General features: G+C 60.6%; 47 protein-coding genes and 1 riboswitch. Of the genes, 28 read left to right on the top strand and 19 right to left on the bottom strand.

The window, feature by feature from the left end:
- Window positions 1-81 precede the first annotated feature (81 nt).
- Window positions 82-1,752, top strand: a complete 1,671-nt coding sequence (locus AWB66_RS04880) for a Na+/H+ antiporter (RefSeq protein WP_087629152.1) — start codon at window positions 82-84, stop codon at window positions 1,750-1,752.
- A gap of 75 nt (window positions 1,753-1,827) precedes the next feature.
- Here AWB66_RS04880 and AWB66_RS04875 read toward each other — a convergent pair whose 3' ends face one another.
- The 5 genes from AWB66_RS04875 to AWB66_RS04855 all read right to left on the bottom strand — a co-directional run bounded on the left by AWB66_RS04875 (window position 1,828) and on the right by AWB66_RS04855 (window position 12,053).
- Complete coding sequence (locus AWB66_RS04875) at window positions 1,828-3,132, bottom strand: solute carrier family 23 protein (RefSeq protein ID WP_087629151.1); 1,305 nt, start codon at window positions 3,130-3,132, stop codon at window positions 1,828-1,830.
- A gap of 131 nt (window positions 3,133-3,263) precedes the next feature.
- Entirely contained in the window at window positions 3,264-4,823 is a 1,560-nt protein-coding gene (locus AWB66_RS04870) for a methyl-accepting chemotaxis protein (RefSeq protein WP_087629150.1), read from the bottom strand.
- A gap of 779 nt (window positions 4,824-5,602) precedes the next feature.
- Complete coding sequence (locus tag AWB66_RS04865) at window positions 5,603-5,989, bottom strand: hypothetical protein (protein WP_125469662.1); 387 nt, start codon at window positions 5,987-5,989, stop codon at window positions 5,603-5,605.
- 116 nt (window positions 5,990-6,105) lie between these two features.
- Window positions 6,106-9,270, bottom strand: a complete 3,165-nt coding sequence (locus AWB66_RS04860; protein ID WP_087629148.1) for a BPTD_3080 family restriction endonuclease — start codon at window positions 9,268-9,270, stop codon at window positions 6,106-6,108.
- Window positions 9,267-12,053, bottom strand: a complete 2,787-nt coding sequence (locus AWB66_RS04855; RefSeq protein ID WP_087629147.1) for a site-specific DNA-methyltransferase — start codon at window positions 12,051-12,053, stop codon at window positions 9,267-9,269. Before AWB66_RS04855 ends, AWB66_RS04860 begins: the two co-directional genes overlap by 4 nt.
- A 479-nt stretch (window positions 12,054-12,532) precedes the next feature.
- Window positions 12,533-12,638, top strand: a riboswitch (SAM-I-IV-variant riboswitch).
- A gap of 26 nt (window positions 12,639-12,664) precedes the next feature.
- Between AWB66_RS04855 and AWB66_RS04850 the strand changes: the two genes are divergently transcribed.
- The 12 genes from AWB66_RS04850 to AWB66_RS04795 all read left to right on the top strand — a co-directional run bounded on the left by AWB66_RS04850 (window position 12,665) and on the right by AWB66_RS04795 (window position 24,046).
- Window positions 12,665-13,093: a DUF3293 domain-containing protein gene (locus AWB66_RS04850; protein ID WP_087629146.1), complete on the top strand. Its 429-nt coding sequence runs from the start codon at window positions 12,665-12,667 to the stop codon at window positions 13,091-13,093.
- Window positions 13,094-13,210: 117 nt separating this feature from the next.
- Window positions 13,211-14,359, top strand: coding sequence for a methionine adenosyltransferase (metK, locus tag AWB66_RS04845; RefSeq protein WP_087629400.1), 1,149 nt, complete (start codon window positions 13,211-13,213; stop codon window positions 14,357-14,359).
- Window positions 14,360-14,487: 128 nt separating this feature from the next.
- The gene (locus tag AWB66_RS04840) at window positions 14,488-15,465 is read left to right on the top strand and encodes an ADP-ribosylglycohydrolase family protein (RefSeq protein WP_087629145.1); all 978 of its coding nucleotides are present in this window, start codon (window positions 14,488-14,490) and stop codon (window positions 15,463-15,465) included.
- 93 nt (window positions 15,466-15,558) lie between these two features.
- On the top strand, window positions 15,559-16,140 hold the full coding sequence (locus AWB66_RS04835; RefSeq protein ID WP_087629144.1) for a hypothetical protein: 582 nt from the start codon (window positions 15,559-15,561) through the stop codon (window positions 16,138-16,140).
- A 304-nt stretch (window positions 16,141-16,444) separates the two neighbouring features.
- Window positions 16,445-16,909 carry a complement resistance protein TraT gene (locus AWB66_RS04830; protein ID WP_235020995.1) on the top strand — a complete coding sequence of 155 codons (465 nt, stop codon included), beginning with the start codon at window positions 16,445-16,447 and terminating at the stop codon, window positions 16,907-16,909.
- 97 nt (window positions 16,910-17,006) lie between these two features.
- Window positions 17,007-17,990 carry a DUF932 domain-containing protein gene (locus AWB66_RS04825; RefSeq protein ID WP_087629143.1) on the top strand — a complete coding sequence of 328 codons (984 nt, stop codon included), beginning with the start codon at window positions 17,007-17,009 and terminating at the stop codon, window positions 17,988-17,990.
- 134 nt (window positions 17,991-18,124) lie between these two features.
- On the top strand, window positions 18,125-18,961 hold the full coding sequence (locus AWB66_RS34270) for a YqaJ viral recombinase family nuclease (RefSeq protein WP_407642266.1): 837 nt from the start codon (window positions 18,125-18,127) through the stop codon (window positions 18,959-18,961).
- A gap of 101 nt (window positions 18,962-19,062) precedes the next feature.
- The gene (locus AWB66_RS04815) at window positions 19,063-19,323 is read left to right on the top strand and encodes a hypothetical protein (RefSeq protein ID WP_087629142.1); all 261 of its coding nucleotides are present in this window, start codon (window positions 19,063-19,065) and stop codon (window positions 19,321-19,323) included.
- 117 nt (window positions 19,324-19,440) lie between these two features.
- A complete protein-coding gene (locus AWB66_RS04810; protein ID WP_087629141.1) occupies window positions 19,441-19,818 on the top strand; it encodes a hypothetical protein in 378 nt (125 codons plus the stop codon).
- Window positions 19,819-19,820: 2 nt separating this feature from the next.
- A complete protein-coding gene (locus tag AWB66_RS04805; RefSeq protein ID WP_087629140.1) occupies window positions 19,821-20,114 on the top strand; it encodes a hypothetical protein in 294 nt (97 codons plus the stop codon).
- A gap of 795 nt (window positions 20,115-20,909) precedes the next feature.
- The gene (locus tag AWB66_RS04800) at window positions 20,910-22,175 is read left to right on the top strand and encodes a DUF6361 family protein (RefSeq protein ID WP_087629139.1); all 1,266 of its coding nucleotides are present in this window, start codon (window positions 20,910-20,912) and stop codon (window positions 22,173-22,175) included.
- Window positions 22,169-24,046 (top strand): phospholipase D family protein, encoded by a 1,878-nt coding sequence (locus AWB66_RS04795; protein WP_087629138.1) that lies wholly within the window; start codon window positions 22,169-22,171, stop codon window positions 24,044-24,046. The genes AWB66_RS04800 and AWB66_RS04795 overlap by 7 nt, the downstream gene beginning before the upstream one ends.
- 710 nt (window positions 24,047-24,756) lie before the next feature.
- On the opposite strand, the gene AWB66_RS34265 is transcribed toward AWB66_RS04795, so the two are convergent.
- Window positions 24,757-25,389 (bottom strand): hypothetical protein, encoded by a 633-nt coding sequence (locus AWB66_RS34265; RefSeq protein ID WP_235020992.1) that lies wholly within the window; start codon window positions 25,387-25,389, stop codon window positions 24,757-24,759.
- Window positions 25,390-25,392: 3 nt separating this feature from the next.
- Here AWB66_RS34265 and AWB66_RS34260 point away from each other — a divergent pair, with 3 nt between their 5' ends.
- On the top strand, window positions 25,393-27,462 hold the full coding sequence (locus AWB66_RS34260; protein ID WP_235020991.1) for a helicase-related protein: 2,070 nt from the start codon (window positions 25,393-25,395) through the stop codon (window positions 27,460-27,462).
- A gap of 366 nt (window positions 27,463-27,828) precedes the next feature.
- Here the strand turns inward: AWB66_RS34260 and AWB66_RS04785 are convergent, their stop codons facing one another.
- A complete protein-coding gene (locus AWB66_RS04785) occupies window positions 27,829-28,620 on the bottom strand; it encodes a hypothetical protein (RefSeq protein ID WP_087629136.1) in 792 nt (263 codons plus the stop codon).
- A 501-nt stretch (window positions 28,621-29,121) separates the two neighbouring features.
- On the opposite strand from AWB66_RS04785, the gene AWB66_RS34255 reads away from it, so the two are divergent.
- Window positions 29,122-29,277, top strand: coding sequence for a WCX domain-containing protein (locus AWB66_RS34255; protein ID WP_235020990.1), 156 nt, complete (start codon window positions 29,122-29,124; stop codon window positions 29,275-29,277).
- Between the two features lie 233 nt (window positions 29,278-29,510).
- Here AWB66_RS34255 and AWB66_RS04775 read toward each other — a convergent pair whose 3' ends face one another.
- The 5 genes from AWB66_RS04775 to AWB66_RS04755 all read right to left on the bottom strand — a co-directional run bounded on the left by AWB66_RS04775 (window position 29,511) and on the right by AWB66_RS04755 (window position 35,723).
- The gene (locus AWB66_RS04775; RefSeq protein WP_087629135.1) at window positions 29,511-31,220 is read right to left on the bottom strand and encodes a LeoA/HP0731 family dynamin-like GTPase; all 1,710 of its coding nucleotides are present in this window, start codon (window positions 31,218-31,220) and stop codon (window positions 29,511-29,513) included.
- Complete coding sequence (locus AWB66_RS04770) at window positions 31,220-33,373, bottom strand: AAA family ATPase (RefSeq protein ID WP_087629134.1); 2,154 nt, start codon at window positions 33,371-33,373, stop codon at window positions 31,220-31,222. The genes AWB66_RS04775 and AWB66_RS04770 overlap by 1 nt, the downstream gene beginning before the upstream one ends.
- Before the next feature lie 784 nt (window positions 33,374-34,157).
- On the bottom strand, window positions 34,158-34,532 hold the full coding sequence (locus AWB66_RS34250) for a WYL domain-containing protein (RefSeq protein WP_456151188.1): 375 nt from the start codon (window positions 34,530-34,532) through the stop codon (window positions 34,158-34,160).
- 55 nt (window positions 34,533-34,587) lie between these two features.
- The gene (locus AWB66_RS34245) at window positions 34,588-35,175 is read right to left on the bottom strand and encodes a hypothetical protein (RefSeq protein ID WP_235020988.1); all 588 of its coding nucleotides are present in this window, start codon (window positions 35,173-35,175) and stop codon (window positions 34,588-34,590) included.
- Window positions 35,176-35,366: 191 nt separating this feature from the next.
- The gene (locus tag AWB66_RS04755) at window positions 35,367-35,723 is read right to left on the bottom strand and encodes a hypothetical protein (protein WP_087629132.1); all 357 of its coding nucleotides are present in this window, start codon (window positions 35,721-35,723) and stop codon (window positions 35,367-35,369) included.
- Between the two features lie 223 nt (window positions 35,724-35,946).
- Here AWB66_RS04755 and AWB66_RS32810 point away from each other — a divergent pair, with 223 nt between their 5' ends.
- The 7 genes from AWB66_RS32810 to AWB66_RS04720 all read left to right on the top strand — a co-directional run bounded on the left by AWB66_RS32810 (window position 35,947) and on the right by AWB66_RS04720 (window position 47,143).
- Window positions 35,947-36,456, top strand: a complete 510-nt coding sequence (locus AWB66_RS32810) for a hypothetical protein (protein ID WP_125469660.1) — start codon at window positions 35,947-35,949, stop codon at window positions 36,454-36,456.
- Between the two features lie 98 nt (window positions 36,457-36,554).
- Window positions 36,555-36,773, top strand: a complete 219-nt coding sequence (locus AWB66_RS33970) for a hypothetical protein (protein ID WP_200818928.1) — start codon at window positions 36,555-36,557, stop codon at window positions 36,771-36,773.
- Window positions 36,754-37,206, top strand: coding sequence for a hypothetical protein (locus AWB66_RS04740; protein ID WP_087629130.1), 453 nt, complete (start codon window positions 36,754-36,756; stop codon window positions 37,204-37,206). The genes AWB66_RS33970 and AWB66_RS04740 overlap by 20 nt, the downstream gene beginning before the upstream one ends.
- 221 nt (window positions 37,207-37,427) lie before the next feature.
- Window positions 37,428-39,470 (top strand): AAA family ATPase, encoded by a 2,043-nt coding sequence (locus AWB66_RS04735; protein WP_159462878.1) that lies wholly within the window; start codon window positions 37,428-37,430, stop codon window positions 39,468-39,470.
- A 122-nt stretch (window positions 39,471-39,592) separates the two neighbouring features.
- Window positions 39,593-41,023 carry a PD-(D/E)XK nuclease family protein gene (locus AWB66_RS04730; protein ID WP_087629128.1) on the top strand — a complete coding sequence of 477 codons (1,431 nt, stop codon included), beginning with the start codon at window positions 39,593-39,595 and terminating at the stop codon, window positions 41,021-41,023.
- A 73-nt stretch (window positions 41,024-41,096) separates the two neighbouring features.
- Complete coding sequence (locus tag AWB66_RS04725; RefSeq protein ID WP_087629127.1) at window positions 41,097-43,745, top strand: PD-(D/E)XK nuclease family protein; 2,649 nt, start codon at window positions 41,097-41,099, stop codon at window positions 43,743-43,745.
- Entirely contained in the window at window positions 43,742-47,143 is a 3,402-nt protein-coding gene (locus AWB66_RS04720; RefSeq protein WP_200818927.1) for a UvrD-helicase domain-containing protein, read from the top strand. The genes AWB66_RS04725 and AWB66_RS04720 overlap by 4 nt, the downstream gene beginning before the upstream one ends.
- A gap of 73 nt (window positions 47,144-47,216) precedes the next feature.
- Here the strand turns inward: AWB66_RS04720 and AWB66_RS04715 are convergent, their stop codons facing one another.
- Entirely contained in the window at window positions 47,217-47,792 is a 576-nt protein-coding gene (locus tag AWB66_RS04715) for a hypothetical protein (protein ID WP_087629126.1), read from the bottom strand.
- 107 nt (window positions 47,793-47,899) lie between these two features.
- On the bottom strand, window positions 47,900-48,577 hold the full coding sequence (locus tag AWB66_RS04710) for a WYL domain-containing protein (RefSeq protein ID WP_235020987.1): 678 nt from the start codon (window positions 48,575-48,577) through the stop codon (window positions 47,900-47,902).
- On the opposite strand from AWB66_RS04710, the gene AWB66_RS34240 reads away from it, so the two are divergent.
- Complete coding sequence (locus AWB66_RS34240) at window positions 48,548-48,916, top strand: hypothetical protein (protein WP_235020986.1); 369 nt, start codon at window positions 48,548-48,550, stop codon at window positions 48,914-48,916. The genes AWB66_RS04710 and AWB66_RS34240 overlap by 30 nt on opposite strands.
- Window positions 48,917-49,125: 209 nt before the next feature.
- Here the strand turns inward: AWB66_RS34240 and AWB66_RS04705 are convergent, their stop codons facing one another.
- Window positions 49,126-49,962 carry an SIR2 family NAD-dependent protein deacylase gene (locus tag AWB66_RS04705; protein WP_235020985.1) on the bottom strand — a complete coding sequence of 279 codons (837 nt, stop codon included), beginning with the start codon at window positions 49,960-49,962 and terminating at the stop codon, window positions 49,126-49,128.
- A 484-nt stretch (window positions 49,963-50,446) separates the two neighbouring features.
- On the opposite strand from AWB66_RS04705, the gene AWB66_RS33475 reads away from it, so the two are divergent.
- The 4 genes from AWB66_RS33475 (at window position 50,447) to AWB66_RS32805 (ending at window position 52,262) form a co-directional block, all read left to right on the top strand.
- Complete coding sequence (locus AWB66_RS33475; protein ID WP_143328348.1) at window positions 50,447-50,782, top strand: hypothetical protein; 336 nt, start codon at window positions 50,447-50,449, stop codon at window positions 50,780-50,782.
- A 479-nt stretch (window positions 50,783-51,261) separates the two neighbouring features.
- The gene (locus AWB66_RS35070) at window positions 51,262-51,576 is read left to right on the top strand and encodes an EcsC family protein (protein ID WP_087629123.1); all 315 of its coding nucleotides are present in this window, start codon (window positions 51,262-51,264) and stop codon (window positions 51,574-51,576) included.
- The gene (locus AWB66_RS04690) at window positions 51,497-51,964 is read left to right on the top strand and encodes an EcsC family protein (protein WP_159462877.1); all 468 of its coding nucleotides are present in this window, start codon (window positions 51,497-51,499) and stop codon (window positions 51,962-51,964) included. Before AWB66_RS35070 ends, AWB66_RS04690 begins: the two co-directional genes overlap by 80 nt.
- Before the next feature lie 85 nt (window positions 51,965-52,049).
- A complete protein-coding gene (locus AWB66_RS32805; RefSeq protein WP_125469659.1) occupies window positions 52,050-52,262 on the top strand; it encodes a hypothetical protein in 213 nt (70 codons plus the stop codon).
- Window positions 52,263-52,692: 430 nt separating this feature from the next.
- Here AWB66_RS32805 and AWB66_RS33585 read toward each other — a convergent pair whose 3' ends face one another.
- Window positions 52,693-52,833 (bottom strand): hypothetical protein, encoded by a 141-nt coding sequence (locus tag AWB66_RS33585; protein ID WP_159462876.1) that lies wholly within the window; start codon window positions 52,831-52,833, stop codon window positions 52,693-52,695.
- Between the two features lie 672 nt (window positions 52,834-53,505).
- On the opposite strand from AWB66_RS33585, the gene AWB66_RS04685 reads away from it, so the two are divergent.
- Window positions 53,506-54,219: a MobA/MobL family protein gene (locus AWB66_RS04685; RefSeq protein WP_087629121.1), complete on the top strand. Its 714-nt coding sequence runs from the start codon at window positions 53,506-53,508 to the stop codon at window positions 54,217-54,219.
- Between the two features lie 223 nt (window positions 54,220-54,442).
- On the opposite strand, the gene AWB66_RS04680 is transcribed toward AWB66_RS04685, so the two are convergent.
- The 3 genes from AWB66_RS04680 to AWB66_RS04675 all read right to left on the bottom strand — a co-directional run bounded on the left by AWB66_RS04680 (window position 54,443) and on the right by AWB66_RS04675 (window position 57,265).
- The gene (locus tag AWB66_RS04680) at window positions 54,443-55,831 is read right to left on the bottom strand and encodes a DUF3987 domain-containing protein (protein WP_159462875.1); all 1,389 of its coding nucleotides are present in this window, start codon (window positions 55,829-55,831) and stop codon (window positions 54,443-54,445) included.
- An 82-nt stretch (window positions 55,832-55,913) separates the two neighbouring features.
- Complete coding sequence (locus AWB66_RS32800) at window positions 55,914-57,005, bottom strand: hypothetical protein (protein WP_125469658.1); 1,092 nt, start codon at window positions 57,003-57,005, stop codon at window positions 55,914-55,916.
- A 50-nt stretch (window positions 57,006-57,055) separates the two neighbouring features.
- Window positions 57,056-57,265, bottom strand: a complete 210-nt coding sequence (locus AWB66_RS04675) for a hypothetical protein (RefSeq protein ID WP_087629119.1) — start codon at window positions 57,263-57,265, stop codon at window positions 57,056-57,058.
- Between the last annotated feature and the right edge of the window lie 406 nt (window positions 57,266-57,671).

The following is a 57,671-nucleotide window of genomic DNA, read 5'->3' as shown; positions in this document are numbered from 1 at the left end:
AACTTCGCGCTTGTCTCAAAATAATCCTAGACGCCGGATCGTCCGACTTCCATGTGTGCGTCGCGCGGATTCTAAAAAAACATGGAAATCGTCTTTACCGTTCTGATCCTGTTGCTCGTGGTCGCGCTGTCGGGCGTCGGCCTGAGTCTGTTGCCGTTCAAGCTGCCCTTGCCGCTCATCCAGATCGCGCTCGGCGCGCTGCTCGCGTGGCCGGGTTTCGGCCTGCACGTCACGTTCGATCCCGACATCTTTCTGCTGCTTTTCATTCCACCGCTGCTTTTCGCGGACGGCTGGCGCATTCCGAAGCGCGAACTCTTCATGCAGCGCCGCGCGATCCTGATGCTCGCGCTGGGGCTCGTTTTCATCACGGTCGGCGCGCTCGGCTACTTCCTGCACGCGATGATCCCGGCGATGCCGCTGCCGGTCGCGTTCGCGCTCGCCGCCGTACTCTCGCCGACCGACGCCGTCGCGCTCACCGGCATCGCCGGGCGCGGCAAGATTCCGGCGAACCTGATGCACATCCTCGAAGGCGAGGCGCTGATGAACGACGCGTCCGGCCTCGTCGCGCTGAAGTTCGCGATCGCGGCCGCGCTCACCGGCGTGTTTTCGTTGCGCGACGCCGCCGTGAGCTTCGTGATCATCGCGGCGGGCGGCCTCGCGATCGGCGCGGCGATCAGCTGGATCGTCACCGAGATTCCGTCGCGGCTCCTGAAGTTTTCCGAAGACGACGACCCCGCCGCCGGCGTCGTCCTCACGCTGCTGATTCCGTTCGCCGCCTACCTGATCGCGGAGCACGCCGGCTGCTCGGGCATTCTCGCGGCGGTCTCGGCGGGCATGGTGATGAACATCCAGAGCCTGCGCGAAGGCATTCCGACGGTCGTGCGCATGCGCATGACGAGCACCTGGACGATGATCGAATTCGTCTTCAACGGCATGGTGTTCATCCTGCTCGGGCTGCAATTTCCGCACATCCTCGGACGGGCGCTGATCGAGGCGCATCGCGACGGCAACGAGCAGGTGGGCCTGTTGCTCGGCTACGTGGCGGCCGTGATGGTCGTGCTCTACGCGCTGCGCTTCGTGTGGGTGTACCTGCTGCGCTGGTTCGCGAGCCGCGGCGCCGCGAAGCAGGGCATCGAAAGCGCCGCGGCGGGCGGCGCGCGCACGCTCGCCGTGACGACGGTCAGCGGCGTGCGCGGCGCGGTGACGCTCGCGGGTGTCCTCGCGCTACCCGTCACGCTCGGCGACGGGACGCCGCTGCCCGGCCGCGATCTTGCGATTTTCATCGCGTCGGGGGCGATTCTCGTGTCCTTGCTGGTGGCGGTCGTCGGCTTGCCGGTGCTCTTGCGCGGGCTCACGCGCAGGCGCAATCCGAATGCGGCCGAGGAGCGCGTCGCACGGGTTCGCGCGGCGCAGGCCGCGATCCGCGCCATCGACGATACGCACGAAAGGCTCACGAACGAAATGGACGAAGCGGGCTCGGCGCGTTGCGCGGATACCACCGCGCGCGTGATGAACCTTTATCGGCGGCGGCTGGAGGCTTACGGCGAGGAAGAGTCGTCGCGCAAGGCCGCGCGGCAGAGCGAGGTGGTGGAAACGAAACTGAAGATGTCGGCGCTCAGGGCCGAGCGCGCGGAGTTGCTGAAGATGCGCGCCGACCAGACGATCAACGACGAAACGCTGAACAAGCTGATGCGCGAGATCGACTTGTCGGAGACGGCGATCGTCACGCGCAGGCGTGGAGCGGGCGGATAGAGGCGCTTCGGGGAGCGCTTGCGTTTTTGCGCAAGCGCATCGAAATCAAACGACGCGCCCCCCGCGCGCCGAGCCTCAAACCACGCCAGAACCACGCCGGCGCAAGAGCGCATAGAGGATGATCGCGCCGAACGTCGCGGTGCCGATGCCGCCGAGCGCGAATCCGCCGAGCTTCAGCGTGAAGTCGCCGGCGCCGAGCACGAGCGTTACGGCCGCCACGATCAGATTACGGTTGTCGGAGAAATCGACCTTGTTGACGACCCAGATGCGCGCGCCCGTCACCGCGATCAGCCCGAACACGACGATCGACACGCCGCCCAGCACCGGCCCCGGAATCGTCTGGATCACCGCGCCGAATTTCGGCGAGAAGCCGAGCACGATCGCGATCACCGCCGCGATCACGAAGACGAGCGTCGAGTAGATTTTCGTGACGGCCATCACGCCGATGTTTTCCGCGTAGGTCGTGACGCCCGTGCCGCCCGCGAAACCCGACGCGATGGTCGCGAGGCCGTCGCCGATGAACGCCCGGCCGATGTAGCGATCGAGGCTCTGCCCGGTCATCGCGCCGACCGCCTTGATGTGCCCGAGATTCTCCGCGACGAGGATGATCGCGATGGGCGCGAGGAGCGTCATCGCCTGGCCGTCGAAGACGGGCGCCGTGAAGTGCGGCATGCCGAACCACGCGGCGTTCGCGACGATCGAGAAGTCGATCGGCTTGCCGCCCATTCCCATGCCGTTCGTGAGCACCGCGTAGATCACGTAGGCGATGGCGAGGCCGATCAGGATCAGGAGCCGCTGCGCCATGCCGCGCGCGAACACCGCCACGCCGCCGACGCACAACACGGTCACGAGCGCCATCCACGAATCGAAGTTGCTGTCGCTCACGCCCTTCACGGCGATGGGCGCGAGATTCAGCCCGATCACCGCGACGATCGCGCCCGTCACGACCGGCGGCATCAGCGTTTCGATCCATTTCGTGCCGATTGCCGCAACGATCAGGCCGATGATTGCGTACAGCACACCGCACGCGATGATCCCGCCGAGCGCAAGCGGGATGTTCATGTTCGGGCCGTGCCCGCCGTAGCCCGTCACCGCGATGACGAGCCCGATGAACGCGAAGCTCGATCCGAGATAGCTCGGCACGCGCCCGCCCACCAGCACGAAGAACAGCAGTGTGCCGATGCCCGACATGAAGATGCAGAGGTTCGGATCGAAGCCCATCAGGAGCGGCGCAAGCACCGTCGAGCCGAACATCGCGACGACGTGCTGGACGCCCATCGCGAACATCTGCGGCCAGGGCAGCCGCTCATCGGGCGCGACGACGCGTCCCGCGTCCGCGCTCGGCTGGGTCCGCCAGCGCGGAAAATAGGAATCGGACATGGGCGCACTCCTTCTCGGTTTTCGACGACGCCGCACGGCCGTCCGGCGCGCTCGTCGCGGGCTTGTCTTGGAAATTAGGCGCGAGTGTACGGAGTGCACCTCGCGCTGACAAGCTGGCCGATCGGCTACCTTTACTTCGCGCGCTCCAGCTCGAACACCGCGACCGCGCCTTTCAGTTGCTCGGCCTGATCGGCCATCGCGCCGGCCGCGGCGGCGGCCTGCTCGACGAGCGCCGCGTTCTGCTGCGTCACCTGGTCCATTTGCGCGACCGCGCGATTCACCTGCTCGATGCCCGTGCTCTGTTCGAGCGACGCCGCCGAGATCTGCTCCATGATGTCGGTCACGCGCTGCACCGCCTGTGTGACCTCCGCCATCGTGAGACCGGCGCGCTCGGCGAGTTCCGCGCCGCTGTCCACGCGCGACGTCGACGTCTCGATCAGCTCCTTGATTTCCTTCGCCGACAGCGCGCTCCGCTGCGCGAGCGAACGCACTTCGCCCGCGACCACCGCGAAGCCGCGCCCTTCTTCGCCCGCGCGCGCCGCTTCGACGGCCGCGTTGAGCGCCAGAATGTTGGTCTGGAACGCGATGCCTTCGATCACGGCGATGATGTCGGTCATGCGCTTCGAGCCGGCGGCCAGATCGCGCATCGTCTCGACGACATCGCCGACCAGTTCGCTCCCCTTCGCGGACACTTCCGACGCCCCGCGCGCGAGGCCGCTCGCCTGCTCGGCGCTTTCCGCGTTCTGGTGCACGGTCGAGGTGAGTTCCTCCATGCTCGACGCCGTTTCCTCCAGCGACGCCGCCTGTTCCTCGGTGCGCTGCGAAAGATCGACGTTGCCCTGCGCGATTTCGCGCGAGGCGAGCAGGATCGAGTCGCTCGACTGCCGGATCCCGCCGACGATGTCCGCGAGTTTCACGCTCATGCCCGCGAGGCTGTGCAGCATGCTGTGGCTGTCGCCTTCGCGCAGCGCGACGCGCGTCGAGAGGTCGCCGGACGCGATCCGATCCGCGATCTGCGCCGCGTACTCCGGCTCGCCGCCGAGTTGCGCCGAGAGGCGCCGGGCGATCAGCGTCGCGAGCAAACCCGCGGCGACGATCGCGCCGAGCACGAGCGAGACGAGCACGAGGCGCATCGATTCGTATTCGGCGGTCGATGCCTGAAGCGCGGCCGTGGCGCGGCTGCGCTTGAAGTCGACGAGATGCTCGAACGCGCTGCGCGTTTCCTCGCTCGCGGCGATCGCCTGCTGGATCAGGCCCATCTGGTCGAGCGAGACGGGCATCGGCTTCGCGCCGATCTGCATCTGCACGATGTCTTCCCACGTCGCTGCGCGCTTGATGGCGGCGTCGTAGAGCGCGATGCCGTCGGCGGAGAGGATCGTCGCGCGGGTGTTCTCGAGCGCGTGGTGCATGCTCGTGAGCGATGCCGCCATGCCCTGCTTCAGCTTTTCCTTGCCGGCGTCGTCGGCGAAAGTGAGGTTGGCGGCGGCGAGGTCCGTGTTCAGTTTGTGCTTGTTCGCTTCCTCGACCCAAAAGATGCCGTCGAGATGGCGCGCGCCGATTTCCTCGGTGAGCGCGTGCATCTTCGAGAGGGCCAGCACGCCCGTTCCGCCGACGCACGCCGTAATCACGATGACGACCGCGAACGACAGCAACAGCTTGTTCATCACGGACAGCCGGTCAAACCATTTCATTGCTCTCTCCCATGATCCGACGCCCGCCGATGGATTCGACGAATTGAATCGGATGGTTCTGGCGAAATCTGTATCGCGCACAGACGCTTTACGGCCTTATTCAGCGGATTCTTAAGCGCTGAATGATGGGAATACGAAGTGGGAAATATGTGCCGAAATGGGGCTGAAAGGCAGCATGCATACGGCTTTCATTTTTTTAGGAGAATTCGTATGGGACGGCGCGACGGGGCCACGTATGCTTTTTCGCATGTGCATTCCATGTATGCGCATGTTGTCGTTGTAACTCTCCGATCTTGTCCGCTCACTGCCACCCGGCGCTGAGCGGTTTTTTTTTGCGCAATGGGTTTGGCGGTGGAGTTGGGTCGCGATGGGGAGGCGGGGTTGGTTTGTGTGCCGGCGGCAAGTGCACCGAGGGACATCGGGCATCGGAGACCGAAAAGCAAAAAGCGCACGGCATCTTGTGATGTCGTGCGCTTCTTATTGGATCCGTGGTGGGAGGAGGACTACCAAACTAACCGTCCGATTGCGCCATGGGCAATCACTTTGGTGTGCAGCCAGTCAGAGATGCCCCCATTGTTGCCCCCAATTGCGCTTCCTTCCTGCGACCGTCCGATAGACTCCTTTGGTCGCCTTTCAGCGATCCTGACGCGAACGCGTCGCGGCGCCACCGTTGTGAAAATAATACACTCAGGCGTCGCCGCCTGTCTGGTCGCCGGATCGTGACGCTGCGCCGGGCGTTTTGTTCATCATGTTCATGAGCAAGCAGCGATATCTCAATCTCAGTCCCATGGCTTCAAGTCATCAAGGACTCTTGCTAGCTTGAGCTTCGCCAAGGTGGTGTAGCGATGGCCCTGAATGGCCTGATTGTTCGGCATTCCGCTTCCAATCGCATGATCGAGGTCTAGCGGCTCGCCAAAGACGATCTTGTATCGACCAGTCTCCAAATACTTGTCGATGCTTTCAATTCTTGCGTAACACGTGATCGCGCTGACTGGCTGCCCTCGATAGACAGCTATCCATTTGATTGCCTTCTTGCGTTCGTCCCCAAGCCGTATCGGATACCAGCACCGTTCACCTAAGAAGACTTTATGGAAGCTCTCGTCCAGGGCGGCAATGATGATGGTATCCCCCACACCTGCGGCAGAGCGATTAGTCTTCGAAGTCATGGCTCTTGAACGTCAGAAGATGGTAGTTTTCGGGTGTTCGCTGCGTCCCATTGGCCTGCTGGCTTGTCGGCCGTGAAAGACTGCGGTCCACCTCAAGGGCGGACCAACGTTTCCATTTAGGCGGCCACGACGCATGTCACGAATGAGTCCAGCAACTTCATCAGGTCAGGCGGCTGGCGCACCAGATGGTAACTCCAACAGCCGAACCGGCCGTCATTGTTGACCGCGTTACACCAGCGATGCGCGGCGGCTGCCTTAACCTCAGCATCGCCGGTCTGCCCTTTAATTTCCACCATCAGCCGTTCACCGTTCGTCAATTCAACAATGAAATCGGGCAAATAGCGGCGGCGCACGCCGTCCTTGCGGTAAGGCACAATGAAGCCAAGATGGTCATTCTTGACCCACCGTGCAACAGCATCGTGGGCGTCGAGGGCTGTAGCTGCGGCTTGCTCCCACGTTTTTGTGTCGGCCACCATGGCATTCAGATGGCACTTCTGCACCGGCCACAGCTGCCGCCCAGTGAAAAATTCAACATGGCGCGTCGACCGCTCACCGGCTGCGCCTGGTGCAACGATGGGACGCTCCCGGCTCTTGCCGCTCTCGTCCACTGGGATGAGCGAATCAAACAAGATGCCCACGGCTTGCTGAAAGTACGGGTTTAGTGCTACATCCTGCGGCGCGCGGTTACCATGACACGCCAGCTTGCCCGCGAGAAACCGCTGCGCATAACCAAGCATCTGGGGGAACAAACGATGCGTGGGTATGATGTCACCTCGCTCGTTTATCCACTGCTGCGAGAGCACCTTCGCCATCGTGAAGGCCACCTGCTGTACACGCACAGCGGCCCGCCACTGGTCCAGATTCACAACATCGGCAATGCCCGGCCCATAGGCGGCAAGCGTACCGTCCGCTGTGGTCAACCCCTTCATCAACGTGGTATCAGGCACGCTCATGGGGTTCAGTTCCAGCGATGGCACCTTAGGCCAGTCGACGGTCAGGCGGGTCATTCCAGGGTCGGTGTACCCCTCTGCGACCGGAAAACGGATTTCGTACTGTGCCTTAGAGGCGACAGCGTAAATCTGATTGGCCGGCGGTGACGGCGATTGCTGTGCCCCGCCTTCCACCTTGAACGGAATTAACTCAAACGGCACACCAAAGACCTTGGCCGTTTCTTCCCGGAAGAAACCGGTGGCTTCGTCTACAGCGTATGAAGTGCGACGGAGCGCTCGACCGACCACCTGCTCGCACAAGAGTTGAGAGCCGAACGGCCGCAGGCCCACCACATGTGTGACGGTGGTTGCGTCCCATCCCTCGGAAAGCATGGCGACGCTAATGATGCAACGCACGTCTCGACCCGGCGGGACGCTTGCATCGATGGTCATAAGCCCGCTGCTCTCGTCATCAAGGACCTTGTGGTTGTGCTTCTCTACCATGGCCACGTATTCTTCGGGTACGTGGTTGCCGGGCCACGAGGTTTTGCCGATAGTCTCCAGCACGAAACGCAGGCGGCGAGCCTCGTTGTTCTTCCCCCCACCTTGGGCAATGTCTTCGGCTACCTTGCTATCTACCCGCACGGTCCATTCGCGGCCTGGTGCGTTGCGGAACTGTTCTGGAGCGGCGCCGTAAGCGCTGTTACCGTTGGCCAACCATTCATACAGCTCCTTCGCTAGCGCGGTATCACGGCATACGATGATGAACACAGGTGGCACATCGCTCTTGCGGTGCCCAGCCGCATACTGACTGCTCCACTGCTTGGCCGTCTTGCGCCACTCGTCAGCCAACTGCGAGATAGGTTGAGTCGCGTAGCGCATCAGCAAGTCTGGCGTGAGCTTGCCACTATGCCCCTCCTTCTCCGCTATCTCCTGCACCCACCGCCACACATTGAAATAGGCCGGCGTCTCTGTGCCGCCGATGTCTTGCGTTGGCAGTTGCGGAATCTTCACCAGCCCAGCCTCGATAGCCTCAAGAAGGCTAAAGTCGGTTACCACCCACGGGAAAGGCTTGCCCACCTCGTTGCCGCTACCCTGGATGTAGAACGGCGTCGCCGACAAATCGACGCACAGGCGGATGCCGTTGCTGCGTCCGCCCAAAGCATTATTGATGCGGTCCAGTCCTTCAATCCAGACCGTGGCCTCGCGGGCGTCCACCTCGGCGGTTTCCTCGTCAATGGCAAAGGTGTCGTCGGCGTCGAGCTTGCCACGCCGATAGGCGTGGTGAGCCTCGTCGTTCATCACCAAGATGGCAGAACTACGCCCTTTGCGATTGCCGAGCACGCGTCGCAGAAACGCCGCGTCGCTCTCGTAGTAGCGCACCTCCTTGACCTCAAAGCCGGTGAGCTGGTCCTTGTTGTCGCGCAGTTCACGCACAATATCGAAGGCTCCGGTTAACGCTTGCTGGCGAATATCGGCGTCGGTCAGCGAGTCCTTGCCTCCCAGCTTAACGGTGCGCAGCTTTTCCACTGGCACGCCGCGCTTGACCACCCTAGCCGACGTTCCGTTGACGTCACCCAACTCGCGTCGCTCCAGATTGTGCCAGTTGGTGATGAAAACTTCGCCGCGGCGCAGGTCGGGCATACGATGCAGCGGCACCAGCTGGCGCGTGCGGTAAAGACTCAGTTCATCCAGATTCGGGTCCAACTCGCGAAGACGGTCGCGGATCGTCACGTTCGGGCAGACGATGAGCACCGTGTCCGAATACGCCGCTGCCTGCGGCTGCGCCACTTTGTTCAAAATGGACCATGCGGACAGCATGCCCATTACGGTAGTCTTGCCGCTACCGGTCGCCATTTTGAGTGCATAACGTGCAAAAGCCTTATAACCCTCAGCCTTCGCATCATCGCCAGGCTCATCCGTGGGAACGGTAACACCCTGCTTTAGGTCGTCCGGCCCCTCCACCAGAAACAGTACGGTTTCCACCGCCTCCAGCTGAGCGAAGAACAGCCGCTGCGCCCTGTCGGGCGAATGCCACAGTTCCAGCAGTTCCCGTGTTACCTTGGTGGCCCCGGCGTATTCACGGTCACGCCATTCCTTCAGGCGCTGACGTATCAGATTGGCCAGGTCTAACAGGTATTCCTGCCCCTTCGATGAGTCATCGAATATCGACTGTTGGCCTTTAGTCTTGCGGCCTCGCGCTGCGCGGTCGGGCACCCGAAAAAAATACGAGGCCAGGCGACGACCTGACCGCTTTTCCGGCGGTTTCCCTTCCTCGATATGCCAATGGTGCTGCGGCTCGTCGTAGGGGAAGTTGATGATGGGGGCTTCAACGGCTTTGATTTGGCTCATACCTTCACCTCAACCACTCGCATCAGCTCGTTACCCCGCTCGTCAATCACCTTGACCGCCACCCGGCGTTTGGAACCCATGGGGAACGGCTCGCTCACGGTACCCGCGAGATGTTCCCACACCGACGGGACAAACTCGGCCTTGAGCGACTTCCGTAGGTTGTCCCACGCGGCCGTCTTCGGGAAGAACACTTGGGTGGCATAGAAGCACATGCCGTCGTAGTCCGTGTCCAGCATCCACGCGGGCACGCTTTGGCCCTCGATGGCTTCCTGCTTCATAGTGGCGGGGTTGAAGATATCGAGGCCGTTCAACTCGACCTCGAACAGCTCGGCTCCGTCATCGTTCTTTTTGCCAGTCTTGCGCACGGCTACGTCTGGCAGGCCGGTGACTGAGAAAATTTCACTCGCTCGGCTGGTCTTAAGTAGGTCGCTCATGGCCACGTCCGGCGTGACCGTGACATAAGTGCATGGCACCCGCAGCTTGTTGCGGTCCTCCAGCAGTTCGCGCGCCTTTGCCTGTATCGCAAAGCCGAAGAAATAGAGGTGCGGAAACTTCAGGAAGTACGCTTCGCGCGCGGCCTCAAATACGAGGTCAGAGGTTATCGCGCCATCCTCTGGACCAAATACCACTGCGATGCGGTTGCCTTCAGCATCTAGCCCTTCAGCGTGCAGAGCGTCGCTATCGGCCATACGCCGGATGTCGGCCAGTACCAGCTCCCGGTTACCAGGTAAGCGCAGCGTCTTGGACTGCCGCAACACTTGCGTCATGCGTTCGATGTGGGTCGCCGGGTCGCCGTAACGGGCCACCGACTCAGTCGCAGTATGTGGCAAAGCACTGTTAGCGGCGTCGGCATCGCCGAGCGCGCCGTCCATGCTCTTAACCGGTACCGTAGCTTCGCCGCCATCGGGATCAACCGTCTGAGCCGGGGCGATGGTAGCCTCAACCACGAACGGCCCCGCGACCCTGGTTACATTGTCATTGACCTCGGGACGGTCAACCAACACTTCCATGACGGGCTGTTCGTCGTTGGCGATGGACTTCAACGTGATGTGCGGCACCAACCCGCCGACTTCCTCGCCCTTGCGATTCTGCCTGCGCTTGTACACAAAGCCGCCCTGCGGCCCCGTCTGGGGATCCTTCAACTCATAATAGGGGAACGTCGCCGTTAGTAGCCGCTGGCGTGCGAGAGCCAAAGGTACACGCGATGTGTCACAGGTAATCCAACGACGCCCCCACTGCTCGGCGACGTATGCGGTCGTGCCAGAGCCACAAGTCGGGTCAAACACCAAGTCGCCTGGTTCCGTACACATGAGCATACAGCGCTGAATTGCGATATTGGCAGTTTGTACCGCATACACTTTGCCATCCGGACCGAATTGATTCTGGCCAACTGTGTCCGTCCAGATATTATTTAGTTCAAAGCAAGGAAAATCATCCAAAAGTCGGATGTATCCCAGAGTGGTTTTACCAGCGTATACCCGTTTTGCTTCTAACAGCCTCTTCATGCCATCGTGGCCAGTTTTCCAATAGCCCTTGGTCGGTCGCCATTGCTTGCCTTTAAACTCGACTGGGAAATCACCGGGAGGCTTAGAGGAAGTCAGGTCGCCAGTTGCGCATAGCTTGGCATTGGCGGGCAAGTCATCTGGATAATCAGATATTGGGCGAACTTCACCATTAGGGAGAAACACCTTCGTGTAACCCGTCCCACCTACCTCTCCTGCGCGCTTGGTCTTGTACAGCATCCTCTTCTTAGTCGCTTCTTTGTCACGTGCGTACCAGATTATGTAGTCGTTCACTACCGATAGGTCTTCGCTGGTCGTTGACGTTGTTTTTGCGTAAGTGATGATTGCGACAAAATTCTGCGGGCCAAATACTTCGTCCATTAGTTCGCGTACGTGGTGAAGATTTTCGTCAGAAATCTGGACAAAAATGCTCCCGCTTCTACTCAAGAGTTCCCGCGTTAACAGGAATCGGTCACGTAAATATGTTAAGTAGGAGTGAAGCCCCAACTCCCAGGTGTCCCGATATGCTTTCACCATTTCTGGTTCGCGAGTCATGTCGGAGTCACCGCCATGCTTCACATCTCTCTTGCGAACAAATGGTTGGAAGTTCGACCCGTACTTAACGCCGTAAGGTGGGTCTATATAGACCATTTGAACTTGACCACCCAGCCCCTCGAATTCCAGCAGTGAATTCATCACCTGCAAGCTGTCGCCCAGAACCATCCGGTTTTGCCAAGGTCCCTTATGCTCGTAGGCGTCCAGCTTGTCAGTTACGTCCAAACCGCCCCCGTCGCCAAACAGGTCGAAGGTGGTTCCCTTGGCTTTCCGATGTTTGATACCGTCCAGGATGGCTTTGGTCGAGTGCTGCTCGTGCACGAAAAGAGGCACGGTAGGCACCGATATCTGATGCCGCTCTGCCTTGCCCGTCCAATTCAGAAAGGGCTGACTCAAGGCCTTCAACAGGTCGGCGGCAGCCTTCAAGGACTGCACTTGGACACCCCCTCCCGCCCAAGCCTGAGGCTGTGCAAACGTCGCCGCTTCTCCGTCGACAGCGCACCGCTGCACTAGTTGAATCAGCCACTCAGCCAGCTCGCGGTCACGATTCTCGTCCCAGCTCAAGGCAGGGTCAAGGCTGCTGTCGTAACGATAGGTTCGAGGTGACTTCTTGGTGTTGAACTGGTCCTGCACACCCACTTCCGGCCGCTGTACGGCCTTCTGGCTGTGCTTGTAGTTGGTGGTCTGTACACTGCCTGAACTCGAAGTGCTGCGACGGGTCGCCATTTGCCCTCTTACTCGGTATTTGTCGAAAAGCGAACAGAATATCAGCGTCGGCATCATTGTTGCTACTAGCCTCGCATTTTTTGATCGACAACCCAGCAGCAACATCAGAATGCACATCGAACGTACGCGATACCCGCCTGTAGCACGGCTCCCTTCTAACTCTCCGGACTCGTCGGACACGCAAAGTGCACGTAGGGCGGACTCAAGCGCACTGCAAGTGTTCTTTCACATTCGGGTTACTGCCCAACAGGAGAGGTAACTCATGAAGAAGGGGGCGTTGGCCGCTCCCCGCTATCCGTTAGCCGCCTCCGCTACCTTGGGAGAGATATGTCTGGCCGTCTATTCCTCGTGCATGTGTATACCGCCTTCATTACGATAAAAACGCGAGGCTACTGACGAATCTTATCTTCGATATTTGACTTACCCCGATCTTCAATATCGAGATCGACTTGACATGTGTCGAGGCGCGTGCTCTACTGCCTTCGCATTTTGAATTGGGTCGACGCCCAAGCCAACCTGCCTTTCCGGGCAAGGTGGATCGCGAAAGCGGATGTGGCTCCTGAGCGAGCAAGCAAACGGATAACGCGTCGACCCTCCTTAACGGAGGGTTTTTGTTTTCTGACTCAACCATTCCTCGCGAAACGATCCAGGCCTATCTGGAAACGCACTACCGTGTCCACGGCGACACGCCAACGACATTGAAGGTCGGCGAAACCAATCCGGCACTGTCAACGCTGCATAAAGCGCATGGCAGCGAATGCAGTGCTTTCATCACCGCCTGCAACCCCTTCAGTCAGCATTCTAGTGACGAGCTCAATGCGGCCAGACAACAGGCACTGGCGGACGAGCTGAAGCAGCTTGGTCTGACCTTTATCGATGGTGTCGGTCAGCACCCATCGAACAATTGGCCTGGCGAAGCGAGCTTCCTTGTACGGGGAGTCTCACTTGAACTCGCAAAGGCGCTTGGTACGCGATATGGTCAGAACGCAATTGTCTGGTCCGACGCTGACGCTACGCCGCAGCTTGTCCTGTTGAGATGAGTCGTCGTTGATTTGATTCGGCTGGTTCGCCGCCCTATACAGGAAAGAACCGGGGGGGATTTGATCCGGATTGCCGCCCCCGACGATTTGTCGAACGCGGCTAAACAGGAGATGACGATGTCAATTCAAAACGGGCTTTTTTCCTCGGAATCCGTTTCCGAGGGCCATCCCGACAAGCTTGCTGACGCGATTTCCGATCGCATCCTCGATGCGTTCCTCGCAAGAGATCCGCACGCACGCGTTGCCTGCGAGACCCTTCTCGCGGATCAGTGCGTGATCGTCGCGGGAGAATTCAAGACGAGACGCATCGAAGATTTCCATGCTGTGCGTGAATCCGCGGCGTCCCTCGTGCGCCAGGTACTTCGCGAAACCGGCTACAGCAATGCCGATACTGGCATCGCGCCCGATCAATGCGAGGTCCAGATCCGTTTCAACGGCCAATCGCAGGATATCAACCAGGGCGTCGATCGTGCCGATGGCGTTCTGAGCGCCGGTGATCAGGGATTGATGTTCGGTTACGCCACCGACGAGACACCGGAACTCATGCCTGCCCCCATCGTCTATGCGCATCGACTGGTACGCCGGCAGGCTGAACTCAGGAAAAGTGGCGCGCTGCCGTGGCTGCAACCGGACGCGAAATCGCAGGTCACGTTCAGTTATGTCGATGGTCGACCGACGACCGTCGACGCCGTCGTGCTTTCGACCCAACACGATGACGGCATTGAACTCGACACATTGCGGGAAGCCATCCAACGACATCTCATCGACGCGGTCATTCCTGAGAATCTCCGCTCTACGTCCTTCCGCACGCTGATTAACCCTACCGGACGTTTTGTCACAGGCGGGCCTAAGGGTGATGCCGGGCTGACGGGTCGTAAGATCATCGTCGACACTTACGGCGGCGCTGCCCCACATGGCGGAGGCGCTTTCTCGGGCAAGGATCCATCCAAAGTGGATCGGTCGGCCGCTTACATGGCTCGGTTTCTTGCCAAACAGGTCGTGGCACGCGGCTGGGCCAGACGGGCTCTGGTGCAACTGGCGTATGCGATCGGTGTCGCTGAACCCGTGAGCTTCGTCGTCGAGACGTTCGGAACTGAAACTGGGCGCCCGCGAAATGTCGCCGCCGAACTCGGGCGCGAGTTCGATCTGCGCCCGCAAGGGATTATCGACACACTCGATCTGCTGCGCCCGATCTACTACCCGACCGCCGCTTATGGGCATTTTGGTCGCGATGATCTCAACCTGCCTTGGGAAGTCGTGCAATGACGCAGACGCAGAGTGCCACACTCACTTAAACATCAATGACGTGATGGATACGTCGGTACTGTCGCACGTGATCCATTGTCTTACATTCGGGGAGAGCGAACTTGTCAATTGGGAACGACTTTACTTCAATGCGGCAGCACAACGAATTCAACGCCGAACTGGGAGGGGTTGTTGGGTTGCTGGTCGGCGATGCCGTCGGCGTCGGTTATGAGTTTCGTCCGCCGGAGCGGCTTCCTTCGCGCGATCAGATAGAAATGGTCACGCCCGCCGAATTCAGGCGCTCACATGCAGGCGTGCCTGCTGGCACGTGGTCCGACGATGGCGCTCAGGCACTCTGTCTGCTCGCCAGCCTGCTTGAATGCGGGACACTTTCGCTGACTGATTTTGCAGGCCGGCTTGTACGGTGGTTGAATCATGGCTACATGGCCATCGACGGTGACGTGTTCGACGTCGGCATTCAGACGGGCGAAGCGTTGCGCAACATAGGCGACGGAGTGTCGCCGCGCGAATCGGGCGGTGCGTCCGAAATGGACAACGGCAATGGCTCGCTGATGCGGGTTCTGCCGCTGGCTATCTGGCACGCGGGCACCGATGAGGCGCTGGTCAAGGATGCTCATCTGCAATCGCTACCGACTCATGCCCATCCTCGCTCGCTGGTCGCGTGTGCGTTCTACTGCCTTCTGGCGAGGGGCTACCTGCGAAACCTGGGCGACCCGTGGTCGTGGGCCGATGAGCGTCTGGAAGCAATCTATGAAGCGTGGCCGCGCGAAGAGGAAAAAACGGTGTTTCTCTCGGAGTTGAACGTGCTGCGAAGGTTTCCGAAGACCGATCGGCCGCGTGGGACAGGGTACGTCATCGACACCCTCTGGTCTGCAAGAAGGGCATTGGAAGAAAGCTCATTCGAGGACGTCGTCCGGACCGCGATCCTGTTTGGCCACGATACGGACACCACTGCCGCGGTGGCAGGTGGCCTCGCTGGCATCCGGTTCGGCCTTGCTGGCGTTCCCGCGCGCTGGGTCGGAGCGCTACGCGGATATGAGCTCGTGGCACCATTACTGGTAGCGTTTGCGGCCGATGCATCGGGTAGCCTTGAGCAACGAAATTAACGCTCAGTTGCGAGAGAACAAGATGATCAAGTCACTACAGCAGATCAGAGACGAAATGGATCAGGAGCGCTGTCGAGGCTCGACGAAACCGCTTTGCATGAGATCGAACAGCGTACCCGGCGTCAAAACATCGGCTTCGTCACCTCACACCGGTCCGATTGCAGGGCCGATGAGAGCTTACGCAGACGCCGAGCGCTTCAGGCCGATATATCCATCGGGGGATTCGGCTTCCGACGCATCGATAGCAGTTTTATCGATTCGCGGCACCCGGACCAACGCAAAGCAGTAATCGACCGGGCATACATGGTGATCGGCAGGGAAGGCGACGATTCCGGTCGACTGAAAAACTTTCTGAAGAAGCTATCAGCAGACTATCAGCAGGAGTACGTCGCCTGGAAACTACACGATGCAAAAGAGGTGCTATTCGTCCGGATCGCACTGGGCGACGAGGCGCAGCTTGCGTTCGAAGATGCACGATCCCTCGGAATCTTTCATCCGGCTGAGGCCGGCGAATATCATGCTGCACTGCTTCGGCACAAGGGTTTGATTTTCGAGTCTGGCGGCTTGGTCGAAACAGTGGGTGCGGGATTCTTCGGGTCCTATGGCAGATACTTGCGCGCTAAACAGATCTATGATGCGCAGCTTACAGCTGGCAGCAACGAGATGGGGTCCTAAAGCAATCGCACGCACCCACTGTCGGCGTCCGATAGCACGAGAACATTGCAGGCTGCCTTGCCAGCCCCTTCAATAGAAGATTCAAAAAAATCTTAACCACATATCACCGCCCCGAGCAAAGGCAACAGCCTGCCGCTCCGCCACTGCAATCCCGCGCTGGCGAAACCATCGGAGCGAATGATGCCTACCACCTCATCTCCCCTCGAATTCCTGATCGTTTTCGCGGTCGTCTTTACGGCCGGCGTGCTGACATCCGTTGGATTGCGCCAATACACTGAGAAAGTCCGCCGGGAGGCTACGCGCCATGCATAACCCGTTCCCGCATCAAGAGTCTTTCGGCCCAGCCGACATGTACATGGGCGACGGCATGCGCGAACCCGTCGAACCCGGCTTGTCTTCGCCGCCTGTCCAGCTTACCGCATCCTCGGCCGGCATCCCACCTTGCCCGAAATGCCAGTCGAGCCGTGTCGATGCCCGCAATCTGGCCCGCAGGACCGGTGGTGCGATCGGCACCGTCGCTGGCACCACCAGTGGCATCGCGTTCGCGCTCTCCGGCGCAGAAACCGGTGCAACGGTCGGCGTGCTGGCTGGCCCGGCTGGCGCCGTGTGCGGCGCGATTGCCGGCGCCGTGATCGCTGGATTGATCGGCGGCGCCGCAGGCTGCGCGACGGGCTCGGTCTTCGGCGAGATCGTCGACGACAAGGTGCTGGACAACTTCCGCTGTCACGCCTGTGGCCACACATTCAGTCGGCCCAAAGCATCTGCCTGAACCGTCGCCTTTCCCCTTCGCTGTTTCTTCCCGTTAATGCGCTTTTGCCCGGCCGTGTGCCGGGCCGTATGCGCTCGTTTTTCCCAAGGAGTCAATCATGCATCTCGTTCGCAACATGGCCTATGTCGGTGAAACGCCCTGGCATGGTCTTGGCAATCAGCTCTCCCCGCGCCAAGCGATTGAAGTCTGGGCGCGCGAAGCGGGGATGGACTGGACCATCGAAACCGCTGAGGTTCGATACGTTGCTGATGGTTCCAGCGGATCTGGCAACAGCATCGGCTCGATCCATGCCTTTCCCGAACAGCGCGTGCTGTATCGCTCGGATACTAAGGAACCGCTGTCCGTCGTGTCGTCGCGCTACCAGGTCGTTCAACCTCGAGAAATCTTAGAGTTCTACAGGGATTTAACCGAGGTCGGCGGCTTCGAGCTGGAGACTGCGGGCGTCCTCAAGGACGGCAAAAAGCTTTGGGCGCTCGCCCGTACCGGTCAGGGTGTTGCACTCAAGGGCAAGGACCAGGTCAACGGCTACCTGCTGCTCGCCACCGCCTGCGACGGCACCCTTGCGACCACTGCCCAATTCACGTCAGTGCGTGTGGTCTGCAATAACACGCTGCAGATCGCGCTAGGAGACGGCGCCGGTGCCGGCGCCGTGAAGGTCCCACATCGCTCGCAGTTCGACGCGCGGGCCGTCAAGCGTCAGCTCGGCATCGCTGTGTCGTCATGGGACGCGTTCATGGTGCGAATGAAGGCGCTTTCGGAACGTAAGGTGAGCGATACCTCCGCGGACGCGTTCTTCCGCCGTGTGCTCACGTATACGGCAGGCGGCCCGAACATGCCGGCGCCGGCCACCAACGACAGCGCAATCAAAGCTGTGCAGGCGCTGTACACCGGTCGCGGCAAGGGCGCCACGCTTCCCTCTGCTGCAGGTACTGCATGGGGGCTCGTAAATTCGATCACCGAATTTGTCGATCACCAGCGGCGCGCGCGCAGCGACGATCACCGGCGCGATGCCGCGTGGTTCGGTGCAGGCGCCACGCTCAAGCAGCGCGCATGGGACGAAGCGATGAAGCTCGTCGCATGAAGTTTTCATTCCCTGTTTTTACGTCATAAATGCCCGGCCGGGGTTTCCCCCGCCGGGCATTTTCACATCTGGAGGTGATTGTGTCGCAAGCTGAACTGGCTAGCCGGGGCAGAAACCGTCCGGCATTACGACTCGTGGAAACGAAAGACCTGTCGCGCGATGAGTGGCTATCGGTGAGAAAGAACGGAATTGGCGGTTCGGATGCCGCCGCTGCCGTGGGGCTCAGTCCGTACATGAGCCCGCTCGAACTGTGGCTCATCAAGACCGGGCGCGATGCGAACCTGCGTCGCCCCAATCCCGACGACACGACGGAGCCGGTGTACTGGGGAACGCTGCTGGAACCGATCGTTGCAGCGTCGTACACGAAGCAGACTGGCAACAAAGTTCGGCGGGTCAATGCCGTGCTTCAGCATCCGACGATCGCCTTCATGCTGGCCAACGTCGATCGCGAAATCGTCGGTAATCGTGACGTGCAGTTACTCGAGTGCAAGACGGCAGGCAAATTCGGTGTGCATCTGTGGCGTGTCGATGTGCTCTCGGGGCTCGCGTTCGCGGCAGTTCTGGAAGGTGTCGCATGCCTGCTGTGGACAGTCGCACTTCGGCCACCGTTATTACCGGCTCCCGGGCCAGCAGTGACTGAAGCCATTCCAACCAACGCCCCGCCGTTCACGAACTTTACGGTCATGCCTCAACGCGAGGTAACGGCAAGTCACGTCGATCAGACTGTCGGCTGCGAAGCTGTAACGCGTGATCGCACAACTGTCACTGGCGGTCACGCCCCGCGCGGCGATCCCGTCACACCGTTACCGAGTGAGTCTTCGCCCGATGACGAAATGACCCGGCTCGTTCGCGACATCGCGGCCGGTCACCTACGCCCGACCGTGGCCGACATTCGCCGTTACCTCGGGTGCTCGCAGGCAAGGGCGGCGGCTCTCCGCCGCGAGCTCGCCGAACGTTCCCTAACGGTATAAGCCGGGCCTGCGACCGGCCATCCTGTTTTTTCCTTTCCCGTCACGGGCACCGCGTCCGGTCTATCCGGAGGCGCGCGCTCGTCCGTCATCTGGAGAAGTCCATGCCTCAAACCGATGTTATTTATCGCCTGCCGCGGTCTGCCAGCCTGCTGAAAGGCCTTGGTATCGTGGCAGGCGTCACGGCAGTCAGCATCGCGGCCGCCCTGTGCTGCGAGCAGTATCGCAAGCGCGAGCTGATTCGTTCGCTCGCGTCGATGCCCGGTGCTGCAAGCATTCTGCCTGCGCTGCACACCAACGCCGAGATGCTGCTCGCCGCGCTCGGCAGACCCATGCCGCCGGCACCGGGCAACGACAAGCCTTAAGACTACCGACCTTCCCATCCCCGGCGCCCGTCGTCGGCTCTCACTTACTCATTTCCCACGCGCACGCATCCGGCTCGCTCCGGAGGGGCGTGCTCGTCCATTTTCAGGAGCTGTCATATGAATCAGCCCACACGTCTCAAACCGTTGTTTCATCCGGGCAAGTTGCTCATCACGCCCGCTGCGCTTGCCGTATTGCGCGGGAACGGCGTTCCAGTCATCAGCATCATGCTGCGTCACATTGCTGGCGACTGGGGCATTGTTTCCGGCGACGACAAGGCGCAGAACGATCTGTCGATCGCAGCCGGCCTGCGGCTGCTGTCCATCTACCGCCTGCCGGACCACACGCGAATTCTCGTGATCACGGAATGGGATCGCTCGAACACCACGATCGAGAGATTCGATGAAGTCGTGGTCGGTAGCGAGGCACGGCGTACTTCAAAGTCCGGTCGCGGCTATCCCAAGTGGCCGGCCCCCGACTACGTGGAGGGAATCTGACCATGAGCCGGCATACGAAGAACGGCGCGCGGTTTCCGATGGGCGAACTTGCCATCACACCCGCGGCGCAAGCCGCGCTCGATGCAGCTGGTATTCTTTCCGTTCTGCTGCTGGCAAGGCATATTCACGGGGACTGGGGTGATCTGCACGTAGAAGACCTGGCGGCAAACGAACTGGCCGTACTGACCGGCAAGCGTCTGCTGTCGAGCTACGCGCTGCCAGGTGGCGGGAAAGTGTGGATCATCACCGAGGCGGACCGCTCGGCGACGACGATCATGCTGCCCGACGATTACTGACACGATGACGGTAAAGGCGTACCAGCAGGATTGAGAATCCATGCTCGTCTCGTCTAAGCGCAAGCGCCCTTGGGGCGCTCGCTCACTCCAGTGCCATTTTTTTTGCAGGTGCCCGGATAACTTCGTCCCATCCGGCGCAGTGCATACCCGGTAGCGCGAGCAAAAACGTGTCAAAAGGGGCACACCACGGTCAAGGTGGGCACATTGAACCGCTGAAGCACGGCCTTTCCTGGCGGTCGCAGATCGGAAACAAGGGCAGACCCGGGCCGTGATGGGAACGCCCGCTGCCTAAACAAGGGATAGTCGTTCGGCTATTCTGTGATCCGAACGCCCGTATCACTCTGCCTAAGAGACATTCCATCGGGGAATCTCTCCGGTCGCGTCATCGACCGCGGTCTCTTGGCCGCGCGACAATTCGGGTCATTTTCTTTCCACTCATGGGACAGGAAATGTCCCAACCTGCATTGATAATCGACCTGCAGAGCACCCGCGTCTGGGTGGAATGATGCGACTACAACCGTTAGAAGACGGCTAGATCGATAGCGGATCGTGCTTCGAAAAGTTGTCGCGCCGTCTAGTGCTAAAGTTTTTGCGCCCATTGCCGTACAACACGCATCGCTGAATGGCGCGCGCGAACATGGATGACATGTGGACTGCAAGCAGTTTTGAAGAAACACTGACGCTTCCCGTCAGTTTCATTCTGTTTGCCGATGCGGCTACGTCGCTGCGTTGGCCATGAGTTGATCGGCCAGCGAACTGTCTTAACTTGAATAACGATCTGTCACGGGAGGCGTATTGAGCAGCGTTGGATGGATTGATTTCTCTTCGACCGATCGCGAACGGGTGAATGGCGTACTTGCGCTCTTGAGTGAAGCCGGCACGCTCGACGAACTCGGTATTGGTCAGTTGCGCGACGCTTTCTCGGATAGTCTTTTCCCAGGTTTCTCGACCGTTCAGACGCGGGCGAAATACTTCGTTACCGTGCCGCAGATTTTCGCCGACTATTGGGTGCTGACGCCGAAGGAGCGGCGCCGCCGCTCGCTGGAGTCGTATCTGAAAGAATCGGAAGACCATCTGGCCGAACGACTGGTGCACAACCACGAGACGGATCAGAGGGAGCAAGGCGAACCGTTTCCGGTCGGCATCATCGGCAGAGAGCGGGTCGGCAAGGGCGGAGCTTCGCGGCGGCCGTCGTCGGCGTACTGGGCCGGCCTGCGGAAGTTCGGCCTCGTCGATACCGAGCTGTCGATCGCCGAATTCTGCCGCAGCGCAAGCGAGCAGCAAACGGCCGACCGTCTGCTGCGCGACGACGCCGAGATCGACATCGGTGAAGACGACGATGTGATGAAGCGCCGGCGCCTCGTTGCCACCGTGCCGCGCCGCAGCCACGACTGGCACGAAGACATTCGGATCGCGCTAACGCGCCCGGAAGCCGAACTGCTCTACAACAAACTCCGTTACGTTGAAGCGCTAAAGCACAGCGTCCCCGCCCAACTGATCAACACGGATCTGTTTCGCGACGGCACACTGCTAGGCGCCGAAAATTTCGAAGCGCTCAGCCACGCCCTTCAAGCGTTACCGCAAGTGTCTGAAATCTGCCGTGCGACCGCGCGCAATGCAGCCCGCTTCAGCAAGGCATTTCTCGGCGCGCATCTGCGATTCAACTATCTGATCGCGGCGAAGCTCGAACAGACTGAGCGCGCAGAAGAGCTGAGTCAGGAATTCGACGAATGGCACGCCGAAGCAATAGACGACGATCTCTTCAATGCACAGGCCATCGACGAATGGTTATCGCCGTCCATCGCGTTGCAGGTTGGCGTCAGTACCAACACGCGCCGCTTCATCCGGCGTTGGCATGAATCCATGAGCGCTGATAACACGCCGACACAACAACTCGACGCACTGGTGCGCGAACAAGCGAACGCCAACAAGGGCAACCGTTCGCTTTTACAACGCTCGCTGCCCGCGGACACGGGCTGGGTTGGCATCTATACGCTGCAATATCGCTGGCCGCAGGCAAGGCAGATCCTCACGGACATTCGGGAGGGGCTCGCATGCTGAATCCCGCATCCAGTCGCTGCGACTACGGTCACCTGCTGCGGCCTCCCCCGCCTGACGAGACCGGCGGTGTCGCGTATGAGCTCGACGCGGCAATTGCGACAACCTATTCGCTCGACCTCGACGCGCTGCTGGTGCTGCCCGTGTCGCTAGTGCTCGGCAACACGCTCGAAGGTGATCTCGCCGGCGAGAAAATTGCGCTGCTCGACGCGATCAGCCAACTGGGCGGCAAGCTGAAGGTGTTCTATCAGCGCGGCAACATCCACGTGCCACCGGAGTTCAACCGGCTCTTCGGTCTGCTGGAGCCCATGCTCGCTCCAATCGTACCGACCGCTCAGGACAGCGAGCGCAGCGCGGCATTTTCGTCGTTTCATCCTAAGCTGTGGCTACTGCGCTACGTGCGAAAAGACTGGCGCGGATCGACCACGCCCGATCCGGAGCGCAGATACAGGCTGCTCGTCATGAGCCGCAACTTGACGTTCGACCGCAGTTGGGATGTGACGGCGAGCCTCGACGGCCAACCGTCTGCCCAGTCGGCGCGCAGCGACGACGCGCTTGCGTGGTTCGTCGAATCGCTGCAACCGTATGCACCAGGCTTCGAGCCACTGAAATCGATGATCCGCGATCTCCGGCGCATGCAGTGGGAGCCACCGCAGCCGTTCCGCGACCCGCGCATGTTGCCTGGCGGCGGTGCGCACATCGCAGACCCCGACGAACGCTTCGGCACTCCGCTGAACTTCGGCGATGCGAAGGACGAGCTGCTTGTCGTGTCGCCGTTTCTCGATGCATCGGAGAAGAAGGCGCTTGACTGGCTTGGCAGCGATGTGAAAGGCAGGCGCATGCTGCTGAGCCGTAGCGACTCGCTGGATGCGCTCGGGCAGCAGGCGCTCTCGGGCTGGGACTGCTACGCGCTGAACGATCGCATTGTCGATGGCGAGGAGCAGCGCGAGGAGGAGCACGCGCGCAGCCAGAATCTTCATGCGAAGCTGATCGTGAGCCACAGCGGACAGACCGCGCACTGGCACCTCGGTTCGGCGAACGCGACGATTGCCGCACTGGGCGGATCGCTTGCGGACACGCCACGCAACACCGAATTCATGTTGCGGCTGAGCGGCGCCGAAGCGAAGGTCGGCATTGACGTGCTGTTGCGGCAATGGACCGGCGATGAAGGCAACCACTTCGTGGTGCCGCATACGTTCACGCCGCTCGACGTCAGCGAACAGGAGTCGGACCGGCAAAAGCTGCGCATGCTTGCGCACCGCTTGATCGCCTCCGACTGGAAGCTCGACGCGCGCGCGGACCAGACCGGCCGCTATCGTCTCGTGCTGGCGACGAACTTCGCGCTGTCTGACGTTCCGGACGGCTTGCATGTGAATGTGGGTCTGCTGAGCCGGTTGGGCGTCTGGAAGCCGCTGTTGAACGGCGTCGAATGGAACGATCTCGCGCTGACGCAGCTGAGCGCGCTCGTGCCGCTACAAATCTGCGGGCAAGACGGCGCGGTCAAGGAATCACTGGTCATCCAGGCGCGTCTTGTCCTGCCGGCTGGCGTCAATCGCGAGGATGCCGTGGTGCGCGAACTTGTGGACACGCCTGAGAAGTTCCTCAACTACGTACGCATGCTGCTGGACCCGTCGCCCGATAAACGCCGGGTGTTGCGCGCCGACCGTCAAGGCAACGATGTCTCCGACATGTTCGGCTTCGACGGCAGCGACGCGCTGTTCGAACAGTTGATGCTGGCGGCGGCGCGTAATCCCGAGCATCTGGAGCGCGTCGGCCAGCTCGTCAAGCGGTTGGACAAGCTGAAGATGGTTGTGCCGGAAGTCTTTTTCAATCTGTGGCGCCACTTTGCGCCTCTCGCAAGGAATCGCCGATGAGCAGGAAACGGGAATTGATCGCAGCCTCTTTCGCCAAGCTCACCGATTTCCAGCGGGCGACGGTCGATGCGGTAATGCAACGCTTCGACAAAGCACAGCAGAACCGCTTGCTGGTGGCCGACGAGGTCGGGCTCGGCAAGACGGTGGTTGCGCGCGGTGTGATCGCCAGGATGCTGCTGCGCCATCTGACGATGCATGGCGACGAGCCCGCGAGGCCGCTGCGCGTGACTTACATCTGCTCAAATCAGACGCTTGCCAACGAAAACCGCCGAAAGCTCGCTATTTTCCCGGACAAGGACGCGGCCACCTACGTGCAGGCTCCAACTTTCTGGCGACTCGCCGAACTCGGCGTCGCGCGCGATCACGATGGTCGCGGCAAGCTGATCGAGGTGTGTACGCTAACGCCGGCGACGTCGTTCGGAGTGAAGCGTCGAGGCAAGGGCAATGCCAAGGAACGCTACATCATTTTCCGTGCGCTGGCCGAGCATCCGCAGCTCTGCGGCTCGGACCTCGGCGCGCTGGAGGACTTCTTCCGGCAGGAAGTGGGCGATTCGTGGAGGCCCAATGACGACGGCTGGCCGCGTGAGGGCGGTATCGTGCGCAGCGTGCGTGACGCGTTTCATGCGTCGTTGAACGGCGCAGCACCGCTAGCGCGCGACGACCTCGCCGAGCTCAACAAGGCGCACGTGCCATATGGCGACTGGTTCGAACTACTGCGCGGCTGCGCGACGCTGTATGCGTGCAACAAAGCAGCTTGTCCACAGGCATTCAACCGCATCCTCACCGAGTTGCGTCTGCGGTTCATGCACGCGTGCGCGGGCAATCTCGAAGCCGATCTGTTCATCCTTGACGAGTTTCAGCGTTTCAAGGAGCTGCTCGGCCGCAACGACGACAGTGAGGACGGCATCATCGCCCACAAGGTGTTCGATGAGACACGCGAGGGCGCCGGCAAGATCCTGCTCCTGTCGGCCACGCCGTATAAGGCGCTCACACATATCGACGACGAAGAAGATGCACACGCCGAGCAGCTCCAGCACCTGCTGCGTTTCATCGCGAGCGGCGAAACCGCGCCATGGGAAAGGTACACGAAGGCGCGCGAAGCACTGCTCAAGGAGATCCTGCTCCTGCGCGATCCGTCGGTACGGCCCGCCGACCTCGACGGGCAGCCGAAGAATGCTGTCGAGTCCGCGCTGCGCCCTTACATATGCCGGACCGAACGTGCATCGATCGGGTGCGGTGTAGAGAACGTGACGCACGCGAGGCATCTGCCGTGCAGCTCGACGTTCACTCGCACCGAGATCGACGCGTTCGTTGCTTTCGACAAGGTCGGTCAGGTTCTGCACGACGTGCAGCCGACCATCCATCACTTGCCGTTGATGGAGTTCTATAAATCGGCGCCGTGGCCGCTGTCGTTTCTTGGCGATTACAAGCTGCGCACGTACATCGAGTCGCACAAAAACGTTCCTGAAGTGAAAGCCGCGCTGAGCCGGGCCAAAGCGGCATGGATCCCGCGCGACAGGCTGGACGCCTATGCAGTCAAGCTGGATAAAGACGCGCCGCACGCCAGGTTGCGCGAAGTGACGAGAGCTGTGTTCGGAAACGGCGCCGAAATGCTGCTGTGGATTCCTCCGAGCCGACCTTACTACAACCACGAAGGATCGTTCGCCACCAATGCACAGTTCACAAAAACGCTGCTGTTCTCAAGCTTGCTACTCGCGCCGCGAGCGCTGAGCGGTCTCATTTCCTATGAGGCCGAACGTCGTCTGCTGCGCGCTGCGGGAGACAATGCCAAGTATTTCGAGGATCGACCGACCGGTGACATCATCCGCTTCGACAACCCGAAGACGCTCGCGCCTTGGGGCTTCGTCTATCCGTCGAGGACGCTCTGCGATCTCGCGCCGGTGCGCGACGAGGCTTTGGGCAAGAGTTCGGAGACACTCGTCAACGAAATGAAGAATCTTCTGGCGGACGGTTTGCAACGACTGCAACGCTTCGCCGGACCCGCGCCGCGTCATCCCGATCTGTGGTATGCGCTCGCGCCGTTCTTGCTCGACTGGACCGACTCCACCGGTGCAGATGCCGGCCGCAACGTACTGTCGCCACGCGCCGCGTGCGAGCAGTGGCTCGATGACTTCCGGTGTAATGCGGGCCAGTCGGCTGACGCGTCCGGCCGGCGCGACGTTATCGACATCTTGCGTGGGCGGCTCGACGAGCCGGCGCTCGATCTCGGCCCGATGCCCGACGATCTGCCCTGCTTTCTTGCGAAACTGGCAATCGCCGGACCTGCCGTGAGTGTGCTGACCAGCCTCGAGCGCATATGGAGCAAGGGCGACCGCGAGTTGGCACGGCGCGCGGGCGTCGGCGCAATCGACTTCGTTCAGGTGTTTAACAACCCGGAAGGACGGCGCATCCTGAAGAAGAGCCGACGCGACCGGCAAATCCCGTTCTGGATGGCCGCGCTGGATTACTGCGTGAGCGGCAATGTTCAGGCGATGTTCGACGAATACCTGCATCTGCTCCACTCGAGTGGTCTCGACGCGGCTGAAGCGATGGCCCGGCTCAACGAAACAACACGTTTGCGCGCGGGCAGCGTGACGGCGCAGGTCCAGCGCATCAATGGCGCCGCAGTCCGGTTCCGCTGCCACTATGCGGTTTCGATCAGCAATCAGCGCAGCACCGACCAGCAGGCTGTCGAGCGGATAAGCAACGTGCGCGATGCATTCAACTCGCCGTTCTGGCCGTTCATGCTGAACTCCACGTCGATTGGTCAGGAGGGGCTGGACTTCCACTGGTATTGCTCGCGCGTTGTCCACTGGAATCTGCCAGCGAATCCAATCGACCTGGAGCAGCGCGAAGGACGCGTGAACCGCTACAAATCCCTGGTGGTGCGTCGCCGCGTCGCCGAGTACATCGCCAATACGCCGGTTGCTGCGGATGGCGGCGATGTGTGGGCCGCATGGTTCGGGCACGCGAAATCCGCGCGCCGCCTCGCGGCAAACGCACGCTCAAGCGACCTAGTACCATACTGGCACATGCCGGTCGGGCAGGCTCGCATCGAGCGATTCGTACCGTACTTGCCGATGAGCCGCGAAGCCACGCGCCTCGACGAATTGCTGAAAATCCTCTCGCTGTACCGGCTCGCGTTCGGCCAGCCGCGTCAACAGGAACTGCTCGAAAATCTGTTGTGCCGCGAATTCGACGCCGCGGAAATTGCCGAGATCCAGCGCAAGCTGATGATCGACCTCGCGCCGCTGAACTACCTGCATGCGGCCTCCGATCCGATCGAGATTCCCGCCGACGACACCGCGATCATGGTGACCAAGTCGTTCTCCGCGCACGAGGACGATGCGAACGGGACGTTCGATATCAATCCATTCGCGTCGCACGACGATCAATTGCCTGGTGCGGAGAAATAAAGCTCGACGCGCCTTGGTCGAGACGCGGTTAGCGCACGTGCTCACGTTATTCGTGAAACGTGGCGCTCGCTCGTTTCGGCGTGCGAATGTCAGGTATGCGCCGGCGGGTACCTGCCGTTACCCCCTGACCGCGCGACTAGCTGCAACGGGTCGCGCAGCGACATCCGCGTGAGGCAGGTAGCTAGCCAAGAGTAATTCCTCGTGGATTCGCCGGGACAGCCGCTTGAACGACGGCTTCTGTTCCGACAGGTGCCCGACGACCGGTACGCTCAACCTGGCTTTAGAAGCCGGTCGTGCCACGTCGGGAATTGGACGGTTACAACCGCGACAACCCATGGCCCGAGGCTTTTGTGCGGGTCTCGGACTTTAAATCGCGTACCACCGCCGAGAAGATTGTGCTGCGGAGAAGCTAATTAGGGCCGCCTCCGATGTGAGGTTGCGTTGCACAAAAAGTAGTACGTCAAATAGGCGGCCATGCTGACCTTTCAGCATGGGATAGCTGCTGTTCTCGATAGCCTTGTTGAGGATGGGGAGCGTACGAGAAATACAATCACCGATATAAAACGGCAAGACGCAAATTTTCTTGGCGTCCGGGCAGTCTTGAACCGGTAGGAGATAGCGCGTCCTATTAACGCCGGACACGCCAGCGACGGCCAAGCCGCCCCTCACCTGACTATCGTACGCGGGCATCAGCCCGGTAATCAGCAGCAAGGCTTTCATGGGATAGGTTACATTCGTGTTACCCACCAGCAAGCCGGCCGCTAGTTCATTCAGGCTTTCAATCAGGCAACCATCAAACTCATCGACGGTCTCGAATGGGGAGTCGACCTTGAGGCTTCGTGTGCCATTGGCCACGGATAGAAATTCAAAGCTATTCGCCAGATTCGTCAGTTTCTGGTGGATCGCCGGATTGCATAGCGCCTCTGTTGCAGAATCCACTGGGCGACAAGCCGGTGCGCCGCGCTTACCTGTGCCCCAGCTTTCCAACACCTTTATGAGAGCGAGTGCCAACCGGCTTGCGGACACGGTAGATGGCGGCTCCGAGAGATAGTCTACTGCCTTGGTACGGACCGTGAAGTAATCCACATGGTACGCCGCGTTGAAACCATTGATCGCCGCTGTGAGAGCTGCCGTGTCATCGGTAACACTAAAAGACATCTCGTTGCTCCGTCTGAGTTGTGTCGGCCGTGTTGAGTAAACGACCGAAGTGCCCTGAGGTTCCGGTTCTGGTCCCAGCCCACGCATCCGAATAGCGCGCACTGCATGTGCGATATCGCCAAGCCTATAGGGAGGAGAAGACGGACGACTTCAAGCTGCGGCGACTTTGGCCGCTCGCGCTGGTCGAGTCAGCCGGACTCATGTACATGATCGCCCAGAGTGCGGAACACCCGCCAAGGCCCGACGACGAAGGCAAGCCCAATTGGCTTAGAACTTTGTTCAGGCTGGACCGAATCATTTCGGCGGTCGATTCCGGGGATAAGTCTGCGTATCCGCGCGATTTCCGGCTGCATGACACGATTACAAACGATCAGGTTTTCGAGTTTTTGCCCGGAGGCCCCAGTTGTACTGGAGCTTGCGCTGGAACCGATAGAGGCGAAGCGACTGAAAGAGCGGCGTATGTCGAAAGACTAAACGTTTGAGCGGCTTTCCGATGGTCGCATGAAGGTGATCGGGACGGTGGTCCCCAGCGTGAAACTGCGACGGTGGCTTCGCTCGCTTGGCCCTGCGGCGGAAATCCTGGCGCCAACCACGCTTCGGGATGAGTTTGCGCGCGACGGGGGCGCGTTGGCAAAGCGCTACGGCACGACAGCCTGAGTCATGCGGTGCGTCGCATTGAAGAGAATTCACGCAATGCAGTGTTACTCGCACGAGCGCTTCTTGGGTCAGTCTAAAGTGTAGGTGCAAAAAACGGCCAATCTGGCAAGCGGCTTGAGATACTACTTTTCCGAACGCTGAACAGAACGACGGGCAACGTACGGGAATCGCACACCGCCCAGACTGCGGGCGGCATGACCAGCGGCGGACCGTGGAATTAACGCAAGGCCTGATCAAACTTCATCCAGCATCCGGAACTCCGCATCGATCGCTTCGCCCTGATCGCGCCAGCGATGGAACTGCTCGCGCTTCTCGCGTCCCACTACGACGCTTTGCTCGACCGCCGTTACGTTGGCGCGCAAATCGACGAGTTCCGGGAAAAACTGATCCTCGAAATGCGATCCGCCGACCAAACCCAGCAATTCCGCGCGCTGGTTCTCAAAGTTCTCGACCATCTTGTCGAGCACTTTGCGAAACGCCTGTTCGCGCTTCATCTGCTCCACCGAGTCCCAGATTTCGAGCGCGAGCCCGAACGCCGACAGCAGGCCGTTAAGCCCCTTCGCGAGATTGACGGCGCCCCACGGCTTGAACTTCAACATCTTGCCGAGATCGAGACCGACCACCTTCGCGACACCGACAATACCATCGCGCGCCGCCAGCACCGACGTGTTGTTGATCAGGCCGCTCTTGACTACGTAATCGATTCCCTGCTTACCGTACGCACGCACGCTCGCGTTGAAATGATTCACCTCCGCGTCGAAACCGACGGCCATCTTGCTGACCTCGAATTTCACCGAGCGCATCTGCTGATCGAACGCGTTTTGCAGATTCGCGTTGAGCACCACCCCGTCGGAACCAATATTGCGCTCGAAGAATTCCGCGAACGTGTCCATCGACTGACCACGCGCCTGCAGGATCAGATCGGTGAAGAAGTCTGTCAGAAAGCTGCGCAGACCAATGCGCACATCGTTGATACGTGCATCGGATGAAATCAGTTGCTTGCGTAACTGGTTGTTCATCGTTTCGAGGCGGTTCACTTCCTGCGCAATGCGGTCATCGTTATGGACGGCAATAGGCAATTGCTTGCCAAGCACGTCGCGCACGATACTGCGCCGCGTTTCGTCGACGACGGCCGCGATGCCTCCCGCCGCCGAAACTTTTTCCGACGTCGCGTGCTGAAGCAGCTCGATGCGCGAGAGTGCGCGAAAACGCTCGAGGTCCGCAAGCCAGTATTCGGTGCCCATCTCGAACGGATCGGCAGCGACGGCCACCACGGCGAGCTCCGCGGCCTCCGCGTCGGTCAGCGCGATCAGATCGCGCAGGCGGCCCGCCACGCTGTCTTTTTTGATCGAGAAGAGCTTCGCATATTCGTGCTCGTCCTCGACATCCGCGACCGCGTCGAAGCGGCTCAGCACGAAGACCGTGCGCGGCAGCAAGTTCAGCGAGCGGAACAGCCAGGTGAGATCGTCTCGATGGCTCTCCTTGATCGGGTTCGTCGGGTCCATCACGTAGACCACGAGATGCGCCTCGCTCACGTACTTGCGCGTGAGTTCCTTGTACTTTTCGAGCGTATTGGTTTGCGCGTCGAACTGCTCCTTGAAGCCGAACAGACCCGGCGTGTCGATCAACAGGCAATCGGGGCTCGCCTCATAGACCGTCACTGCATTCGACGATTCCTCATGGCTGATTTTCATTGTCGACTTGTCGAGCCGTTCGAGCCACGCGGCCGCGATCGCCGTCTTGCCTTCGGAAAAACCGCCGATCAGCACGACGCGCAGCTTGTCCTCCTCCATGCTGCGGATCGCATTGTCGAGCTTCGTCTTGACGTTCGTGTCGGTGTCGATACCGAACGCTTCGCCTTGCGCGAGGAACGATCGCAGATCGCTGAGCACCTTCAACGTTTCCGCCTGCCGTTCCTTGAAAGACTTGAGTGTCTGTTCCATTACACTGCCTCTGTTTCGGAAATCGTTGTAGACAATTGCGCGAGATTCGCGCTAACGCGGATCAGCGTTGAATTGATTTGCGCCACCTGATTGACCGATCGCTCGACTTCGGCAGCAATCTCGTCGATGCGCGTCTTAACGCTCTCCATCGCCTTGTCGCAACTGCTTTTCATCGCGTCTTCCATGCGGCCGACGACGCGCCCGATGTTCTCGTTCGCGGCCTTGCGCTGCTGCGATTTCTTGTAATCACTGTCGAAGAAGCCCCAGACTGCTTTCGCGATACTCACGACAAGCGTCACTCCGCCGATGGCAAGCGACACCCAGCCGGCGGGATTCCAGATCATCATTAGCCCCCCTGCGAGCGCCGCAATTAGCGATATGTAATTTACGCCGCTATCGAACTTCATGTTCAATTCGAAGCTACCGAGTGTCGGCGTGTCGATTGATCGATACGCATCCTGTAGTTCCTCGATGCGCCGCTGGAAGCGTTCAAGCGTATCGCTCACGTCCCGCTGGAAACGCGCGAGTTCCCTCTCCATCAGCGTCGGCAGGGCCGATTCAAGCTTCGCCTGCTCGCGCCTCATCGCCGCACTCAGCGCGTCCTTCACGTCGTCGTTATCGATGCCGTCCTTGATCCGCTCGTAAATCTGCTCGCGCACGCGCGTTTCGAACGTCCGGATCGCGGCGTCCGCATGCGTTTGCAACGCGGGGCCGAGCGCGCTCACCGCGAGTTCCAGCTGCTCGCTGACGTGGGCCCAGTCGCGCTGAACGTCCGCCGCAAGTGGCGCGACCTTGTCACGCTGGATCAGCGCGATCGTGCCGGCTGCCGTCCGCACGGCGCTGCGCACTTTATGAACGTTCGAGGCACGGATACGCGCATCGCTATCGGTCACCATGCCTCGGCTCAGCCAGTCGAGAAACGACTGGAAACCTGACCTCGCGAGCACGTCCGCGGGACTCGCCTTCGCAAGGAACTTCTCGCGGCCGCGCGCGGCGTCCGAGCCCGGCACAAGACAATCGGCCGCCGCCAGAAACGCAGGCTGCGCGCTCAACGCGATGTAACGCTGATAGTTGTTGCCCAGATGCTCGCGCATCGTCTCATCGAGCACGGCAAGGCTCGCCCGTTCGCCCTGGTTCAGCAAATCCCCTTTTTCGAGCTGGATCGGATTCGTGATGCGCTTGTTGAAAATCGACCAGACTTCGGTTTGATCGCCGAGATGCTCGCGAATCTTTTCGAGCGTGCCTTGCCCGTCCTTGTCGCCGGTCTGCGGTGCCGAAGGCTTGCCGGTTACATAGAACACCGCGTGTGCGGCCTTCACCGCGCCAAGAATGCTGTCAATGACGCGTGCTTCCTTGCCCTCGATGCCGGGCACGTCGAGCAGTTCGAACCGCTGACCGTTCGCATCGAATTCGTAGCCGTGTGCGTCGAGCGTGTAGTCGGAGCGGCCCGTGCCGATAATCTGGCCGTCCGCGAACGGCACGAGGCTGTCGAGCATCGCATGCGCCTTCGCCTGCTGGGCTTCGAGCGACTGAAGCGCCGTTTGCGCGTTGTCGAGCTGCGCATCGAGCCGTGCGCGCTCCACCTCGTGCGCAACCACAAGTTCGCGCTGCTGCTGCCCCGTACGCGCGAATTCGAGTTGCTCCGGCAGCTTGCTGAACAGCCACACGAGCTTTTGCCACAACGATGCGGCCCGCTTCTTCGCCTCAATCGCGAGACGCAGCCCATTCAGTTCCTGTTGGAGCGCATCGCGATCGGCGTCGAGTTGCGCTTTACGTTCGGCGACTTGCTCGCGCTGCGCGTCGAGCGTCGCGCGGCTCACCTCGATTGACTCGGCACGCGCCGCCAGCGATGCTTCGCTGATGCCGAACTCGGCCTCTTTCACGCGAAACGCGGAGCGCGCCTCCGTCTTCGTTCGCTCTTGCAGCAGGATACGCAGCGTTTCGATGATCGTCGACTTGCCCGCGTTCGTTTCGCCATAAAACGCAATCGTGAACGTGTCCCAGCGCGCGTGCCGTTGCAAGGCCTCTATGCGCTTCGCAAGATCGTCATGAATTGGAGCGACGAGATCGACGACCTGCTTCATCGTGCTCGCAACACGCGGGGCAGTCGCATCGGGCTTGAGCTGCCTAAGCAAATCGTCGATTTCGTTCAATACTGCCTTGTGTAGGCCAATCGATGATGTACCGTCAGTTTGTTGCATATCGCCCCAACTCGATAGACATAGAAAACCTGCCATGAAGTTCTTAAAAATTGATCGAACTGACACGACGGATGCTCACTGCACGGGTCATGCCTTAACTCGCTCACGGTCTGGCAAACCATTCCCATGTGCGTTGTGCTGCAATCACTTGCGCTGCAAAACCTGCTTGAATTGGGCGGAAATCCGTTCGATCAAATTCGGCTGTGACCGAATCAATGTAGACGCGCCACATCGCGGGCAACGCGAACGAATATCCGCGTTCGGCATCAGGACATCGCTACGCGGGGCAAACGTATGTTTCCAACCGCACTGATTACATTCCAACGTAAAGGGCGCTGGGCGTACTGTCATATCACTTCTGGTAGTTTGTTTGTTATGTGTAGCGGGCGACCTCAAGCTCACCAGCTACCCGACACAAGTCATTCATCCGCGTTGCGCATCGCTCGTTACCGAATCGACATACGCTCCTACGGCTACAGTTCCCATCACGGCTGCAACGAAGACAATCGCAAACGCGGCCAGATGTTGCAGCGGGGAGGAATTGCAATTCGTGAACATGTTTTCTCCTGAGAGAGGTGTAAAAGGACGGCATCGATAGGCCGCCCTATCAACTTAACCGCACCTTCAGACAAATCATGTCCAAACGCCCTCGAGAAATACCGATCTAGCCGCGCGACGGCGTTGCTTCACATACTCTGCAATCAGTTCATGCATCGGCACTGCGCTTTTCATAATCTCACCCGCCTTCGTAAATCCCAGCCAGTGCCCTCGCTTCTGCTGCCAACTCGGAGCGCAGCCCCTCCGGCGCCAATACCTCGACGTTCGGCCCAAATGCCCGTAACCACCACCGTAAGCGCTGGCTCAACAGCACCGTGCCGTGCACCTCACGTGTGTCGCCGCTCTGACTGATCTGCTGATCCTCGGACAGCGGCGCTTCCAGCAAATGATGGCCTGCGCCGTTCGTGAACCGCAGCCTCAGATGAACCACACCTTCGACCATAAAGTCGAACTGACGCTGTTCCCGTACATACTCCGAGAGCCTGAACCCGCGCGGATATGCAAACGACTCGGGCAAGATGGTGGCGCGCAGGAGACGATCGAGCCGGTACATCGCCGGGTTCGGATGGCGAGGCATCGCCGCCACGAGATAAACCAGCCCGCCCACCTCAACCAACCCCAAGCGGGTGGACGACCTTTGCATCGGTGTTATCGACCTTCGTGCGTGGCTGGTAAACGATTTCAAGCTGCTGCTCGTAAAAGACCGCTTGCGAAACTTCAGCGAAGACGTCGGAATCGACCACCGGATATTGCAGCGTGAAGCTGCCGACCTCTACCTCGATCTTGTCGATCCATTTGCGGTAGCGCCGCTCATGCTCGCTATTGACAGCAGCCAGCCGCTTGCCGGCCACATCGAACAGCGGGGCTAACGTGTCCGCTACCAACTTCGGAATACGCCAAGTCGAAAAACGACGCAACGTCTGGAGCGCCAGCGCCTCGTCGTGTGTCATGCTGCCGGCAGCCTTCGCTGCGAGGCCGCTCGCTCCTGCGACCTTGAGCCAATACTTGGCCCTCCCGCGCTGCTCCATGACAACAAGCGAATCTCTGAGCATCTCTTCGAGCCGTCGCTGCACGGTCTTCACAACCGGCGCATCGAGCAGCATGACGCTGAGCTTGCGATGTACGTCGGGAGTGGAAATTGGCTCCTCGCCCTTGGCAGCGTCGGGCAAGACCTGCATGATTTCTCGATCCAGCATGTCGGAAGTGGACTCGGGGTAAAACTGGTCAAGCCTGCCTTAACGGCACATTTTCGAAATTCTTTAGACCGCGGTTTCACAACGCCGATGACAGCGATCCCCCGCACCCGGAAGCCGCACTTTGGTACGGCGGTCCTTGCGAGTATAAAAAACAACGCCCGCCGGGGAGCGGGGGCGGGCGAATTCGCGCCTTAGCCCGCGTCGACCAGTTCACTCGGTTCGGTGCCACTCGTCTGTGTGGTTCGGTCGGTCGAGATGAGCGTTGGCAAGTCGCTTCCTGCGACGCTGATGCGAATCTCGGCAAGCGTTTCGCCGAGCTGCCCGGCCGACACACCGTCCATGTCGAAGCCGACCACGCTCTGACGCATCAGCGCCTGAGGCACGGTCCAGTACGACATGCCCTCGTCTGTAACTACGCTTACCTGCGTGCCGTCGGTGAAGTGGATCGACAGTCGCCGACCATGTATCAGCGCGTGCCGTTCCCGCGACTCGACGTTCGCCTGGATGCCGCAGTATTCGAGCGCAGCGCAGAGCGCATCGTCGCGCAAATATTAGAGTGCCATCTGTTCTGCCTCGCAAGATTGTGGTGATAGCGCAAGCGCTTCTTATAGCCAGCGACCGGACCCTGACGCGAAGCCAGTATGAGCACGTATCGGGACAAAGCGTGTCCCATGCGCTCGAAGATCGAAGCTGTTTGCCTGAACGCGTCAGGACACGGTCTGTCCCAACCCTCTCTCACCATTGCGTCATCACCGCTACAAAGGGGAGCGCATGACCGCTTCGCCATATGGCCACCGACGTCTTGCCGACTTGTCCGTTAGCGAACTCGTGGATATTCGAATGCTCAACAACGGTCTTTCAAAGGCCGAATATTGGATTCGCTGCAACGCCGCGCGACTGCGCGACGAACCGTTTGTCGAGCGAGCCTCGAAAGTCGGCGAGCATGCGTCACATGATTCAGACCTTCGCGTTGAAGTATGTTGCGCCCTGCGCGAGTGCGATCCGCACTTCGACCGTGATAGCCACAACATCGTTGCGAGGCTCGATGGCCGTGCCATCCTGAATGCGGACACGGCCGAGCATTTCGACACAGGCAACGACCTTCACGATCAAACGTCCCGTTCGATGCCAGACATGCGTCTGTGCCACCTGTTCCGCGCTCTTTACGAACACGGCGCTCAACGCAACTGGGACGCTCTGGTTCGAATCGGCGAGATCTCCGTCGAAATGTCGCATGGTCATCGACTGATGGATCGTCGCGAAGCGTCATGCCGGCAATGACAACTAATCCTGCAAAGAGGAACGCGACGTCAGCGCGTGGCATCAGCCCGTACACGATTCGCAACCTTGATGCCGCGATCTTGCATCTCGAGCGAGTCATGGCCAACGCTAACGCCCTCGCGATTTTTGGGCCGACCTATTGGCGTTCGCGTATTCAGCAGGTCGAGGCAACGCCTGGTGTCATGCCCGCGCAACTCCGCCGGCTGCACACGCTGCGGAAACGACTCGATCGCGCCACGCAGGCCGCAAACGAACCGCGTCAAACATCACGACATCCTCAATTGAAAGGAGATCTCCATGCCGCGCACCTCGGCTGAGCCATCGATCCATCGGCGCTTCTTCGTGCACGCCTTGCGAGTCGAACATATCGTTCATATCGACGCATCGCTCTGCGACGACGTTTTTTTTGGCCCAGCTCGCGACCTGCTACAGAATGACTTCGATCAAGTGCGCGAAGCATTGGTAGCAGGCGGATTGAATTTCCGCCATATCGAACAGGCCGCCACGTTCGACGACCTTGAGCATTGGCTCGCGAAGGTCGTGTGGAAGCTCGAAATCGGTTTTCTCGTGCAGGCACGGCAACCGTATTTCATCGTCGACAGTCACGATTGCTTCGGCTACTCGTGGGAACTCAGCCGCACGCGCTGGTTCTTCGCTCGCGAGTATGCCTATGCGCTCAACCAGATCAGTGCCTGGGGCGCACGCAATCACAATGAGGCACGCACACGGCTTGAGCGCGCACCGTGCTGATCTGGTTTGCCCGCGCGCAAGGCATCGCGACCGGAATCGGGACACGAAATGTCCTGATGTACGCTCATACTTGATACGTCTGAATTGCCGGAGATCCCAACCCGCCCATGACGCATCGCTTTCTCCTCCCGGAGTCCTCACCTGATGGAATCAGCAACGTGGAGCCTGTCGTCGAACTCTGGTCGCTGCGGTTCCTTGTGAACTTGGAATTGCACCGATACTTGATCAAGCCGAGCGGCTGGGCCAGCGATCTGATCTCCCAGGCGCTCGCGCTGCCGGACCTGCGACTGCCCGGCGCGCCGCGCGCCCTCACTGTGGAATTCGACATCGAGGAAGACGATGCGACCGAGGCCACCGATCGCCTGTTCGACACGCGGTCCGCGCGCACGCTCCTGAAGGAACGCCTCGCCGCAGTCGAAACCAATCCGTTGGCTGCGAACGCGCCGGCGGTCGTTGCGCAGAACATCGGCAAGCTCCAGGCGCTGGTCGGCCTCACGGACGTCGAGTCTCGCATCCTGATGTTCGCGGTGCTCGTGCATACCGATCGAGTTCTCGACAAGCTGAGCGACTGGATCGGCGAACTGACGTCGGCCGGCCTTTATTACGCATTGGGTGCCGTGCTCGGCATAGACGAACAGGCGGTGCGCCGCGCGCTTTCGCCTCAAGGCACGCTCGCGCGCTCGGGCCTGCTGAACGTCGATCGCAAGCAGCGCTGGACGCTCGCGGCGAAACTCGACCTGCTTTCAAGCGAATTCGCCGATCGCATCGTGTCGGACGCGGTCGATACGCTCGAACTCCTGCGCGGGCTGGTCGCGCTCGCCTCGCCGCCCACGCTGACGCTCACCGATTTCTCTCACGTGGAGCAACAGGTCAGCTTGATTTGCGCCTGGCTCAAACGCGCCTCGCTGACGCAGCGGCGCGGCGTGAACATTCTCGTGCATGGCGCGCCGGGCACTGGCAAGACGGAGTTGACGCGCGTGCTGGCTCGCGCGATGCAATTGAGCCTTTATGAAGTCACGGGCGAGAACGCCGACGGCGACGCTGTGCCCGGCGCGCAGCGCCTGCGCGCATTTCGTGCGTCGCAGGCTTTTTTTGCCGAGCGTCGCGCGCTGATGGTGCTCGACGAAGCCGAGGACGTCTTCACCAGTGGCGAGCCGGGCGAGCGTAGCGTTGCGCAGGCGCACAAGGCCTGGCTCAATCGCGCGCTAGAAGAAAACCCCGTGCCGACGCTCTGGCTCTCGAATTCTGTCGGGGGCATCGATCCCGCGTTCGTACGCCGCTTCGACCTGGTGCTGAACCTGCCCGTGCCGCCGGCGCGCGTACGCACCCGCATCATTTCCCGAGCCTGCGAGAACCGTGTGTCTGAAGCCAGCCTGCATCGTTTGTCGGCGCATCCGGCGCTCACGCCCGGCGTGGTCGCGCGCGCCGCCCAAGTACTGCATCACGTCGCCGACGACTGGACCCCGCAAAGCTTCGGCGACGCGCTCGAGCGGATCGTCAATGACACGCTGGAAGCGCAGGGCCATACGCCGCTCGCACTCCACGGCGCGCCCGATGTCACGGGGGGCTTCGACCCGTGCCTTGTAAGCGTCGACGTCGACCTCGCCGTGCTCGCGCAAAACATCGCGAGCACGCGCTCGGCGCGCCTCTGCCTGTACGGTCCGCCGGGAACCGGCAAGACCGCGTTTGGGACGTGGCTCGCGCAAGAGATCCAATGCCCGCTGTTGCTGCGCCGCGCCTCCGACATGATTTCGCCCTACGTCGGCGAAACCGAGCAGAATATCGCGCACGTGTTTCGCGAAGCCGCGCGCGAACGCGCGCTCCTACTGATCGACGAGGCCGACAGCTTCCTGCGCGAGCGCGCCACAAGCCAGCACAGCTGGGAGGTCACGGCCGTCAACGAAATGCTCACGCAGATCGAGTACTTCGACGGCGTGCTCGTCATGTCGACCAACCTGTTGGGTTCGCTCGACGAAGCCGCGTTGCGCCGCTTCGACGCCAAGCTGCGTTTCGGCTATCTGAAGCCCACGCAGGCCGCGGCATTCTTCGCGCGACGCTGCGAGGCGCTCGGGCTCGCAGCGCCGGATGCCGCGATCGATCGCGTACTTTCGCGCCTCGCCGCGCTGACGCCGGGCGATTTCGCGGCCGTGATCCGGCGCCACCGGTTCCACCCGTTGAAAAGCGCGCTCGAGTTTGCCGAGGCACTCGAAAGCGAATGCAGTTCCCGCCAGCGAGGATCGGCACCGATCGGCTTTCTGCGCTGACGTGCTGCTAAAGAAAGCGGCCTTTGTGCCGATAGCCATGAGACGGTGTCATGCCGTTCGCCGCCCGCAAGCTGGCGTAGCCCGCGCCACGATCCACGGTTCCGGAAGACCACAACAACGCCATGCCCGATTTCGCTGATATCAAAAGCCTCCTCGATGTGCTGCATGATCCGCTCGCCGTCAGGCTGCGAGCACGCTGGAAATCGTTCAACCCGTTCCGCGTCCTCAAGGTAGAAAAGCGCGAACTGCGCCATACGACGACGTTGGCGTGGTTGCTCGATCCCCGCGAGAATCACGGCCTGGGCGACCATTTCCTGCGCGGGTTCCTGAAGAGCGTGTGCGAAGCGGCCAGCGATCACACCACGCTGCTCCGCTACGAAACCGACAACGACGCCATCGTCCGCGTGCATTCCGAGCTGCAGATGCAGAAGGTGCAGGGCGACCGCATCGTTCCCGACTTCGACGACGATCGATATTCCGACGTGCCCGCAAATGCCGACAGCGAGCGCGGCAAGCGCCGCATCGACGTGCTCGTAGAAGGACAAGGCTGGGCCGTCGCGATCGAAGCAAAGATCGGTGCCACCGAAGGCGAGGGACAACTCAACGCCTATCGCGTGCCGCTACAACTGTGGGCGCAACGAACCGGCCGCGAGTTGCTGCTCGTCTACCTGACGATCGACGAGCAAGATATCAAAGGCGACGACTGGATCAACGCGCAATGGAGCAAGGCGGTTGCGCAGCCGCTTCGCACGGTGCTCGCTGCATCGGGAGAATCAGCGCAACTGGGCGACCAGCAGCACGCGTTCCTCGCAAGCTACCTCGACATTCTGAGCGACGTCGCCGACGATGCCGATGGCTTCGTCAACTGCGCGCTCTCCGAGCTCGCCACCCACCACACCACGGCGCTGCGGTGCCTGAAGGAAGCGATCAAGGCGTCGAGCCAGAATGCGCCGCATCCGGCGGACTGGATCGTGCTCTACGAGCGCAACAAGCGCTTGCTCGACCCGCTGCTGGAGTATGTCGATCTGGGCTTCGAGGCGCGGGCCAAGATGATCGACAAGGCGCTCAGTACGCCCGGCCTCCGCAAGGTCAAGAGTGACAACTCGTACGTGCGCTTCATCGTCACGGACTGGGCGCAGCGCTTTCCGCGCATCTTCGAGCCGTCGGATGAGCGGTTGCCGCGTGTGCTGTACGAAATTCGCAACGACTCGAAGCAGCCGCACAAGGTCTTCGTCGCCCTGCAGATCTGGCTGCTCGACGGCAACGTGTACAAAGACGAGGTGTATCTCGAGGAACGCAACTTGATGGTGCGGGACATTCAGAGGAATGACCGCGTCAACGACTTCCCGCGCCTGTTCGCGCGGCGCAAGCCCAAGGAGCAATTAAACCAGAAGGTGCAGACGCTCGTGAGCACGGGCATCACATGCGACATCGAAGCGCCCGACGCGGCGCACTTCGCCGAGAAGCTGAATGAGTTCGTCTCCAAAACGTCGAAGCAGATCGAGGAATACCTCGGCCGCTTCGGAGAAGGAGACGAGCTTGCCGCGGCCTGACAAGCCACCCGCAAACGCGCTGACCTCGACGCGAGACCAGCGTCAGCACATCCCGATAGAGAGGAAAGCCGTCATGGCCCGCAGCACACTGGTAGTACAGGACCATCTCGCCGTGCGCGCGAGCCGCCTTGCGGCGGCGCGCCGTCAACAGCACGGCTTGCAGGTCATGACCGTCGACCAACTGGCGGCGCGGCTCGCTGGCGGCTTCACGCGTCCGATCGACGTCGAGAGCCTGCGTGGCGCGCTCAAGGCGGCGCTGCCAACGACGCCAATTGGCGAGCTCGAAAGCATCAAGTCGCTGCCCGGCATGATCGACGCCGCTGCCGGGACCCTGCAAAGGGCCTGGCGCGCTGACATCGACCTCGCTGCGCGCGCCGCTGACCATCCACGCCTCGATGCCGTCGCGAGGCTCGAGGCGGCCGTGCTTGCGCAACTGCCGCCGGGCATGATGCGCCCCGCGGATCTCGTCGCAGCGGCCGTGCGTCGTATCGCTCACGCGCCGGCTGTCCTCGGGCGAGTGGAAATCGCCGGGCTGACCGATCTCGATCCGTGCTGGCGACCGATGCTTTTCGCGCTGGCGCAGCACGTCGAGCTGCAATGGTCCGCCGGGCCGCGCGCGATGCCGAAGTGGCTCTACGCAGGCGCTGTCGCCGTGTCGCAGACGGCGTGCGCGACGCCCACGGTAACGGGCGTGAGCGCCGCGACGCCTTACCACGAAGCGATCGAAGCGATGCGCTGGGTGCGGTCACTGCTTGCGTCCGGGCAAGCCGTCCCCTCGGAAATCGCGATCGCGAGCGCGTCCACGACCGACTACGACGACTTTCTTCTGACCTTGAGCGCCGACGCCAATCTCGATCTGCATTTCGTCCATGGCATCCGCAGTGTGGCGACCCGCGACGGGCAAGCCGCCGCGGCGTTGGCGCAGATCGTCGTGCGCGGCCTTTCGCAGTCGCGCCTGCGGCGCCTCGCGTCGCTATGCCGGGATTCGGCGCTGTTCGAAGCTTTGCCGAAGGGCTGGATGCGAATCATGCCGCCCGACGCACCGCTTTCTTCGCTGCACGCATGGGAGCGGTTGCTCGCCCGCCTGAGCGCCAAAGACTGGCCCGACGGCCACGATCACGGCGCGGCCATGCGTGCGCTTGTCGAGCGCCTCACGGGCGGCCCGGACGCCGCGCCCGAAATCGGCGAGGCCATGTTAAGGGGCCGCGCGCTCGCGATCTGGCGCTCGGCGCTGCTCGCCGGCCCGGCCACGTCAATCGACATCACGCTGGAAAGCTCCAGGCAAAGCGATGAGCACGACCCATGCGTGAGCGTTGCGTGGATGCCCGCCAGCGCGCTCGCGGGCTCGCCGCGCCGCTTCGTGCGGCTGCTCGGCCTCAACGCCTCGCGTTGGCCACGCAGCAATGCCGAGGACGCGCTGGTTCCCGAACACATCATTCCGGCCGCCGAATTCAATCCGCTGCACGTGAGCGCCGCAGATCGCCTGGACTTCGAGACCATTCTGGCAACAACAGCCAGTGAAGCCGTGCTGTCGCGCGCGCGCCGCAACGGCGACGGGCGTCAGCTGGGGCGCAGTCCCCTGCTGAACGCATACGGCGCGGAGACATTTCTCGGCCGCTATACCGCCCCCGTCCACGCCTTCTCCGAAACGGACCGGCTCATGGGCCGACCGGCGGAATTTCGCTCCTTGCCGCAAGCGGCCAGCGCACGCGCGTGCTGGAACGACTGGCAGCGCGCCGAGATCACCGCGCATGACGGCCTCGTGCGCGCCGACCACCCACTCGTACTTGCAATCCTCACGCGTACCCAGTCGGCTAGTTCGCTGCGGCGCCTGCTGCGCAATCCGCTCGGTTATCTGTGGCTCTATGCGTTCGGCTGGCGTGAACAGGAAAGCGACGCCGAACCGCTCATGCTCGACGCGCCCAGCGTCGGCAACCTAGTTCACGAAGTGCTCGATCTCGCGCTGCGCGATCTCGAGCGTGCGAACGGCGTCGCGAAGTCCGATGCCGAAACGATCGCGGCGGCCGTGGAGCGTGCGGCGACGACCGTCGCCGCCCAATGGGAAAATGAGTGCGCGTTGCCGCCGGGCGTCATCTGGCGCCGGACGCTCGACGACACGCGCTCGATGGCACGCGTCGCTCTGGGTTGGCACGACGACACGCTGCCCGGCGCGCGCGCCTGGGGCGAAGTCCCGTTCGGCGGTTCCGCGCCCAAATCGGACGCCGATCTCCCGTGGGATGCACAAGCAACCGTCTCGATCCCCGACACGGGATTCAACATCGCCGGATATATTGACCGGCTCGACATTGCCGGCGACGGCACGCGCGCGCGCGTGCGTGACTACAAGAGCGGGCAGACGCCAAAAGAGACAATTCAGGTCGACGGCGGCCGCGAGTTGCAGCGCTGCCTCTATGCGTTCGCAGTTAAGGTACTCCTCGGCGACGACGTATCGATCAGCGCCTCGCTGTTCTATCTGCGCGATGCCAAAAACCTCGTGCTCGAGAACGCGGACGCCGTACTCGACGAGATCGCCGGCCACCTCAAAGCCGCACGTGAGAGCTTCGCCGCAGGCGCGGCGTTGCCCGGCCCCGACGCCGGCTCGAACACCGACGACCTCGCATTCGCCCTGCCCGCGAATGCGAGCGCAACGTATTGCAAGCGCAAGACGCCGGCCGCTATCGAGCGGCTCGGCGAGTTCACCGCGGTCTGGGAGGCCGAATGATGCACGGCAAGACAAAAGCTCTCAACGACGACAACGCGCGCCGCACCGCGATTTGCGTGCATGACCGGTCGATACTCGTCGAAGCCGGCGCGGGGTCCGGAAAGACTGCCATCATGGCGGGGCGCATCGCGCTCATGCTGGCCGAAGGCGTCGCGCCGCGCTCGATCGCGGCGGTCACGTTTACCGAACTAGCCGCCAGTGAGCTCGTTTCACGGGTGCGCGAATTCGTTGCCGAGCTCTCGGTGGGCCGAATCGGCGCCGAGCTCAGAATTGCGCTGCCAGACGGCTTGTCGCCAGCACAACGGGCGAATCTCGCGGCATCGTCGACGGCCCTCGACGAGATCACCTGCTCGACGATCCACGGGTTCTGCCAGCGCCTGATCAAGCCATACCCTGTCGAAGCGGATCTCGATCCCGGCGCACGTGTGATGGACCGCAACCAGGCCGATCTCGTGTTCGATGAGATCGTCGACGGCTGGTTGCGCGAGCGGCTCGGCGGCACGCAGGCTGGCGTGCTCGCCGAGTTGGTGCTGCACAAGCCTGCCGAGGCGGTGGCGCTCGTACGGAAGATCGCCGGAAGCCTGCGGCGCCGACGCACGCTTCGCGCGCCCAACGTCGCGGCGCTCCGCAGCCCCTTTCAGGCATTCCAGCAAGCGACGGCGGCCTTCGGCGCCTTCGCACACGGCACGCCAACAATGGAACCGGAAACGGCGCGCATCGTGGATCACCTGAAAGAACTGGCGGCTACGCTGTCAGCAGGCCCCGGTCCGGCGACGCCCGCGGGCCTTGTCCGCCTTCTCACGACGCGTCTCCACTCGGACATTCGCACGAAGACGGGCGAATTCCGTGTTTATCGTTACAAAGGCAAGTGGGTCGCGGCTGCGAGAGCGCAAGGCTTAAGCAAAGCAGAAGGCGAACAGCTCAACGACGACGCGACCGATCGCTACGAGGCCTGCAGCGAAACGTGGACGGCACTGCTTCAGGCTGCTGCGAGTCACGTGCTGGTGTCGCTCGTCGACGAGGCAAGAGAGATCCTCGCACGCTATCGCGACTACAAGCGTACCGCCGCGCTGCTCGATTTCGACGACCTGATCTTCGCCGCGCGCGACCTGCTGCGCGATCACGATGACGTCCGCCGCGCGCTCGGCGCGCGCTTCGCTCATGTGCTCGTCGACGAGTTCCAAGACACTGACCCGCTCCAGACCGAGATTTTCTGGCGTTTGTGCGGCGACCCGGCAGACGGGCACTTAAACGCGGACTGGACGCAATTCCGCATCCGTCCCGGCGCGCTGTTCCTCGTCGGCGACCCGAAGCAGGCGATCTACCGCTTTCGCGGCGCCGACGTCGGCGCCTACGTTCAGGCCCGCGACGCGTTTCGCGCACAGGACCCGCAGAGCCTGCTGTCGATTTCGACCAATTTCCGCTCATGTGCGCCCATCCTTGCCTACGTGAACGAGCGCTTTGAAGATGTGCTCTCGAGCGACGGGCAGCCCGGCTTCACCGCGCTCGACGCATTCCACGGCGACCGCGGCGAGCAAGCGTGCGTGGCGGCGCTCGACATCGCCGTGGCAGACGCAAGCGGCGCAGCCGACACCACGCAGCAACGCGATGCGGAAGCCGAAGCCGTCGCGGATTTGTGCGCGCGCTTCGTCGGCAACGCGACCGTCCTCGATCGCCGCACAGGCGAAACACGTCCGTGCAGGCCGGGCGACATCGCCTTGCTCGCGCCGACGGGCAGCGACCTTTGGCGCTACGAAGAGGCACTGGAGCGCCGCGGCATCCCGGTCGCGACACAGGCCGGCAAGGGCCTCTTTCGCCGTCAGGAGATTCAGGACCTGATCGCGCTCACGCGCGTCCTCGCCGACCGCAAGGACACGCTGGCGCTCGGCGCGCTTTTGCGCGGGCCGCTCGTCGGCCTCACGGACGAGGCATTGCTCGATATCGCGTGGACGCTCCCGCGCGCCCCCGACGCGCCCGACTGCATCGCGCGACTCGACCTCGGCGTGGACGCCGAAGCCATCACGCATCCGCTTGCACGCAAAGTCATCGAGGCACTCCAGGCGCTTGAGCGTCGCAGCCACCACACGACGCCGCACGATCTGCTTTCGCAGGCGATCGACGTCATGCGCGTGCGGCATATTCTGCGCGGCCGTCACGGACGCGAGTCCGAGCGCGCGCTCGTCAACGTCGATCTGTATCTGGGGCTGTCCGCCAGCTATGCGGTACGCGGCTTGCGGGCATTCGCCGAAGCGATGACGCTCGCCTGGCAGGACGAGGCCAAAGCGGTCGAAGGCCAGGCGGACGCTCAGGAAGAAGCGGTCACGCTGCTCACCATGCACGCGTCGAAGGGTCTCGAGTGGCCGGTCGTCATTCCGGTCAACACGATGACTGGCGTGATGGCCGCCGACAGCGCGATCACGGAGCGCCAGACCGAAACGTTCTACTGCCCGATTCTCGGCGTCGCACCGCTCGGCTACGAGGCAGCTCGCGAAGCCGAGCAGAATGAGCTCGCCCGCGAGCGAACCCGGCTCTGGTACGTCGCTGCGACTCGCGCCCGCGAACTGCTCGTCCTGCCGCGCCTCGACGCGGCAGCACCCAAGAACTCCTGGATCGGGCTGCTCGATCTGGCGATCAGCGCGCTGCCGGCTCTCGACGTCACGCATCTGGCGGCGGCCACGGGAGCAGCCGTCGTCGAGCCGGAGAACGCGCAGACGCGCGACGCGTTCGCCGCCGAGGCAAGAGCCATCGCAGAACTGCAGCACAAGCTGACGTGGTTGGCGCCAAGCCGTGACGAGAGTACGTCCGGGCCGGTGCTGCAAGCTGCGTCCCAGGAAGAATCAATGGGGATCGAAGCTTTGCTCGACGCCACCTTGGCCAGCACGGTCCAAGGGAGCCGCGAGCGCGGACTCATCCTGCACAAGCTCTTCGAGGAAGTGCTGACTGGAGAGACAACTGACGATGCAGCGGCGCTCATCATGCGCGCGAAGGAGCTCATCGATGTGTTCCAGCACCCCCAACGAAGCGGCGCCGTGAATGCGATGTCTGCCCACGAGCTCGCTGATTGCGTCGCCCGGACATTAGCATTGCCCGAGATCGCCCCACTGAGGGCGGCGCTCGTTCCGGAGTTCCCTGTTTATCGCGCTCAGGAGGACGGCGGCAAGGAAACGGCAACGGCCGGCATCGCCGATGCCGTCACGCTAGATGCCGATGGACGCCCCGCCGTCGTGATCGACTGGAAAAGCGATGTGCGGCCAGATGTGAAGACCGTGGAGCACTATCGCGCGCAGGTTCGCGCCTATCTCGACGTCACCGGCGCCGAGCGCGGTCTGATCGTGTTCGTGACGACAGGCGCAATAGTCGCCGTCGAGCCAACGATGACCGGCGCCGCAGCCGCGTAAGCCTGCCCCGGCGCGCGGCGACAGATCATATTGCCGTGCGCCGGGCCTGGGCGCAGTCCCAACCTGCAATCGATCAGGCGTCGATGACAGCCACCTGGAACGCATCCTCAGGCCAATGCCCTTTGACAAGCGCCTTGAGGATTTCTTCCTTAATGTGATTGTCGAGACGGTTCGGGTAGAGCGGCTTCTCGCTTACCGCGTCCGCATGCCAGTGAGCCATGAATTCGGTTTCAGCGTCCTCCCGCGAGCGTTTGACGAGCTTCGGCGGCCTTTGTGCGGCGGTGCGCCACTCGTTGACATGCATCGCCCAGTCCTGCTCGCAGCTTTCCCAGTCGAATTTCGCGACACGTTCTTTTTCTTCTTCCCAATTGGCCTTGTAGCCCCGACCAGGCTGGCCGCTCGCATTGACCGCAAGGCATGCGAGATTCGGCAATTCGTGCTTGGCACAGAACATCTCGATCATCAGAAGCCGCTTGCCGATCGAGAGCGGAATCGCGCTCTGCACAAGTTCGTCATCCGGAAAGTCACGCTTGGCGCGCTCGACCAGTTTGCCATAACGGATCGTCGCGCCCCCGCTGTCGCGCGCGAGCTCGAGCAGATAGCGATAGTAGATTTCGCCGAGGCGAACGTCGTAAGCCGAAATTTTCATCAATTCTGGAGCCTTCCTAATACCTTCGATTGTCTTCCGGCGCGCTCATCACGAGCAGCGTCTTGCCCGGTCTGCCACCGCACGGAACGTGCCGCGTGATGTGCCGCCTAGTTTCCATACATCCCGTAAAGCCGCGCCGCTTCCGCCACCAGCTCGGCGCGCAGGCTCGCTGGCCCGAGCACTTCGACGTTCGGGCCAAACGATCGTAACCACCATCGCAAACGCTGACTCAACATCACCGTGCCCTGCACGTAGAGCGCGTCGCCCTTGCGCGAGTCCTTCTGGTCCATGGCCATCGGCGCTTCAAGTAGATGGTCGCCCGCGCTATCGAAGAATTTCAGCTTAAGGAGCACTTCCTTTTCGACCATGAAATCGAAACGGCGCTGCTGCTTCACATATTGTTCGAGCGAGAATGTCGCGGGATAAGAGAACGCTTCGGGCAACGCCTTCGCTTGCCAGAGCCGATCCATGCGGTACATCGTCGGCTCCTGTTTGCCCTCGGTGCCGCCAATGAGATAAACGAGGCCACCGACTTCGACAAGACCGAGCGGAAGAACTACCTTCGGCGTCTCGTTATCGGCGTTGTGGCGAGGCCGATAGACCATCTCCAGCTTGCGCTCTTCGAAGAGCGCCTTCGAAACAACGGCAAATAGCTCGCGGTCGATTACCGGATAGCTCAGGGCGAAGCCGCCGCTTTCGACTGCGACCTTGCTGGCCCATCGGGAATAGTGCTGCTCGTTCGGGCTGTTGGGGCGTTGCAAGCGCGCTTCGGCGACCCCGAACATCGAGGACAACGCGTCAGCGACGAGGCCGGGAATCTGTCGCGACGAGAAGCGCCGCAAGGTCTGGAGCGCGAGCGCTTCGTCGAACGTCATCATCGCACCCGCGCGCGCCGCCATGCCGCTCGCACCGGCCTTTCTGCGCCATTCGAGCGCGTTGCCGCGCTCCTGCATCTCAACAAGCCCGGTTGTCGCAAGCCGTGTGAGATGGCGATTGATCGTCCTGACCGTGACGGGTTCAAGTGCATCCTGCACGACGCGCTGATGGATTTCTGGCGTACTGAGGTAGTTGCCCTGCGTTGCCCCATCGGGCAAGACGCGCATGATTTCACGATCGAGTTCTGACATGGGATAGCGCTGGCAAGGTAAGAGTCCGTCGTCGGGTTATCGGCAATTTGGACTGAATCTTGAATTGCTCGCGTACTGCGCGATCCGCCCAACGCTCAAGGCCATTCCGATTCCGTCAGAGTTTCGAACGGGACGCCTCCTACCCGAAGCGCTTCGACCAGTCAACGGCAATGGCTTGGATGCCTTGCCCACCTCGCAGAAGAGCGCTAAAGCGCAGCATCAATGGCAAGCAAGGTTTCAAGCGCTCCACCCCGAATGCCGAGGCCCACTGCCGGGTCAATCTGGGGTTCGCGACTGTTGATGCGTACAAAACGAGGTCCGTGACGCTCGCTGAACCGACGGATAGTCGGTAGCGCCGTTCCGGCACCGATCTCGATCACCGCGAGACGCTTGACCGAACTCATCCACATCTGCAAATGCGCTATCTGACCTTCTGTCCGCTCTTCCAGCCACGCATGGTCCCAGAACATCAGGATGTTGGGACGCGCGAGGCCACCACACCGTGCGCAACGCGGCAATTCGCCGATCATTCGACAGGCTTGCTCGTCAACCGCGGGTTCGAATCCGGTTGCCGGCCAGATGTCCGCACAGCACGGCGTCGCGCACTGGAAATGGTGGATCGATCCATGGCATTCCGCGACGGAGCGTTCCGAAAAACCTGCCTTCTGGAATTGACCATCGACGTTGCTCGTATAAACGAACGCCCCGTGTGGCATGCGCGCCACCCAACGCTTAAGTATCGCGAATCCGCCGTGCGGCTCGACTTCGCGATAGCGCGCTAGGCGGTGGCCATAGAAGCCCCAGGCAAGCAGGGGGTCGTCCCGGAATGCATCCGGATTCGCCATGGATTGAAAGCCGCGCTGCAACGCCCCCAACGCAGGATAGGCGCGCCACAACCCCTCGTTGCCACGAAAGTCAGGAAGGCCCGAATCGACGCCCATTCCTGCGCCCGCGGTAATCAAGAGCGCGTCGGCGTTGCGAATCCATTCGGCTGCGCGTGCAATTGCGTGCGCCTGTGCTTCCATAAATTCTTCCTGTGGCATATGTGCTCCGGCCGTAGTCCGGCGCGCGGCATGATAGTCAATCCCTGCCGCGGGAAAGACTATAAGGCGAGGTAGGGACAGTTCGTGTCCCGACTGAACTCGGCCTGCTATACCACTCGCGAAAGCCCGCTTGCACGCCGCAATAGCGAAGATACTCCGCCAATCCCACGCCAGTCGCCAGTCAGTGGCATCGAGACAGCGATTGTCCCATTCGCGGCGCAAGCTGCTCGCTTCAATGCGACGGGAAGTCACTAACCGCTATGACAAAGCAGGGCCACGTGTACAGGCCTGTCGTGATGCAGCGCGCAACGAGCGCACGGCTCGCTCACGCGCCGCGTTGCATCGCACCGAGGTTATGGGGATACGACGCATCTCTCGCAAAGATGCGGCTGAAACCGTTGCCAGCGCCGGACGGGACGCTCGCATGGACGGGAGCACTCCTGTCCGAGGTTGCGCAGACTGCCGCTTCGAGTCAAGGAATCAAATGACAAAAATTACGGGCACGCTGGAATTCGTCAACGTAAAGTACATACGGACGTCGCGATATCGACGGCGAGGACAAACAGAAAGTCACCGCGCGCCCCGCTACAAAGTGCGATACCGAGTGCAGGGGCAATCACCCCAAGTAGCGATGGTCGAGCCGAAAATCTCCCACCTCATCGTCTCGCGCATTCGCGAAAGCCAGCCAGGAGACCTAGTTGAAGTCGTGCTAACAACCGACGAACAAAACATCGTCGAATGGACAAACCAGACACACGACAAGCTCTGGGAGGACTTCAGCGGGACATTCGAAGAAAGCGATGACACATCTAGTCCCTAACCGGACTGACAATCCGCACTCCGACATCCTCATTCGTATCCGTTATGCACACGTATGCGATGGGACACGATTTGTCCAAAGCTCGATTTAGACTGCAACCGGACCTAAGGCTGCCAATCGTGCAACGCTGTACAACAGCCCACATCCCAATCAGATATATCGCCAACACAATGTGCAACTTCATTCATTTTTTTTGAGTTGCTGCCGACAATCACTGAAGGGATGGGAACGATGCCCTGAATTGTAGCCCCTCCAGCAATGTTTTAATTCTGGCACCTGGCAAGAAAATCGCCCGGCAATCAGGATGAACCCAGACCAACGCTAGGGAAGGTCTGCACAACATGTTTTCAGTGCGCCGATCTTTTTTCACGTTGGGCGTATCGGCCGCAGGAAAAAGCTATTCATGCCGCGCTTAACGTTGCGCTCAAGATAATGGACTATGACACGCCCGGGAACAAAGCCGAACCCAAGGCACCAAGATGGTGGCAGAAGGCAGCGTCGGCAGCCGGCGATGTAGTCGAGGCACGTTCGGGACGGGACGTGATACCCCTGAAGTCAGTGCCGGCCCTCCTAAGGCGTCGAATTTCTGGCATAAGGCAGCATCGGCACCCCGCGGGGCCGTTGGTGGCGCATTCGGACTTGCTGCGATTGCCATCGAGCTGCCGATCTCAACGACCATCATGATGCGCTCGATCGCAGATATCGCACGCAGCGGTGGGGGAGAACCTGTCCGATCACGACACACAGGTTGCATGTGTCGAGGTCCTCGCATTTGGCGGCAAAAGCAAGAGTGATGATGGAGCCGAGATCGGTCACTTCGCCGTACGTCAAGCGATGGCTGCTGCGGTCACGGACGTCGTTACTTACCTTGCTAAGGGTGGAACAGACACCGCCGGACCTGTTCTGATCCAGTTGATTCGGCAAATTGGCCAACGATTTGGTGTGGTGGCCAGCGAGAAGGCAGTCGCTCAACTCATTCCTATAATCGGTGCCGCCAGCGGAGCCGCAATCGCTACCTTGTTCATCGACCACTTCCAAGACATGGCCTGCGGTCACTTCACTGTACGCCACCTAGAGCGGAAATACGGTGCGGCCATGATCCAGGCGGAATACGAGAAGCTGACCCAGCTTGGCAAATCGATCGAACCGCAACTCGAACTGTCGGGGAGCGCTTCCGCATAGCTCTGCTGCGATGAGGGCTACGAGGAAGCCCTAGCGGCAACATGAACGAATATTTCCGCAGAGGCTTCTATCAAGACAAGACACCATGAAATTCAAACTTGCAGCAGCACTCGTGCTTGCAATGCTCTCGCTCACCGCCAACGCGGAAACGCGCTGCGGCATCATCACCAACGCGCTTCCCGGTGGCAATTTGACGCTGGACGATCGAGATACGTCATGCCAACTCGATGCCGATGGGGTGCCCGATAAGTGCCCGCAACCAAGCAGGGTGAACAATGCGGATGGGTCGCTGGCATAACCAATGCGGCAACGCACACGTCACCAGCGTCGCACGGCAAACTCAAGTCCATGAAAGCGTGCGATGCCGACAAGAAGTTGATGCTGGCTCTCATCGCTCGCAATCATTGACACGACTTACGCAAGCGAGAAGAGCCGGGTGTTTGGCTCTTCTCTTTGCCATCACTGTCGATTTCCCGCTAGTGACAGGCTTGCTTCAATCGGAAGGGGTAGCGCGCACCCGACTTGCACAAGCGGCTTGCAGAGCTTTTACCAGTAGTTACAGAGCCTCGCTGCACGACAGAACCTCCTCGCCGCACGCCTTGGGACTGGTCAAACCCATCGTCCTCTGCATCAACAGCGCTACCATCACGAGGAGCCCCTTTCTTCAGCTTCATCGGCACATCGCTCATGCTGAACGTACAAACCTTACCCTCTGCCTTGATCTGTAGCTATTCAGCCTTCGCCAGATAGAGCAAATTCTCATGCAACGATCGACGCATCTTGCTGTCGCTGCGGTTAATCTGCCCTACGCCGACCCCATGGCCATTCATCTCATAGCCGCCTTCAACCAATCCTGTTTGCTGTTCCAATACTTTCTTCGACCTTGCGTGACGATATCGACCAGGAGTCTCCCACCTGGTTCGCAAGACTCTCGTCATCTCTCGTCATCTCTCGTCACCGACAGACAGAAGAGGATCACGTGCAGGTGAAATCCCGTATCTTCACCTTCCTCGGTCGCCCATACGTACGCCTTGATGCATGACATCAACTTGTTTTATCTGCGCGCCTTGAAGAATCTGTCGCGAGGTCTCTGTACATCGTCCAACGTGATCGAGCCACGACATTTCGGCTGATATTGCAATGTCTGTTTCAGAGAGATTGAGCTGCCACTCACTAAATGGTGGATTACACAAACATCAACACTGTCGTTCACCTTCTTTATAAGCCATGCTTGATGCATGGCTCTTGGTGAAAGTGATCTACTCTTCTCCCCTTCTTTGTATTGATCTATTTTGTGCATTTTCTACTGCTCCCTCTATGCTATGAGATGAGCAATCAATCCTCTTCTACTGGTAATAGTCGTAGTCCTGCTTGAGACAGTCCGACTCCATGCCCTAATAGAAGGAGGGGGATTAAGGACGCGCACTTAACGTTTCTCGCAAAGTGAAAAAACAAGCAAAGCCACGTTGATTGCCCATCTCGCTCGCGGCCAGCCTCTTTGCGCTGGCCTTTTTCATTTCAGCACGAGAAAGGGTAGTTACATGGCAAGCTTTCATCATTGCGTCAAAAGTGGCAAGAGGGGTTCTGCAGAAGATCACCGCGAGTACATCATGCGTGATGCAAAAAAGTATAGAGATCGAAAGGATCTAATCGCGTTCGCTTACGGCAATATGCCTCCGTGGACACAGGACGATCCGGCGGTGTTCTGGAAGGCAAGCGACAAGTACGAACGAGCCAACGGGGCGGCCTATCGCGAACACGAAATCGCATTGCCATCCGAGTTGACACGCGAACAGCAGATCGAACTGGCAGGCCAGCTTACCTACGAACTGGTTGGGAGCAAACCGTTTCAGTACGCAGTCCACGGCCCTCATGCCTCGCTCGGGGACGGCGAGAACACCCACCTCCACCTGATGTATTCCGACCGCATGGACGACAGTATTGACCGTTCACCCGAGCAGACCTTCCGGCGCTACAACCCGCAACACCCCGAGCGTGGTGGCCGCAGGAAAGACAGTGGCGGGAAGAACAGTATGCAGATGCGAGATGAGCTAATCGCAACACGAAAGAAGTGTGCCGATCTGCAAAACGCGGCATTGGCAAAGTACGGCCATACGGCCCGTGTCGATCATCGTACGCTGAAAGATCAGGGCATTGATCGGGAACCCGAACGTCATCTCGGCCAGGCTCGTGTCCGCAGCATGTCGGCGGATGACCGGAAGCAGTACAGCGCACAGCGCCAGCAGCAGGCATGAAGCCCGATACCGAAAACGCCAGCGGACAGCGGGACGAGCCGAGAGAAACGAGGCCGGCTGGAGCCGGCCTCGGGTGATGACGTTAGCACCACAGGCGCGTCGCTACCCACCGCAGTTGCCATCGCGTCAGGGCGGACGGCCCTGATGAATGGCAATCCACCCGTCAAATCGGTGCTACGGTGCTACATGTAGCACCGTAGCACCAGACTGCGGTGCGAGTTGCTTACTTCGGGTTGAACAGGCTGGAGCCACCGAGGGTGCTAACAGCGTGAGCGGTAATACCAAAGTGTTGCGGGTTGAGATTGATGTACTTGCGCGAGCCGTAGCCAATAATCGCGATCACGCCTTCGACTTCAAGGTACTCCAGCACTGCATCAACGCGTTTGCGATCGTGGCGGAATTCACGGCTGCCCCAGCAATACTGGCGGAAAATACGCGTACTGACCTGCATACTACCGCCCGACCTCTCATGATAGTGGCGAAACCACGCCACCGCCTGCACTGCATCTTGCTCCACGATCGGAAAATACATTGAACCGAAGATTTCAATGTACTCCTCCGTGAACCACTTACACATGCGAATCGCACGGCGCATATTCGCGAGCGACACTTCTTTCGGTTCTTCGTTTTCAGCCACTTCGTAGATTACCGCGATACGCGCGATGTTCTCTGCACACTTGGCTATGTAGTTCTCGATCGGCTCGTAACAACCGCCCGGGCGAATCGAGTGCGCCAGCCACTCATAGGTGGCGATCCACTGCTTCTCTGCATCGGGATGCATCGGCACAGCCCTGCGGCTTACATCGCCAGCACGGAATTTCTCACCAAGACGTTGAAGCAACCGTGTTGACCATGCCCAATAGTGCTCGCGCGCAGCCGTGGGAACCCCCTTTTTTCCGGCGATACCAGTGCGATCCGGCTTCGGCGAGTGCGATACAAGGCAACGTGCCAGGAAACCAAGTTCGTCAGCATCCGCACCCTTGTTCTTGATAAACCGACGGAACGGACGTGTCTGAATTGCTGCTACGAGCGTCAGGCAAATGCCACGAATCCTGACGTTACCCGTCGTCTTCAGGTTGCTACGATAATCTGAACCATCCCAACCACTATTCATCAGGTCAAGTCCAGAAGTAAGTGGCCCATTGGTAAATCGGCTCGCTTCGTCGAAGTACAGTGCTGCGATTGGGCCATAGTTGACCATGCCATCGTACACACCTGGCCATGTTGCGTGCCCATACAACAACTGCAAGGGCTTTTTTTTCCCGGGCTCCCTCCTCATAATCAACTCGTGCTGGCGAATCCGGCGCTTTCTGCGAGCCGGCCGCGCCCACTCTTTCTTCAACATGGCGTCGCACTTATCGAGTTTGATCTCCCAGACCCGATGTGCGGTTTTCGTACCGGCATCATCTTGCGCCAGTTCAGCCTGCTGCTGCCGCTCCATTTCTACTACTGGTTTTTCCAACTCCTTCCTGATGGTCGTTTTGAATGCGCTTGTTTCTGCCAATGAAATAGCAAGCACGCTGCATGGGCCTGGCTGACAATTCGGCCGTTCCTGATCGAACGAGCCTTGCACTGGTATAGCAAGATTTCCGAGCACCATGGTTTTGATCATGGGTCTCACGTCGTGACTTGTCAGGTCGCCAAGCTCATCGACAAGAGCGGCCACCGTCGGCGGCATGTCACTTGGGGGCGAATCATCTGGATCGGAAAATCCGTCGAGGCCCCAACCTTCTGGCGGATGTGAAGCGCTTATTGCGACCGGATTTTCTAAGTGTGGTGGGGTGTACCACCGTGAATAATCGAACGACATAAGTGTATGGGTATAGAAGGCGGCGCAGCGACGTGCGTCGAAAACAGGGGCCCCGAGCGTCAATCGCCCCAGGGGTGACTACCGAATCGCTAGCATTAGTAGCAGTCGTGCGACGCGATTTAAACGCGATATACCAAGTCAAACTAGCCATGCCGTCGAGCGCAACCGCGCGAACCAGCGCAAGTAGCAGATTGAGGTGTGCTTCGTCTAGACCCGACCACTCCGCGAGTAGCGACGTGACGGGATCGTCGCGCAACGAGTCGCGCGCACGACGCAAGTCGTCAGCGAGCGCCACCTGACGATCTTCCGCAGCTTCACGACGCTTCGCCTCGTCAGCCTCCGCCGTCAGTGCACCGAACTCTGCCGTCAAACCCGCTTGGCGAGCACGAACGGCTCCGCAGCGGCCGGCGCAATGGCGGCTGTCAATGATCGCCAGGGAGGATTGGATCTTCGCCTGATCTTGAGCGATTACCGTAAGGCTACGTCCCGTAGATGCGCCAGCCGGTGGCGCCACGACTGCAACAATGGCATCAGCCCGGTGGTCCCCAGCAGAGCGCTGTGCCAGTAGGAAAACCGACATCTGCCCTGTAAGCACTACCGCCAGGCTTATAAGCCACAAAACTGCCGCAATACTACGAATGGCAAGCGACATCGAGCGGCACAGCGCCGGCAGCAGATGGGCGCACAGGACCGCAGCTACAGACCAAGCGATGCAGACGAGCTGCTCCGACGGCGAGCTGCCGTAGAGATAGCCGGCGCGCATTGCTATACCGAGCGACGTCACGGTGGCCGCAATTGCCAATGGCAAAGCAGTGGTGCAGGGAGCTTTGAGAGGTGGGAAGGGTCCAAACAAAAGGGTGGAAGTGCCCGGTTCTCCAGCTGCGTGTGCATCACAACTTGGATCCGCTTCTTTAAATTCAGTTTTTTGCATGATGAATTCCTCAAGACCCGATGCCAGCTCGATGCGACGGAACACGCTTGACGCGTGCTCCGTCGCCACTAAGCCGGGCTAGCGAGTCAAATCGCTCAGGGGTGCAGCCCGTCGAGTTCGTAGAGCCGTGCGCAGTGCTCGAGGAAATCGTCAACCGGCGCTTCGTCGTCATCCTCGTCGAGGTCGGCATTTACGTTCGCATTCACGTTAATTTCGTAATTCGCACGTGCATTACGGTGGATCATGTCGACGTCGTCCTTCACTTCATTGAAACCGAACAAGCTGGAGTTGAATTGCGATGTCATGGTTTGTTTCTTCCTTAAATGCAGCCTCACGGATTTGATCTCGAGCTGTATCGCGTTGCATCCGAACAGGTTGAAAATACGTACCCATGTCCGACCCGATCGATACCGTTCGCGACGGTCTGTAGTGATGCGGATTGTTAAAAATTCCGTCTTTCCTTAGGAATACCTTCGGATTCGCCTTCGAACGGCATAAAGCGGCGCGGCTTTGCCGCGCCATCATCGCCTATGGAAAGGGGTTATTGCGTGGAAAATTCGGTATGCAATTGGTCAGCCGCAGCACAATCGTCCGGGCCTGCTTCGACCTGCGCACCCCTGGGCGGCGATGGCAGTGTCACGGATCGCCGTATAGGAGCCAATTGATGATCGGCGCATAGGTGCCAGCGCAGGATCGGCGTAATGGAGCCAG

It is taken from the genome of Caballeronia telluris (assembly GCF_001544495.1).
GTDB lineage: Bacteria > Pseudomonadota > Gammaproteobacteria > Burkholderiales > Burkholderiaceae > Caballeronia > Caballeronia telluris.
The sequence above is the reverse complement of the archived record's forward strand: the minus strand, read 5'-3'. Positions and strand labels throughout refer to the sequence as shown.

Excerpts from the sequence above, each read along its gene's own strand:
- AWB66_RS04880 (WP_087629152.1), top strand. The coding sequence starts at position 82 with ATGGAAATCGTCTTTACCGTTCTGATCCTGTTGCTCGTGGTCGCGCTG.
- AWB66_RS04875 (WP_087629151.1), bottom strand. The coding sequence starts at position 3,132 with ATGTCCGATTCCTATTTTCCGCGCTGGCGGACCCAGCCGAGCGCGGAC.
- AWB66_RS04870 (WP_087629150.1), bottom strand. The coding sequence starts at position 4,823 with ATGAAATGGTTTGACCGGCTGTCCGTGATGAACAAGCTGTTGCTGTCG.
- AWB66_RS04865 (WP_125469662.1), bottom strand. The coding sequence starts at position 5,989 with ATGACTTCGAAGACTAATCGCTCTGCCGCAGGTGTGGGGGATACCATC.
- AWB66_RS04860 (WP_087629148.1), bottom strand. The coding sequence starts at position 9,270 with ATGAGCCAAATCAAAGCCGTTGAAGCCCCCATCATCAACTTCCCCTAC.
- AWB66_RS04855 (WP_087629147.1), bottom strand. The coding sequence starts at position 12,053 with ATGGCGACCCGTCGCAGCACTTCGAGTTCAGGCAGTGTACAGACCACC.
- metK (WP_087629400.1), top strand. The coding sequence starts at position 13,211 with ATGTCAATTCAAAACGGGCTTTTTTCCTCGGAATCCGTTTCCGAGGGC.
- AWB66_RS04840 (WP_087629145.1), top strand. The coding sequence starts at position 14,488 with ATGCGGCAGCACAACGAATTCAACGCCGAACTGGGAGGGGTTGTTGGG.
- AWB66_RS04830 (WP_235020995.1), top strand. The coding sequence starts at position 16,445 with ATGCATAACCCGTTCCCGCATCAAGAGTCTTTCGGCCCAGCCGACATG.
- AWB66_RS04825 (WP_087629143.1), top strand. The coding sequence starts at position 17,007 with ATGCATCTCGTTCGCAACATGGCCTATGTCGGTGAAACGCCCTGGCAT.
- AWB66_RS04815 (WP_087629142.1), top strand. The coding sequence starts at position 19,063 with ATGCCTCAAACCGATGTTATTTATCGCCTGCCGCGGTCTGCCAGCCTG.
- AWB66_RS04810 (WP_087629141.1), top strand. The coding sequence starts at position 19,441 with ATGAATCAGCCCACACGTCTCAAACCGTTGTTTCATCCGGGCAAGTTG.
- AWB66_RS04805 (WP_087629140.1), top strand. The coding sequence starts at position 19,821 with ATGAGCCGGCATACGAAGAACGGCGCGCGGTTTCCGATGGGCGAACTT.
- AWB66_RS04795 (WP_087629138.1), top strand. The coding sequence starts at position 22,169 with ATGCTGAATCCCGCATCCAGTCGCTGCGACTACGGTCACCTGCTGCGG.
- AWB66_RS04785 (WP_087629136.1), bottom strand. The coding sequence starts at position 28,620 with ATGTCTTTTAGTGTTACCGATGACACGGCAGCTCTCACAGCGGCGATC.
- AWB66_RS34255 (WP_235020990.1), top strand. The coding sequence starts at position 29,122 with ATGAAGGTGATCGGGACGGTGGTCCCCAGCGTGAAACTGCGACGGTGG.
- AWB66_RS04775 (WP_087629135.1), bottom strand. The coding sequence starts at position 31,220 with ATGGAACAGACACTCAAGTCTTTCAAGGAACGGCAGGCGGAAACGTTG.
- AWB66_RS34250 (WP_456151188.1), bottom strand. The coding sequence starts at position 34,532 with ATGTACCGGCTCGATCGTCTCCTGCGCGCCACCATCTTGCCCGAGTCG.
- AWB66_RS34245 (WP_235020988.1), bottom strand. The coding sequence starts at position 35,175 with ATGCTGGATCGAGAAATCATGCAGGTCTTGCCCGACGCTGCCAAGGGC.
- AWB66_RS32810 (WP_125469660.1), top strand. The coding sequence starts at position 35,947 with ATGACCGCTTCGCCATATGGCCACCGACGTCTTGCCGACTTGTCCGTT.
- AWB66_RS33970 (WP_200818928.1), top strand. The coding sequence starts at position 36,555 with ATGGCCAACGCTAACGCCCTCGCGATTTTTGGGCCGACCTATTGGCGT.
- AWB66_RS04740 (WP_087629130.1), top strand. The coding sequence starts at position 36,754 with ATGCCGCGCACCTCGGCTGAGCCATCGATCCATCGGCGCTTCTTCGTG.
- AWB66_RS04730 (WP_087629128.1), top strand. The coding sequence starts at position 39,593 with ATGCCCGATTTCGCTGATATCAAAAGCCTCCTCGATGTGCTGCATGAT.
- AWB66_RS04725 (WP_087629127.1), top strand. The coding sequence starts at position 41,097 with ATGGCCCGCAGCACACTGGTAGTACAGGACCATCTCGCCGTGCGCGCG.
- AWB66_RS04720 (WP_200818927.1), top strand. The coding sequence starts at position 43,742 with ATGATGCACGGCAAGACAAAAGCTCTCAACGACGACAACGCGCGCCGC.
- AWB66_RS04715 (WP_087629126.1), bottom strand. The coding sequence starts at position 47,792 with ATGAAAATTTCGGCTTACGACGTTCGCCTCGGCGAAATCTACTATCGC.
- AWB66_RS04710 (WP_235020987.1), bottom strand. The coding sequence starts at position 48,577 with ATGTTCGGGGTCGCCGAAGCGCGCTTGCAACGCCCCAACAGCCCGAAC.
- AWB66_RS04705 (WP_235020985.1), bottom strand. The coding sequence starts at position 49,962 with ATGCCACAGGAAGAATTTATGGAAGCACAGGCGCACGCAATTGCACGC.
- AWB66_RS33475 (WP_143328348.1), top strand. The coding sequence starts at position 50,447 with ATGACAAAAATTACGGGCACGCTGGAATTCGTCAACGTAAAGTACATA.
- AWB66_RS35070 (WP_087629123.1), top strand. The coding sequence starts at position 51,262 with ATGGTGGCAGAAGGCAGCGTCGGCAGCCGGCGATGTAGTCGAGGCACG.
- AWB66_RS32805 (WP_125469659.1), top strand. The coding sequence starts at position 52,050 with ATGAAATTCAAACTTGCAGCAGCACTCGTGCTTGCAATGCTCTCGCTC.
- AWB66_RS04685 (WP_087629121.1), top strand. The coding sequence starts at position 53,506 with ATGGCAAGCTTTCATCATTGCGTCAAAAGTGGCAAGAGGGGTTCTGCA.
- AWB66_RS04680 (WP_159462875.1), bottom strand. The coding sequence starts at position 55,831 with ATGATCAAAACCATGGTGCTCGGAAATCTTGCTATACCAGTGCAAGGC.
- AWB66_RS04675 (WP_087629119.1), bottom strand. The coding sequence starts at position 57,265 with ATGACATCGCAATTCAACTCCAGCTTGTTCGGTTTCAATGAAGTGAAG.